The 57,671-nt window shown below is 35.6% G+C and carries 60 protein-coding genes, 1 pseudogene and 2 riboswitches (1 of these 63 running past the window's edge); of the genes and pseudogenes, 20 read left to right on the top strand and 41 right to left on the bottom strand.

Features of this window, described 5'->3' with window-relative positions:
• Positions 1-1,596, bottom strand: partial view of a S8 family serine peptidase gene (locus ACFFIS_RS09375; RefSeq protein ID WP_390187186.1) — the 5' end (the start) only. It extends 3,531 nt beyond the left edge of the window; 1,596 of the gene's 5,127 nt are visible here — the first part of the coding sequence; the start codon lies at positions 1,594-1,596; its stop codon lies beyond the left edge, outside the window.
• A gap of 482 nt (positions 1,597-2,078) precedes the next feature.
• The gene (locus tag ACFFIS_RS09370) at positions 2,079-3,110 is read right to left on the bottom strand and encodes a M20/M25/M40 family metallo-hydrolase (protein ID WP_390187206.1); all 1,032 of its coding nucleotides are present in this window, start codon (positions 3,108-3,110) and stop codon (positions 2,079-2,081) included.
• 287 nt (positions 3,111-3,397) lie between these two features.
• Here ACFFIS_RS09370 and ACFFIS_RS09365 point away from each other — a divergent pair, with 287 nt between their 5' ends.
• The 5 genes from ACFFIS_RS09365 (at position 3,398) to ACFFIS_RS09345 (ending at position 8,510) form a co-directional block, all read left to right on the top strand.
• Entirely contained in the window at positions 3,398-3,946 is a 549-nt protein-coding gene (locus tag ACFFIS_RS09365; RefSeq protein WP_390187183.1) for a thioredoxin family protein, read from the top strand.
• 197 nt (positions 3,947-4,143) lie between these two features.
• Positions 4,144-5,151: a potassium channel family protein gene (locus ACFFIS_RS09360; RefSeq protein ID WP_320379474.1), complete on the top strand. Its 1,008-nt coding sequence runs from the start codon at positions 4,144-4,146 to the stop codon at positions 5,149-5,151.
• An 83-nt stretch (positions 5,152-5,234) separates the two neighbouring features.
• Positions 5,235-5,603, top strand: coding sequence for a S1 domain-containing post-transcriptional regulator GSP13 (gene yugI, locus ACFFIS_RS09355; RefSeq protein ID WP_320379475.1), 369 nt, complete (start codon positions 5,235-5,237; stop codon positions 5,601-5,603).
• Positions 5,604-5,770: 167 nt separating this feature from the next.
• Positions 5,771-7,117 carry a glucose-6-phosphate isomerase gene (locus tag ACFFIS_RS09350; RefSeq protein ID WP_390187180.1) on the top strand — a complete coding sequence of 449 codons (1,347 nt, stop codon included), beginning with the start codon at positions 5,771-5,773 and terminating at the stop codon, positions 7,115-7,117.
• A 223-nt stretch (positions 7,118-7,340) separates the two neighbouring features.
• Positions 7,341-8,510, top strand: coding sequence for a MalY/PatB family protein (locus ACFFIS_RS09345; protein WP_320379476.1), 1,170 nt, complete (start codon positions 7,341-7,343; stop codon positions 8,508-8,510).
• A gap of 232 nt (positions 8,511-8,742) precedes the next feature.
• Here ACFFIS_RS09345 and ACFFIS_RS09340 read toward each other — a convergent pair whose 3' ends face one another.
• Both ACFFIS_RS09340 and ACFFIS_RS09335 read right to left on the bottom strand, forming a co-directional pair.
• A complete protein-coding gene (locus ACFFIS_RS09340) occupies positions 8,743-9,315 on the bottom strand; it encodes a superoxide dismutase family protein (protein WP_320379477.1) in 573 nt (190 codons plus the stop codon).
• A gap of 101 nt (positions 9,316-9,416) precedes the next feature.
• Positions 9,417-9,623, bottom strand: a complete 207-nt coding sequence (locus tag ACFFIS_RS09335; RefSeq protein ID WP_320379478.1) for a hypothetical protein — start codon at positions 9,621-9,623, stop codon at positions 9,417-9,419.
• Positions 9,624-9,742: 119 nt separating this feature from the next.
• Between ACFFIS_RS09335 and kapB the strand changes: the two genes are divergently transcribed.
• Complete coding sequence (gene kapB / locus ACFFIS_RS09330) at positions 9,743-10,144, top strand: kinase-associated lipoprotein KapB (RefSeq protein WP_320379479.1); 402 nt, start codon at positions 9,743-9,745, stop codon at positions 10,142-10,144.
• Between the two features lie 271 nt (positions 10,145-10,415).
• Here the strand turns inward: kapB and ACFFIS_RS09325 are convergent, their stop codons facing one another.
• Complete coding sequence (locus ACFFIS_RS09325; RefSeq protein WP_320379480.1) at positions 10,416-10,679, bottom strand: phosphocarrier protein HPr; 264 nt, start codon at positions 10,677-10,679, stop codon at positions 10,416-10,418.
• 237 nt (positions 10,680-10,916) lie between these two features.
• Between ACFFIS_RS09325 and deoD the strand changes: the two genes are divergently transcribed.
• From deoD to ACFFIS_RS09305, 4 genes are all read left to right on the top strand, one after another.
• On the top strand, positions 10,917-11,624 hold the full coding sequence (deoD, locus tag ACFFIS_RS09320) for a purine-nucleoside phosphorylase (protein ID WP_390187175.1): 708 nt from the start codon (positions 10,917-10,919) through the stop codon (positions 11,622-11,624).
• 133 nt (positions 11,625-11,757) lie between these two features.
• The gene (locus ACFFIS_RS09315; RefSeq protein ID WP_320379481.1) at positions 11,758-12,348 is read left to right on the top strand and encodes a biotin transporter BioY; all 591 of its coding nucleotides are present in this window, start codon (positions 11,758-11,760) and stop codon (positions 12,346-12,348) included.
• Between the two features lie 321 nt (positions 12,349-12,669).
• Entirely contained in the window at positions 12,670-13,116 is a 447-nt protein-coding gene (locus tag ACFFIS_RS09310) for a hypothetical protein (RefSeq protein WP_390187172.1), read from the top strand.
• Between the two features lie 211 nt (positions 13,117-13,327).
• Positions 13,328-13,801, top strand: coding sequence for a divergent PAP2 family protein (locus tag ACFFIS_RS09305; RefSeq protein ID WP_320379483.1), 474 nt, complete (start codon positions 13,328-13,330; stop codon positions 13,799-13,801).
• A gap of 321 nt (positions 13,802-14,122) precedes the next feature.
• Here the strand turns inward: ACFFIS_RS09305 and spsC are convergent, their stop codons facing one another.
• Positions 14,123-14,821, bottom strand: a complete 699-nt coding sequence (spsC, locus tag ACFFIS_RS09300; RefSeq protein ID WP_320379484.1) for a stationary phase survival protein SpsC — start codon at positions 14,819-14,821, stop codon at positions 14,123-14,125.
• Between the two features lie 192 nt (positions 14,822-15,013).
• Positions 15,014-15,325 (bottom strand): YuiB family protein, encoded by a 312-nt coding sequence (locus ACFFIS_RS09295; protein WP_320379485.1) that lies wholly within the window; start codon positions 15,323-15,325, stop codon positions 15,014-15,016.
• 344 nt (positions 15,326-15,669) lie between these two features.
• On the opposite strand from ACFFIS_RS09295, the gene ACFFIS_RS09290 reads away from it, so the two are divergent.
• On the top strand, positions 15,670-16,662 hold the full coding sequence (locus tag ACFFIS_RS09290; RefSeq protein WP_320379486.1) for an NAD(P)/FAD-dependent oxidoreductase: 993 nt from the start codon (positions 15,670-15,672) through the stop codon (positions 16,660-16,662).
• 120 nt (positions 16,663-16,782) lie between these two features.
• Here the strand turns inward: ACFFIS_RS09290 and ACFFIS_RS09285 are convergent, their stop codons facing one another.
• The 4 genes from ACFFIS_RS09285 to ACFFIS_RS09270 form a co-directional block, all read right to left on the bottom strand.
• Positions 16,783-17,484, bottom strand: a complete 702-nt coding sequence (locus ACFFIS_RS09285) for a Crp/Fnr family transcriptional regulator (protein ID WP_320379487.1) — start codon at positions 17,482-17,484, stop codon at positions 16,783-16,785.
• A 57-nt stretch (positions 17,485-17,541) separates the two neighbouring features.
• Positions 17,542-17,898: a HesB/IscA family protein gene (locus ACFFIS_RS09280; protein ID WP_320379488.1), complete on the bottom strand. Its 357-nt coding sequence runs from the start codon at positions 17,896-17,898 to the stop codon at positions 17,542-17,544.
• Positions 17,899-17,981: 83 nt separating this feature from the next.
• Positions 17,982-18,839, bottom strand: a complete 858-nt coding sequence (gene dapF, locus ACFFIS_RS09275) for a diaminopimelate epimerase (protein ID WP_320379489.1) — start codon at positions 18,837-18,839, stop codon at positions 17,982-17,984.
• 43 nt (positions 18,840-18,882) lie between these two features.
• Positions 18,883-19,209 (bottom strand): YuzD family protein, encoded by a 327-nt coding sequence (locus tag ACFFIS_RS09270; protein ID WP_320379490.1) that lies wholly within the window; start codon positions 19,207-19,209, stop codon positions 18,883-18,885.
• A 180-nt stretch (positions 19,210-19,389) separates the two neighbouring features.
• Here ACFFIS_RS09270 and ACFFIS_RS09265 point away from each other — a divergent pair, with 180 nt between their 5' ends.
• Positions 19,390-19,614, top strand: coding sequence for a NifU family protein (locus ACFFIS_RS09265; RefSeq protein WP_031334937.1), 225 nt, complete (start codon positions 19,390-19,392; stop codon positions 19,612-19,614).
• 302 nt (positions 19,615-19,916) lie between these two features.
• Here the strand turns inward: ACFFIS_RS09265 and ACFFIS_RS09260 are convergent, their stop codons facing one another.
• Together ACFFIS_RS09260 and ACFFIS_RS09255 are read right to left on the bottom strand one after the other, a co-directional pair.
• The gene (locus ACFFIS_RS09260) at positions 19,917-20,882 is read right to left on the bottom strand and encodes a 2-hydroxyacid dehydrogenase (RefSeq protein WP_320379491.1); all 966 of its coding nucleotides are present in this window, start codon (positions 20,880-20,882) and stop codon (positions 19,917-19,919) included.
• A gap of 18 nt (positions 20,883-20,900) precedes the next feature.
• Positions 20,901-21,887, bottom strand: a complete 987-nt coding sequence (locus ACFFIS_RS09255) for a YutH/CotS family kinase-like spore coat protein (RefSeq protein ID WP_390187167.1) — start codon at positions 21,885-21,887, stop codon at positions 20,901-20,903.
• Between the two features lie 69 nt (positions 21,888-21,956).
• On the opposite strand from ACFFIS_RS09255, the gene ACFFIS_RS09250 reads away from it, so the two are divergent.
• Positions 21,957-22,484: a phosphatidylglycerophosphatase A family protein gene (locus ACFFIS_RS09250; protein ID WP_390187166.1), complete on the top strand. Its 528-nt coding sequence runs from the start codon at positions 21,957-21,959 to the stop codon at positions 22,482-22,484.
• A gap of 90 nt (positions 22,485-22,574) precedes the next feature.
• On the opposite strand, the gene nucF is transcribed toward ACFFIS_RS09250, so the two are convergent.
• Genes nucF through ACFFIS_RS09235 form a run of 3 tightly spaced genes read right to left on the bottom strand, consistent with a single transcriptional unit; the run spans position 22,575 to position 24,479 of the window.
• Positions 22,575-23,354, bottom strand: a complete 780-nt coding sequence (gene nucF, locus ACFFIS_RS09245; protein WP_390187165.1) for a 5' nucleotidase NucF — start codon at positions 23,352-23,354, stop codon at positions 22,575-22,577.
• 37 nt (positions 23,355-23,391) lie between these two features.
• Positions 23,392-24,027, bottom strand: a complete 636-nt coding sequence (locus ACFFIS_RS09240) for a helix-turn-helix transcriptional regulator (protein ID WP_390187163.1) — start codon at positions 24,025-24,027, stop codon at positions 23,392-23,394.
• Entirely contained in the window at positions 24,024-24,479 is a 456-nt protein-coding gene (locus tag ACFFIS_RS09235) for a DUF86 domain-containing protein (RefSeq protein WP_320379495.1), read from the bottom strand. Before ACFFIS_RS09235 ends, ACFFIS_RS09240 begins: the two co-directional genes overlap by 4 nt.
• 158 nt (positions 24,480-24,637) lie before the next feature.
• On the opposite strand from ACFFIS_RS09235, the gene ACFFIS_RS09230 reads away from it, so the two are divergent.
• Both ACFFIS_RS09230 and ACFFIS_RS09225 read left to right on the top strand, forming a co-directional pair.
• Positions 24,638-26,083: an amidase gene (locus tag ACFFIS_RS09230; protein ID WP_390187160.1), complete on the top strand. Its 1,446-nt coding sequence runs from the start codon at positions 24,638-24,640 to the stop codon at positions 26,081-26,083.
• A gap of 66 nt (positions 26,084-26,149) precedes the next feature.
• Positions 26,150-26,431 (top strand): hypothetical protein, encoded by a 282-nt coding sequence (locus ACFFIS_RS09225; RefSeq protein ID WP_320379498.1) that lies wholly within the window; start codon positions 26,150-26,152, stop codon positions 26,429-26,431.
• Positions 26,432-26,590: 159 nt separating this feature from the next.
• Here ACFFIS_RS09225 and ACFFIS_RS09220 read toward each other — a convergent pair whose 3' ends face one another.
• Positions 26,591-26,872, bottom strand: coding sequence for a YutD family protein (locus ACFFIS_RS09220; RefSeq protein WP_320379499.1), 282 nt, complete (start codon positions 26,870-26,872; stop codon positions 26,591-26,593).
• Between the two features lie 288 nt (positions 26,873-27,160).
• Here ACFFIS_RS09220 and ACFFIS_RS09215 point away from each other — a divergent pair, with 288 nt between their 5' ends.
• Complete coding sequence (locus ACFFIS_RS09215; protein WP_320379500.1) at positions 27,161-27,715, top strand: YhcN/YlaJ family sporulation lipoprotein; 555 nt, start codon at positions 27,161-27,163, stop codon at positions 27,713-27,715.
• A 232-nt stretch (positions 27,716-27,947) separates the two neighbouring features.
• Positions 27,948-28,925: a M23 family metallopeptidase gene (locus ACFFIS_RS09210; protein WP_390187158.1), complete on the top strand. Its 978-nt coding sequence runs from the start codon at positions 27,948-27,950 to the stop codon at positions 28,923-28,925.
• A gap of 54 nt (positions 28,926-28,979) precedes the next feature.
• Here the strand turns inward: ACFFIS_RS09210 and ACFFIS_RS09205 are convergent, their stop codons facing one another.
• From ACFFIS_RS09205 to ACFFIS_RS09105, 21 genes and pseudogenes are all read right to left on the bottom strand, one after another.
• Positions 28,980-29,096 carry a methionine/alanine import family NSS transporter small subunit gene (locus ACFFIS_RS09205; RefSeq protein ID WP_320379501.1) on the bottom strand — a complete coding sequence of 39 codons (117 nt, stop codon included), beginning with the start codon at positions 29,094-29,096 and terminating at the stop codon, positions 28,980-28,982.
• Positions 29,097-30,635 carry a sodium-dependent transporter gene (locus ACFFIS_RS09200; protein ID WP_390187157.1) on the bottom strand — a complete coding sequence of 513 codons (1,539 nt, stop codon included), beginning with the start codon at positions 30,633-30,635 and terminating at the stop codon, positions 29,097-29,099.
• A 173-nt stretch (positions 30,636-30,808) separates the two neighbouring features.
• Positions 30,809-32,368 (bottom strand): Na+/H+ antiporter NhaC family protein, encoded by a 1,560-nt coding sequence (locus ACFFIS_RS09195; protein WP_390187156.1) that lies wholly within the window; start codon positions 32,366-32,368, stop codon positions 30,809-30,811.
• 128 nt (positions 32,369-32,496) lie between these two features.
• Positions 32,497-32,676: riboswitch (Lysine riboswitch) on the bottom strand.
• 59 nt (positions 32,677-32,735) lie between these two features.
• On the bottom strand, positions 32,736-33,512 hold the full coding sequence (gene yunB, locus ACFFIS_RS09190; RefSeq protein WP_390187155.1) for a sporulation protein YunB: 777 nt from the start codon (positions 33,510-33,512) through the stop codon (positions 32,736-32,738).
• A gap of 51 nt (positions 33,513-33,563) precedes the next feature.
• Positions 33,564-34,643 (bottom strand): HD-GYP domain-containing protein, encoded by a 1,080-nt coding sequence (locus tag ACFFIS_RS09185; protein ID WP_390187154.1) that lies wholly within the window; start codon positions 34,641-34,643, stop codon positions 33,564-33,566.
• A gap of 164 nt (positions 34,644-34,807) precedes the next feature.
• Positions 34,808-35,113, bottom strand: coding sequence for a YunC family protein (locus ACFFIS_RS09180; RefSeq protein ID WP_320379506.1), 306 nt, complete (start codon positions 35,111-35,113; stop codon positions 34,808-34,810).
• A gap of 79 nt (positions 35,114-35,192) precedes the next feature.
• A complete protein-coding gene (locus ACFFIS_RS09175) occupies positions 35,193-36,593 on the bottom strand; it encodes a bifunctional metallophosphatase/5'-nucleotidase (RefSeq protein ID WP_390187153.1) in 1,401 nt (466 codons plus the stop codon).
• A 159-nt stretch (positions 36,594-36,752) separates the two neighbouring features.
• A pseudogene (cas2, locus tag ACFFIS_RS09170) lies at positions 36,753-36,884 on the bottom strand (CRISPR-associated endonuclease Cas2); the annotation flags it as partial.
• A gap of 314 nt (positions 36,885-37,198) precedes the next feature.
• Positions 37,199-38,596 carry a Fe-S cluster assembly protein SufB gene (gene sufB, locus ACFFIS_RS09165; protein WP_390187151.1) on the bottom strand — a complete coding sequence of 466 codons (1,398 nt, stop codon included), beginning with the start codon at positions 38,594-38,596 and terminating at the stop codon, positions 37,199-37,201.
• Positions 38,597-38,651: 55 nt separating this feature from the next.
• Positions 38,652-39,080, bottom strand: a complete 429-nt coding sequence (gene sufU / locus ACFFIS_RS09160; RefSeq protein ID WP_320379510.1) for a Fe-S cluster assembly sulfur transfer protein SufU — start codon at positions 39,078-39,080, stop codon at positions 38,652-38,654.
• Positions 39,070-40,290 carry a cysteine desulfurase gene (locus tag ACFFIS_RS09155; RefSeq protein ID WP_390187150.1) on the bottom strand — a complete coding sequence of 407 codons (1,221 nt, stop codon included), beginning with the start codon at positions 40,288-40,290 and terminating at the stop codon, positions 39,070-39,072. The genes sufU and ACFFIS_RS09155 overlap by 11 nt, the downstream gene beginning before the upstream one ends.
• Positions 40,290-41,600 carry a Fe-S cluster assembly protein SufD gene (sufD, locus tag ACFFIS_RS09150; protein ID WP_390187149.1) on the bottom strand — a complete coding sequence of 437 codons (1,311 nt, stop codon included), beginning with the start codon at positions 41,598-41,600 and terminating at the stop codon, positions 40,290-40,292. Before sufD ends, ACFFIS_RS09155 begins: the two co-directional genes overlap by 1 nt.
• Positions 41,601-41,616: 16 nt before the next feature.
• The gene (sufC, locus tag ACFFIS_RS09145) at positions 41,617-42,402 is read right to left on the bottom strand and encodes a Fe-S cluster assembly ATPase SufC (RefSeq protein ID WP_390187148.1); all 786 of its coding nucleotides are present in this window, start codon (positions 42,400-42,402) and stop codon (positions 41,617-41,619) included.
• Between the two features lie 328 nt (positions 42,403-42,730).
• Positions 42,731-42,871 (bottom strand): YuzK family famiily protein, encoded by a 141-nt coding sequence (locus ACFFIS_RS09140; protein WP_512700594.1) that lies wholly within the window; start codon positions 42,869-42,871, stop codon positions 42,731-42,733.
• Between the two features lie 227 nt (positions 42,872-43,098).
• On the bottom strand, positions 43,099-43,959 hold the full coding sequence (locus ACFFIS_RS09135) for a MetQ/NlpA family ABC transporter substrate-binding protein (protein WP_390187146.1): 861 nt from the start codon (positions 43,957-43,959) through the stop codon (positions 43,099-43,101).
• Positions 43,960-43,982: 23 nt separating this feature from the next.
• Complete coding sequence (locus ACFFIS_RS09130) at positions 43,983-44,651, bottom strand: methionine ABC transporter permease (protein WP_320379512.1); 669 nt, start codon at positions 44,649-44,651, stop codon at positions 43,983-43,985.
• Positions 44,641-45,672, bottom strand: a complete 1,032-nt coding sequence (locus tag ACFFIS_RS09125; RefSeq protein WP_390187145.1) for a methionine ABC transporter ATP-binding protein — start codon at positions 45,670-45,672, stop codon at positions 44,641-44,643. Before ACFFIS_RS09125 ends, ACFFIS_RS09130 begins: the two co-directional genes overlap by 11 nt.
• Positions 45,673-45,757: 85 nt before the next feature.
• A riboswitch (SAM riboswitch) is annotated at positions 45,758-45,868 on the bottom strand.
• Positions 45,869-45,916: 48 nt separating this feature from the next.
• Entirely contained in the window at positions 45,917-46,240 is a 324-nt protein-coding gene (locus ACFFIS_RS09120; protein WP_320379513.1) for a thioredoxin family protein, read from the bottom strand.
• A gap of 12 nt (positions 46,241-46,252) precedes the next feature.
• Positions 46,253-46,609, bottom strand: a complete 357-nt coding sequence (locus ACFFIS_RS09115; protein ID WP_320379514.1) for a toprim domain-containing protein — start codon at positions 46,607-46,609, stop codon at positions 46,253-46,255.
• 108 nt (positions 46,610-46,717) lie between these two features.
• Complete coding sequence (gcvH, locus tag ACFFIS_RS09110) at positions 46,718-47,104, bottom strand: glycine cleavage system protein GcvH (RefSeq protein WP_320379515.1); 387 nt, start codon at positions 47,102-47,104, stop codon at positions 46,718-46,720.
• 100 nt (positions 47,105-47,204) lie between these two features.
• The gene (locus ACFFIS_RS09105) at positions 47,205-47,564 is read right to left on the bottom strand and encodes an arsenate reductase family protein (RefSeq protein ID WP_390187144.1); all 360 of its coding nucleotides are present in this window, start codon (positions 47,562-47,564) and stop codon (positions 47,205-47,207) included.
• Between the two features lie 582 nt (positions 47,565-48,146).
• On the opposite strand from ACFFIS_RS09105, the gene ACFFIS_RS09100 reads away from it, so the two are divergent.
• From ACFFIS_RS09100 to ACFFIS_RS09090, 3 genes are all read left to right on the top strand, one after another.
• Positions 48,147-48,806, top strand: a complete 660-nt coding sequence (locus ACFFIS_RS09100) for an ABC transporter ATP-binding protein (RefSeq protein ID WP_390187142.1) — start codon at positions 48,147-48,149, stop codon at positions 48,804-48,806.
• Positions 48,803-51,298, top strand: a complete 2,496-nt coding sequence (locus tag ACFFIS_RS09095) for an ABC transporter permease (RefSeq protein WP_390187140.1) — start codon at positions 48,803-48,805, stop codon at positions 51,296-51,298. The genes ACFFIS_RS09100 and ACFFIS_RS09095 overlap by 4 nt, the downstream gene beginning before the upstream one ends.
• A 173-nt stretch (positions 51,299-51,471) precedes the next feature.
• A complete protein-coding gene (locus tag ACFFIS_RS09090) occupies positions 51,472-52,020 on the top strand; it encodes a VanZ family protein (RefSeq protein WP_390187139.1) in 549 nt (182 codons plus the stop codon).
• On the opposite strand, the gene ACFFIS_RS09085 is transcribed toward ACFFIS_RS09090, so the two are convergent.
• The 3 genes from ACFFIS_RS09085 to ACFFIS_RS09075 form a co-directional block, all read right to left on the bottom strand.
• Positions 51,992-53,776, bottom strand: a complete 1,785-nt coding sequence (locus ACFFIS_RS09085) for an acyl-CoA dehydrogenase FadE (protein ID WP_320379520.1) — start codon at positions 53,774-53,776, stop codon at positions 51,992-51,994. The genes ACFFIS_RS09090 and ACFFIS_RS09085 overlap by 29 nt on opposite strands.
• 121 nt (positions 53,777-53,897) lie before the next feature.
• Positions 53,898-55,073 carry an acetyl-CoA C-acetyltransferase gene (locus ACFFIS_RS09080; protein ID WP_390187137.1) on the bottom strand — a complete coding sequence of 392 codons (1,176 nt, stop codon included), beginning with the start codon at positions 55,071-55,073 and terminating at the stop codon, positions 53,898-53,900.
• A gap of 17 nt (positions 55,074-55,090) precedes the next feature.
• A complete protein-coding gene (locus ACFFIS_RS09075) occupies positions 55,091-57,490 on the bottom strand; it encodes a 3-hydroxyacyl-CoA dehydrogenase/enoyl-CoA hydratase family protein (RefSeq protein ID WP_390187135.1) in 2,400 nt (799 codons plus the stop codon).
• Between the last annotated feature and the right edge of the window lie 181 nt (positions 57,491-57,671).

Here is a 57,671-nt window from a genome sequence, read left to right as displayed (position 1 = left end):
CGTTACGACACCTTCAACATTTCCAAGTCCATCTAATATTGACGAAACTGCGTCAAATGCGTTTACAATACCATGACCATATCCATTATTCGGTGATTCTGGATATTGACTATCTGTTCTTGCAATTGCTGTATCAATTAAAACTTGTTCCATATCATCAACTGAGATATTGGCATTTACTTGACGTAGTAAAGCAGCAACTGCTGATACAGCCGGGCCTGACATTGATGTTCCATTCCATCCACCTTCATAACCACTTCCTGGCACTGAGGAACGAATATTCACCCCAGGTGCAGAGATATCTGGTTTAATTTCTCCATATGGTGATGGTCCACGTAATGAGAATGAAGCGATATTATCATTAATGTCCGTTGCACCAGTTGCAAAAGACTCTGGATAATTCGCTGGAACCGCAACAGATCCTGGTCCACCAGGGTTAGTTAATGTTGTATTTCCTGCAGAAAACTCTGGGAAAATGCCATGTGCACGCCATGCTCTAACTGCATCTAGGTACCACTCATCTAGCCCAGGTCCTCCACCCCATGAGTTATTAACAACGTCTGGAGCTAAATCTACACGGCCACCTGGTGCCAACATCCATTCAGCACCTGCTAAAAGTATTGCATCTGAAGTACTTCCAGCTGCATTAAATACTTTCACTGCAATCCATTCTGCTCCAGGTGCAACTCCGACTTGGTTTGAACCATCTGGCTCACTTCCGACCATTGTACCTGTAACGTGTGTACCATGCCCATGATCATCATAAGCTGCCTCTCTACCAGCTGCAGTTGCATCAAGGAAACTATATTGGTGATCAACTTCACCAGTAGCCGAATCATAACCACGGTATTTTTCCTTTAATGCAGGGTGATCCCACTGTACTCCGGAATCAAGACTTCCAACAACTGTACCTGATCCGTCAATTCCCATTGCCCAAACATCAGGCGCTCCAACCCGCTCTACGTTCCACTCCACGTTTTGCAAATTAGATTGAGGTGTTTTCTCTTTTGTTTTAGTTGCTTCTAAAAGCTTACGTTGTTCGTTCGGTAGAATTTTTTCTACTTCGGCAAACTCAGCAATCTTTTCTGCAATTTCTTTATTTGCAGTAACTGCCATCCCATTCACAATATGATAGGAATGAAAGTCTTTGACGTTACCTTCTTTCATTTCTTGTTCCAAATACGCTGTCACACGTGATTGTGATTCAAGTGCAACTGTTTTCAACTCGGCTACAACAGCTGAACGTTGTGAAAGCTTTGCTTGGTTAGCAGATAATTTTGCTTTCTTTGCACTCTTTTGTGCATCTAAAGCAATTTTTTCAACGTCAGCCTTTTCTTGAAACTTAACAAGAAAAGTGACATGCTCATCTTTCTTGAATTCATCCATTAAGCGATTATTCAATTTTTCCTTTGCTAACTTCTTTGTATTGAATAACGACTGATGAACTTTTCCGTTTGCCTTTGCACTATTTCGATCATTTGATTGTGCATGAATAGTTGGCGTAAACAAAGAAAAGATCATGAGCAAAGATGCAATGACACTAAATAATTTGACTTGCATTTGTTTTCTTCTTCTTTTCTTCCCCAATACGTTCATTCCTCCCTATAACAATGTTTTAATATCTAACTGCTTGTCCCAACTTTCCCCCTTTCCGTTTAATTTTGTGGTCAAATCATTGGTGTATATATAACAATACTAGAAATTTTTACAAAAGTCTGTCGAATCATGTCGCCAGATTACTGAATATTCCTAATTGAACAAAACGAATTATGTGCACTCATTTACATATAGTTAAAAAGAACTAGGGGCATATCATGTATATAAGTTTAAAACACATTAGAAACAATACTTTGCATGACACTTATCGGAACAAGGACTAACGAACTATTAACCTACTTTCCTAAAAAGGAAAGAAAAATAAGTCCTTCCACCTATTGTCATCGCTTTTTGATTTATAAAATGAGTATGTTTCACACTTTTTGTCTTTTCGCTAATCTTTTGCACATAAAAAGTCCTATAAACAGCAACGAAACACACTGTCTATAGGACTAGCCTTATACCTTACTTTTTTATGAAGCTTATTTTTCCAGCGGGTTTAAACTTTCTTTTCCTGTAAGTTTTGCTATCATCTGAGCAAGTAATTCAATCTCATCTGCAATATCTTTTATGCTCACCGTCTCAACTGGTGAGTGCATATACCTTAATGGTAAAGATACTAAAGCAACCGGTACCCCTTTACCAGTTAAGCGCATTTTATCCGCATCTGTACCAGTCATGCGGGGGGTTAATTCATACTGCAAGGAAATTGCCAACTCTTTAGCAGTAGATTCTAAAAGTTGATTCATTTTTATATTAATTGGTGCACCTTTTGCTAAAACAGGTCCTTTTTCTAGTTGCACATCACCATATTTATTCTTATTTACACCAGGATAGTCTGTAGCAAAGGTTACATCACATGCAATAGCCATCGTAGGCTCTATGGCAGATGCTGCAAAATATGCTCCGCCTAAATTAGTTTCTTCATTTACCGTACTGGCTGCATATACACCTACTTGGCAACCTAATTCTTTCACTCTCCGCAACACCTCGGCAACGATAAATGCACCCGTACGATTATCAAGTCCACGTCCTGCTATGTATTGATTATTTAATAGTTCTGGGTTTCTTTTATATACTATTAGATCCCCTATTTGAACTTCCTGTTCCGCTTCCTGCTTTGTTTTATAACCACAATCGATAAATAAATCTTCCAAACCAAAGCCATCTTTTAATCCACCATGATGTTGTGCATTCACACCAATGACACCTGTACGTATTCCGTTATAACCAATTACAGTCACCATCATACCGACAGCTGCCTTTTCATTGATACCACCAACTTTATCAAAAAACAAATAACCATTCTCATCAATGCGATTAATTACTAGCGCAATTTCATCACAATGTCCTGCTAGCAACACCTTAAATGGTGCGTTAGGATTTAAAACACCAATTGCATTTCCTGCATGATCTGTCCTAATTTCATCTGCAAATGGCTTTACATAATGAATCCATTTATGCTGAATCAACATTTCTTGTCCAGATGGTGATGGTGTTTGTAATAATTCCATTAAAAATTGTTTGTTTGCTAAATCCACTGTAACCGCCTCCTCTTTTCTTCATCTTTTTATGTGCTTTATCAACATTTAAAGGCATAAAGTACTTATAGCTACTTCATTTATCTTAAATTCTAGCTGTATGGGTCAACCAATTCAACAACGTGCAATAAAAATAATATACACTTATTCTAACCTTTAATGAAGTATTTTGGTAAAATCATAGGCATTTTCATTTACGAAAGACTTGCTTCCACGTAAACTTTATATACTACGTCCTTCATAAGAAAGGGGAAATTCTAATGAACTTAAATAATTGGTTTGCAAAAGCGATGACTTCTGAGACTTACGTAAAGAAAATGAAGAAAAACAAAGATAATCTTTTACACATTTACAACTCATTTGAAATTCCAGATATCCCTGAACAATACGCACAAATTGAAAAGCATAATTTACGTGTCATTGTCCTTACAGAAGACTGGTGTGGCGATGCGATGTTAAATGTACCAATCCTATTACGTCTTTCAGAAAAGACAAACATGGAAGTACGTATGCTTTTAAGGGATGAGAATCTTGATTTAATGGATCAATATTTAACAAATGGCAAATCTCGTTCTATCCCAATTTTTATTTTTATCGATCAGGATGGAAATGAAGTTGCGAAATGGGGTCCACGCTCGGAATACATTCAACAATTTGTTGATAAACTCCGTGCACAACTTCCTCATAAAGATGACGAGAAATACGAAGAACAGTTTAAAGAAACACTTTCCACCACAACAAAATCTTTCTTAGAAAGAAAAGATTTTTGGGAAGATGTTCACAATAGCATTTTGGAGAAACTGATATAACGAAGTAACTATAACAAAAAGGGTCTGACCCCCATTTTTAACTACTATCATTAGTAAAAATGTTAATGATTTATACTAAATGTAGTGGAAAGGGGGGCTAACCCTTTTGTTTTGTTCCTGCTTCTTTTTTGTATATTTTATGCACGAACCCTCATACTAAAAAGGCAACTTATTTTGTATAAATTATAGGTGACGTGATGCGACTAGAATTATTTAAACATATTTATTTTCGATTACCTGTTCTCGTACGACTTTTTATAACCATTCTTCTCGTGATGCTTGTTTTTGGGATTACTATTCATTTTGTGGAGCCCAAACAATTCCCTACTATTTTTACCGGAATATGGTGGGCCTTTGTTACTGCGGGTACGGTTGGATACGGAGATTTTGTTCCGCTTACAACTACCGGACGAATGATTGGAATCATATTAATTTTAAGTGGTGCAGGATTGCTCACTTTTTATATTTCTATTTTTGCTGCAGCAACGGTAAAACATGAGCGAGATTTATCAAAAGGAAAAGTTAACTTCAAAGGGAGTCAACATATTATCATTGTTGGTTGGAATGAAAGAACTCGAAAGTTAGTTAATTTATTGCAACAAACAAAACCACATGAAGAAATTGTTTTAATTGATCGGACTTTATCTTATTTATCTTACCAACATTATCCGCTACATTTTATTCATGGGGATGTTACAGATGACCAAACATTGAAACAGGCAAACATTCAGCAAGCAAAACGAGTCATCATAACAGCTGATCATAGTCAGCAAGAAGCTGATCAGTTTACTATTTTGGCTACATTAGCCATTAGGGGTAATAATGATGACGTCCCAATCACTGTTGAAATACTAGCGAAAAAACAGGTGGAAAATGCCTTGCGAGCTGGAGCAAATGCGATTGTACAGCCTAATGATTTTATCGGTGGTTTACTTTTTCATGAACTATTCGGTAAAAAATATGGAAAGTCATTTGAAATCACGCAGACATTACTATCTCAACAACAATTTTCATTACTTCCCATCCCAAATCATTTAGTTAAGCATACTTTTATAGATACAGTTACAGCACTACATGAGACTCATCATATACTCATCATCGGATTTGTAAGAGATAATAACTGGTTTATTAATCCAAATTCAATTGACACAATGAATAAACAAGACATTTTAATAACGATGGTTCCTTGGAATCTAGAAAAGTAGTCATCTTTGTCAAGAAACTGACTTTATGTTAACATATACTAATGTGTGAAAATAACAGATATTAATAATGGGAGTTGTTCAGTATGACAGAAAAATTAGAAGTTGGACAGATTGTACAAGGTAAAGTAACCGGAGTTCAACCATATGGCGCTTTTGTCGCATTAAATGATGAAGTACAAGGATTAGTTCATATTTCCGAAGTTACACACGGCTATGTGAAAGATATTAAGGAACATCTAGCTGTTGGGGATGAAGTAACAGTTAAAATATTAAGCATTGATGAAGAAAAGAATAAGGTTTCCTTATCAATCCGTGCAACAGAAGAAAAACCTAAAACAAGAACGAAACCACAAGCCAAAGCACAACACGTACAAGAAGATTCATCTTCTGCAGGTTTTAACACATTACGTGATAAACTACAGGATTGGATCAACCAAACTGAAAATAAATAAAGATACAAGAGGGGCTAACCTTAACGGTCTAGCCTCTTTCTTTTGTCAATAATATGAACATTTGATAGGTAAATACATTAATTTTCTATCGTAGTTTCTTGATTTTGTATGCCGCATTAAGTAAAGTAAAACTATAACAAGACTACATAAATATTGGAGGTTTCCCCATGACACATATTGATTTTACTTACGATAAGGCACTTCCCTTTTTAAAAGAACATGAAATCCATTACTATGATGCCTTTGTAAACATAGCTCACGAGGCAATTCATCAAAAAACAGGTCAAGGTAACGACTTTCTAGGTTGGGTTAACTTACCACAAACATATGACAAAGAAGAATTATCGCGAATCCAGTCATGCGCACAAAAGATTAAAGAGGATACTGACGTTTTGCTTGTCATTGGCATAGGTGGTTCCTATTTAGGTGCCCGAGCAGCCATTGAAATGTTAACCCATTCTTTTCAAAATATCCTTACGAAAGAAAAAAGACAAGCACCGCAAATTATTTTTGTCGGTAATCATATGAGTTCTACATATATACACGATTTATTTGATGTGCTTGAAAACAAAGACGTTTCCATTAATGTCATATCAAAAAGCGGAACAACAACGGAACCAGCAATTGCATTTCGCATTTTCAAGAAGTTCCTAGAAGATAAATATGGTAAAGAGGAAGCGAGTAAACGAATTTATGCGACGACAGATAAAGAAAAAGGTGCTTTAAAAACTGTTGCTGAACAGGAAGGCTATGAAACATTCGTTATTCCAGATGATGTTGGTGGTCGTTATTCTGTTCTTACTGCTGTAGGCCTTTTACCAATTGCGGTAAGTGGCATCAATGTTGAGGAAATGTTGAAAGGTGCTGCACAAGCAATGACTGATTTATCGGAACCAGCACTTTCTAAAAATATCGCTTATCAATATGCAGTCGTGCGACATGTTTTATATCAAAAAGGTAAAACGATTGAGATGCTCGTAAATTATGAACCACATTTGCAATATTTCGGTGAATGGTGGAAACAGCTTTTTGGAGAAAGTGAAGGAAAAGATCATAAAGGTATTTTCCCTGCCTCCGCTAACTTTTCGACAGATTTACATTCTTTAGGACAATACATTCAAGAAGGACGTAGAGACTTGTTTGAAACTGTTCTCCATGTCCGAGCATCCCGCCATGATATTGTTTTAGAAGAGGATGAAAAAGATCTTGACGGATTAAATTATTTAGCAGGTAAGTCCATTCATGACATTAACGACAAAGCATTTCAAGGTACATTACTTGCTCACACAGATGGCAATGTACCAAACTTAATTATTTCAATTCCGAAACTTGATGCTTTTACGTTTGGCTATCTTGTATATTTCTTCGAAAAGGCATGTGCAATGAGTGGGTATTTATTAGGTGTAAATCCATTCGATCAGCCTGGTGTAGAGGCATACAAGAAAAATATGTTTGCACTTTTAGGTAAACCAGGATTTGAACAAGAAAAGGAAGAACTCGAAAAAAGATTGTAATAGAAAATAATTATCTTCTAAAAAAATGTAAAAATAAGGTTTAGTTTTTTTGAGAAAGGGTAACAATATAGATGTAAGACTTTCTCGTATTCCCCCTGTAAGCAAGGCGTCCAACGCTTTGCTTTTTTTTTGCCCTTTTTTCAAGTTTTCCGTTCACTTCATCGACAAATAAAGGAATCCTCCATTATACTTAATATAAAATATAGTTGGAGGTCATAACAGAATGAATGAATTTACTAAAGTTCACAGTCGAAAAAATACTCGTTCAGTAAAGTGGGATGCAATACAATCTGTTTTCCAATCAGATGACGTATTACCAATGTGGGTAGCTGATATGGATTTTCGTGCTCCTGAGGCAGTAAATGAAGCGTTGATAAAACGAGCAGAACACGGGATTTATGGTTACACCACCATAGATGATGATGTCAATTCTTCCGTAATGAACTGGTTACGCAAACGCCATAATTGGGAAATTCAGAAAGAATGGCTCTCTTATAGCCCTGGAGTTGTACCCAGCATACAAATGGCCATTCAAGCATGCTCAAAACCTGGTGATGGAATTTTAATTCAAACACCTGTTTATACCCCTTTTTATCGTGCTGTAGAAGTGCTAAATCGGAAGCTAATTAAAAATCCACTTATTTATGATAATCACACATATTCTATTGACTTTGAGGATTTTGAGAAGAAACTACAACAAGATGTAAAAATTTTCGTACTTTGTTCACCACATAACCCGATTGGTCGTGTTTGGAAAAGAGATGAATTAACTGAAATAGCACGGCTTTGCTTAAAATACAACGTACTTATCATATCAGACGAAATCCATTGTGATCTCATTTATCCGGGAAATAAACATATTCCAATTGCCTCTTTATCTGATGCAATTTCACAGCAAACGATAACTTGTATGGCACCTTCTAAAACATTTAATTTAGCTGGTTTACAAGCTTCTTATATCGTTATTAAAAATAAATCGATACGAAAAAAGGTTACGGATGCATTCGAAAAACAAGGTTTTCATATGATAAATACAATGGGCAATATTGCCATGGAAGTCGCTTACAAAGAGGGGGAACCTTGGCTTGAGCAACTCATATCCGTCATAACTAAGCATAAGGAATACGTTATTTCTGAATTAGAGTCAAAAACTAGTTTACGTGTTGTACAACCAGAAGGTACTTATTTACTATGGATTGACTGTAGTAGTTTACAGTTAAAAACCGATGAATTACAGCGATTTATGGTTGAACAAGCAAAAGTAGGATTGAATGCTGGCTTGGCGTATGGTGAAGAGGGTATGCAATTTATGCGTTTAAATATTGCTTGTCCAATGGACACATTACAAGAAGGTATTCAAAGAATCATACGTGCGGTTAATACTAATAAATAATAGGTTGCAGCAATACTTTGGTTTGGTCATTAGAAAACAAAAAGTACACCTAACAATCAGTGGGGTTTTACACTCTCCATCCCCACTGATTTCTTATTTGAGAGAATAACACCTTGCTGTTAATCCTCCACTTAGCATTCCTGTCTCCAGGTCTTATAGTCTGTAATAGTAGCTCCATGAACTCGATATCATGTAGAAATAGCCACACACGCGTTCATTGGATGCTGAATGCTTATTCTTTATCTTCTAGTTCCGTTGGATCAGTTGGTTTCTTCTCAGAGTCTACATCTTTCTTTGGCTTTATTTCTCCACAAATTTTCCGAACACCTGAATCTCCAGCTGGTTGACTCATTCCATCATCTTGCCCTTCTGTAATAATAAGTGACGTTCCTTCACCTTTTAATAATGATTTTTTACCTTCTTGTATTGTAGCGCCGTTTACCGTTACTTCAGTGTCAACTTTCCCATCGTCTTTTGCCTTTATATTAGGTAGATCTCCCAGATGGGAACCTTTGGGATTCATCAACCCATGTTGTTTTCCTTCCGGATTAAGATGATTTCCAGCAGTTTTAAATTCGGGACCTTCACATTTCGCATACTCATGAATATGAATGCCATGAAACCCTGGCGTAAGGCCTTCTACTTTTACTTTTATTTTCACACCATCAGGTTGGCTAGATAATTTAGCAGTTCCAACCTTATCTCCAGAAGCATTGTACATATCAATTTCCTTCACATTTGGCGTATGTTGTTGACAAGCTACTAAAGTGAATAATAATAAGACAATCATCCTTAAAATACGCATGTTATTTCTCCTTTAACAAGACATTCTCCCGTTAGTATTTGCAAAATAAAAATACATAAACATCTTGTTATAAGAAAATTACTTTTACCAAAAAAGGATTCCTATCGTAAGGAATCCTTTTTATCTGAAAATGTTGTATGCTCAAATGTAACATCGCGGTATTTTTCTTCAAACATTTCTTCTTCTTTTTTGGACTTTTTCATAAGGAGATACAATGCCACAGCAGCTCCGATTATAAAAACAACAAGTGTAATAAATGCAGGTAGGTATTCCGATTTATCATCTGGAAAATATAAAAACTCCATCATATTTATCACTTCCTTCTCGCCATATTATAGCAAATAAAAATAGCATTAAAAACTGATTTACCTTTTTGTTCGAAATTCTGTTACATTTTTGGCACAATAGAAGAAAGGAGGATGAAAAAATGTCTAAAAAAATAGGTGATACTGTACGTGCCCATTACAAATCTGGGACATATATTGGAAAGATTTTGGAAGATCGCGGTGATCGATTTTTAATTGAGGTATTAGCTGTACATAAACACCCACTGCAAGGTGATATTCATCAACCCTTCCAAGTAGAAAACGTCTTTTTCCATGAACGCAAAGCACTTGCTTATCGCGAAAAAATGAATGTTAAAAAGCCTGCAGTCCATCCTTATCATGAACCAGTACCTTCCTATGGACATTCATTAAAAACAGCCGTACAAGCAATCAAAGAAAAATTGCAAACAGAAGAAACAGCGGCATATAATAAAATGGCTTTACGAAACATAGAAAGATTAGAAGACACTTATTACAAAGATATTTATAAAAAGGCACTATAATTGCTATAACATGAAAAAAAGCAGTCTCATCTATGAGCTGCTTTTTTAATCAAATTTTTGAGTGTTGTGGTTGCAACACTTGCGATTTCGAAGTCCATACCATTTTGCACCTATAACGCCAACGAGCACCTTCGCAATGACGGACCAAACTAAAAGTATAAGTAATAAACTAACCAGGTCTTTTAGCGGTCATCACGATAAAAATAAAAAAGCTAGAGAATCAACTCCAGCCTTTTTATAGGTTCATCCAAGTGTTACAAGATTAATTAACTTATTCACCAAGATGTTCTTTAATTACTTCTTCAATACCTTTTAATGCATCTGCTTCATCGCTACCAGTAGCAATTACTTTAATATTTGCGTCTTTAGGAATTCCAAGAGACATTACACCCATAATTGACTTTAAGTTTACTTTTTTTCCATTGTATTCAATTTCTACTTCAGATTCAAATTGCCCAGCTTTATTTACAAGTAGTGTAGCTGGTCTTGCATGTACCCCAGTGTCTGCTGTAATTTTAAATGTTTGTTCTTTCATAATATGTCACCCTCCATTAGATATAAAACGTTATATGAAACATTTTTTTCATTTTAATGATATTAAGTATCCCCATTATTATATACCATTTACAAAAATAATAAAAATATTTAAGGTGCTAGATTTCTATTTATTATATTTCATACGTCACGTAATTGTCACATGATTAATTTTTGTTTTACTGGATGACTTATGATAACGTAAAGATGTACATACCTTTACATGAGGAGGACTAAAATGAGTATTCATATTGGTGCAAAACAGGGTGAAATTGCAGATAAAATTTTATTACCAGGTGATCCTTTACGTGCAAAATATATTGCCGAAACTTTTCTAGAGGATGCGAAGCTTTATAATGAAGTACGCGGCATGTATGGTTACACTGGAACTTATAAAGGGGAAAAGGTTTCCGTACAAGGGACTGGCATGGGAGCTCCATCCATTTCTATTTATGTAAACGAACTTATCCAAAGTTACGGTGTGAAAAAACTAGTGCGTGTCGGTACATGTGGCGCTCTACAAAAAGATGTTCACGTACGCGATGTAATTTTAGCACAAGCTGCAACGACAGATTCTCGTCAAAATCAGCTTATCTTTAATGGAATCGATTACTCCCCAATCGCTCATTTTGATTTATTGAAAAATGCATATGATGTTGGGGCTGAAAAAGGCATGACAATGCATGTCGGAAATGTATTTACAAGTGATACATTCTACCGTGATAATGCCGAAGAAGTAAATACATTACTCGCAAAATATAATGTACTTGCTATTGAAATGGAAACAAGTGCACTCTATACGTTAGCAACGAAGTTTGATTGCCAAGCCTTATCAGTGTTAACTGTTTCCGATCATATTATTACTGGGGAAGAAACGACGTCTGAAGAACGTCAAACAACATTCCATGATATGATGGAAATTGCACTAGAAGCTATAATAAAATAATGCACCATTGAAATGATCAGCATACATGCTGGTCATTTTTTAACCCCATATGTCACCCTTATTAATAATTTGGTTGACAGAAAATATGATACTCATATAAAATAAACTAGAATAGAAATAAAGGGGGATAATCATGCAACGACTACGTACAATCGATCTTACTTATGGAGCTGTTTTTGTTTGTTTAATGGCAATTGGTGCAAATATCACAGTTTGGTTCCCAATGTTAACGGTTACAATTGGCGGTGCTCCAGTTCCGTTATCTTTACAAACTTTTTTTGCAACTATCGCAGGACTTATGCTAGGAAAAAGATTAGGTTCACTTTCCATGCTAGTCTATATGTTACTTGGGATGGCAGGCGTACCGATTTTTGCCGGTATGTCAGCGGGACCAATGGCGATTATTTCACAAACTGGCGGATTTATCATTTCATTTATCTTCGTTGCTTTTGTTGCAGGTTGGATCGTTGAAATGTTTAAAAAGCCAACATTGCCAGTTTATATCGTAGCAGCACTTTTTGGTCTTATCATGAATTATGGAATCGGGGTCACGTATATGTATATCGCGATGAATACGTGGTTAGAATTACAAATTTCATATAGTCTCGCATGGATTGGGATGATTCCCTTTCTCATTAAAGACGGTGCGCTCGCTTGTTTAGCAGCTATATTCATTGTGCAATTAGCAAAACGGATATCGTTTCGTCCCGTCTCCACTTCATAACTTTTTAATGATCCAATTTTAAATATAAATAATACTGCTTATCCGTTTCTAATGTGTTTTCATCTTTATCACATCATGCATTTATAGGTTATTCTTATTGATATTGTAAAATACTAAATATGCTTTAATGGTTGCATATTTCTTATTCACTCTTTTAAAAATATCTAAAGACAAACGATGTTACTTTTATCGTTTGTCTTTTTCCATTCATACTTTTTTGCTGAACACTGAAAATATAGGTAGTATATGTAGTTTTTTTGAAAACTATAATTTATAATATAACTAATAATTAGATTATTATTATTATTGGAGGGATAAAATATGAGAAAATGGTCCGTTGTTTTTATCGTCCTTTTATCTGTAGTTTTTGTTTCTGCTTGTAACAATGATCATGACGAATTATCCGGAAAAACATTTAAAATCGCCTATAAACCAGTACTTGAGGAAGATATGGATAATCCAAGCAGATACACATCCATCATGACATTAAAATTTTCAAAAGGTAATATAGTGCATGATACCAATGATGATATAGAAGGTACATATGAGTTAAATGAGGATATCCTTGTCGTGAATCTAGACAATAAAAGTGAAAAACTAAAAATTAGTTTTATTGATTTCAAGGAGAGTGAAAAAGACTTTAGTGCGTACTCAGCTTTAATTAGTAATCCAGAATTACAGTCTCCAGACTCTGGTCAAGTTAGTAAACTTACAGGACTAGCCTATAATTTGACTGAAAATATGCCACTTGAATTTATAATAGAGTGAAAAAAGTGATATAAACTGGATTCCCTTCAATCTGTTCCAGCTAAGACTTGTATTGCAAACCTTTTACTTTTTCTTTTACTTTTGGTATCTGATTTCACTTTAATTGATAAAGTAGGTCAGAATTTGTAACAGCCATTAACATTTTTTCATAATTTATTCTTTATCGTACACGATATAACTATACATACGATAAGGAGTAGAATATTTCGAGATGGAATTATTATTAAATTTTCCACTTTGGGCAGCGTTATGTGCAATTGTATTTGCACAAACAATTAAAATTCCAATTCATTATGCTATGTCGCGAGAATTTAAACCAGAACTTGCATTTAGTACTGGTGGTATGCCTAGCAGTCACTCAGCAGCAGTGACAGCTCTTACCACAGGAATTGGTATATTAGAAGGGTTTCAATCATCTGTATTTGCGCTTGCTTGTATTTTTAGTGTCATTACCATGTTTGATGCTTCGGGCGTAAGACGACATGCTGGGGAACATGCTGTTATATTAAACCAAATGATGAAAGACCTTCAGTTTATCATTAATGGAGCAAAAGATTGGCAGAACAAAGAAGTATATAAAAGACGTGAAGAATTAAAAGAATTACTTGGTCACCAACCTATTGAAGTTTTTACAGGTGGTATATTAGGGATTTTCACTGCACTACTTATTTATCAATTTTATTAGTAAAAAGAGGGTTAGGTGGGCAGATGAAAGGAAATCGTTATGATCATCTTACCAGTCGAGTTTGCGATCATCTCTTTAGCAATCGCACAAGTTCACATTTAATTAGTAAATGTGAACCACTAAAGTAGTAGGGAACAAATCTGTCACTTCTTCACTTAGAAAATCCTCTGTATAGCTGAATGAATGGAAGACTTAGGTCAATTAACTTGCGATAAACATTAAAAATAAACCACATGAACTCAATATCTTTTAAATTGATTTCATGTGGTTTATTCATTTTTTAAGGTGTTTTATTCGCCTTCTTTTGTTGTCTCCTAACATTTAACTCTCATTTATTTGTTCACGAAACACCTGTAAGGTTTCATTTTCATTTAATTCAATTAGCTGTTCCTCCGTGACCTTCCCATCGCCCATTTCCACAATATACACCTCGAGTTCACGCTTTCCCCAATGCTTATATACATCGTCAACCGTTTCATAGTATAAATCTATTTTATTACCCTTTATCGCGCCACCTTTATCAGCAACAACGCCATACCCGTAATCTGGTATATATAAGATTGTTCCAAGCGGATACACATTTAAATCTGCAGCAATCGTCGAATATAAATCCCGTTTAACTTTTACTCCAGAAAATGTAATGCCGTATAGTGGATGTCCCGGTGATTTACCAGTAGATTCAATACCGGCAGTATAGCCTGTAGCTACAACCTTTTCTTTCGGATATTGTTCAAAATTAATCGCTTCCTCTAGCGTTTTTGGACCTTCTATCTGTTCACTTGATATATTTGTCTTTGTTTTTGCTTGCGTTTTCAATGTCTTCTTCTTTAAGGCTACGTTTCTATGGACAGGCTTATGATCACTTGCATAAAAATCAACAGATGCATGAACAGTTTCATTCTTTGTTAATAGCATCGTATGAATATCTGCGAAACTGACATTTGAAATACTGCTAAGGGTCGTAATAAAAGCACCTATTAACAATACAAACATACACACATGTTTCATAATCTTGAACATAATAAAGATAACACCCTTTCTGGATGTCATCTTGCCCATCATTGTATTTTTTATTCATTTTCAGTGAAAAAAATGATAAATTCCTCCTACTGAATTGAAGTGAACATAAGCTAAAATCGTAATGTCCCGGGCACAACTACGATATAATAACTTTAACAACGAAAAAAACTGGTTCCTTGACCAGTTTTCCGACTAAAACATTTGATAACCACTTTTGCGTAAAATTTTAATGACAACACCAGAAACAATTGCACCTACCAAACCCGATGTTAAGATTGCTATATCTACTACAGTTAAACTACTTAGTTTTTCGACTGTTTGCGATAATGCACTTCCTGGTGCTTTAAAATAATCAAAGAATTTCACATCATTTACTATGTAAATAATAACAAAAGGATATAACCCAGCCATAAGCCATGTTTTTCTTAATAGCATATTCAGAATAAACGCTATTCCAAAAAACATTACAAAATACAACAATATAGATACAATTAATTGGATCACCTAATTAATCCCCTTCATAAGCTATTTTCTATCTATCACGTTCATTTTAATAATAATAGGAAAAAAAAGCAAAGGGAAGCAGCGCAAATCTTCCGTTTTATCGATGTATGTCTGATTAAACACATGATTTGTTGATTTCCACTACTTTTTCTTGTTTCCCTCCATAGTTTGAACACGAATAAGATATTCCAGCGTAGAGGCCATGCTATTATCAACAATATCCCATCATGCTTTCATGCACCTGCAAGTAAATACTGCGTTAAGATAGCTTAATCATTATACAGATAGAATCCGTTTGTGATACTATGAAATTGGCGTACAATTGAAGAATGGGGGTAATTTGTTTGTCCAATAAAATATACGATATAACAATAATAGGTGCGGGGCCCGCAGGATTATTTACCGCTTTCTATGGAGGCATGCGTCAAGCTAGTGTAAAAATCATTGAAAGTCTCCCTCATACAGGCGGACAATTAACGGCCCTATATCCCGAAAAATATATATATGATGTTGCTGGTTTCCCAAAGATTCGTGCACAGCAACTCGTTGATAATTTAGAAGAACAATTAAATTTATTTGATACAACGATTGTTGTTGACCAAGCGATCGAACAAGTAGAACGTTTAGAAGATGGTACGTTTCAGCTAACAGCTAACAATGGTGATATACATCTAACAAGAACCATTATCATTACTGCGGGAAATGGTGCGTTTCAACCGCGACGACTAAACGTAGCAAATAGTGAACAATTTGAAGAAATCAACCTTCATTATTACGTAAAAGATATGGAACAATTTCGTGATAAATCTGTAGTCCTTCTTGGTGGTGGGGATTCAGCTGTTGACTGGGCTTTAATGCTAGAGCCAATTGCGAAAAAAGTTACACTTGTACATCGCCGAGATGCATTCCGTGCACACGAACATAGTGTGGAGAAACTTAAAACATCTTCCGTTGAGATTTTAACACCTTTTGTTCCAAAAGATATTGTTGCAAACGACCAAATAGAAAAAGTAATCTTAGAAGAAGTACGTGGTGATAAAACAATCGAACTAGTTGTTGACGATGTGCTTTGTAATTATGGCTTTATCTCATCCCTTGGACCAATTAAGGATTGGGGATTAACAATTGAACGCAATAGTATTGTCGTCAACTCTAAGATGGAAACAAATCTACCAGGGATTTATGCTGTTGGAGATATAAATACATATCCCGGGAAAGTGAAATTAATTGCCACAGGATTTGGAGAAGGCCCAACAGCAATAAATAACGCGATGCAGTATTTGGACCCCAAAGCACGCATCCAACCTCGACATTCAACAAGTATGTTTGAACAATAAGACATTGTCCAGAAATGAATAAGCCATATGAAATCGATGTTTTATAAATCGACTTCATATGGCTTTTTTCGTTATGTGTAGGAAGAACAATGATTATTCAGCTAATGGCCAAGCTTTTTTCTATTCTTCCTGAGCAATTTTTTGCAAAGCTGATAAATCCTTTAACGTAATTCCACGATGACCCTTTTGCTCAATCCACCCTTGTGTTTGAAAATGGGATAACCGGCGACTTATCGTTTCTCGTGTTGTTCCTAAAAAGGAAGCTAGATCTTTCTTACTCATTGGCAATGACACAACCGAACTATTACTTGACTTTTTTAAATCTAATAAATAACTGGCAATCCTTGCTTCTGCATCATGGACACTTAATTGTCCTACCAACTTTTCTGTTTCTTCGAGACGAACACTTAATTTCTCTAAAATTTTGGTTGCAATGATAGGCTTTGAAAGCATTAATTGTTGCATATCATTTCGATGGATTGCGCAAATTTCTGTATCCTCCAACGCCTCCGCATAACTATCTATTTCCTTTTTCGTAAATAATGCCAAATCACCCATAAAGTCTCCTGGATGCAATACCCGTAGTAGTTGTTCTTTTCCATTTGAATATAAACGATAAATTTTTACCGCTCCGACATGAATAATATATAAGTAATCTAATGATTCACCATCTTGGAAAATGAGTTCTCCCTTTTTATAATGCAAAGGTGTACTTAAATTCACGACTTGAATCATTTCTTCACGGTCTAAATGATTAAAAATAGGAACCTTTTGAACACATAATTCTTTAAATTCCCCATGATGATGCACACATTTACTCATTACGTAGCACCTCTCTTATACGAAAAATGCCAGAACACAAAGTATTCTAGCATTACGTTAACATTTTTCAGGTGTTCCTTCATTATCTTTTGCTCGAAATGAAGATCCGCATCCACAAGAAATGATTGCGTTTGGATTATCAATACTAAATCCACCACCCATTAAATTTTGTTTGAAGTCTATTTTTGTACCTTCTATGATGGGAATATCCTGCTTAAAAATAACGACAGGAATATTGTTTATCTCCTCTACAATGTCCAACTCTTCATTGCATTCGTCATCAAACCCTAATGAATATGATAGTCCACTACAGCCGCCACCTTTAACTCCAAAACGCAAACGAACATTACTTTGCTCTTCTTCCATCATTTCTTTAATTTGTTGGCTCGCATTATCTGTAATTGTCAATATCATTTCAAGTCCTCCTTTGTAATTATAAAGAATGGATATGAGTAGTATACAGAAAAATACATACTTGATTCAACCTATCTGCACAACTACATATCAAATGTAAAAGTCCCTTTTGCAATATACGTAGCAGGCCCCGTCATCCATACGTCATTTGATCCAGACCATGAGATTTGTAGTTTACCACCTGGTAAATGAACATCGATTTGTTGATTTCTGCCAATATGTCCATTCATAACGCTTGCTACAACAGCAGCACATGCACCTGTTCCACAAGCTTGTGTTGCTCCCGAACCTCTTTCCCATACAGCAACTTTTATTTCTCTTTCATTTACAATTTCGACAAATTCTACATTGACACGATTTGGAAAACGAGGATCCCCTTCAATTAGTGGCCCCCATTTTGCCAGTGGTACATTTTGTAAGTCGTCAACAAATATAACGGCATTTGGATTTCCCATAAACAAGGCTGTAATTTTCACTTTTTCCTCATCCAATGTGAAATCTTCACCAATTACGACATCATCACCTTTACCTATCATCGGTATATCTTTACGTAACAAAAGTGGCTTCCCCATATTAATCGTAATATCTCCTATGCCATTTACATTCTCCTTAATATGTGCCTGAACAATTCCAGCCCTCGTTTCAATTGTAAAATTTGCATCATCTACAATGAAATGGTCATAAGCATATCTCGCCGTACAACGAAGTCCATTGCCACAACTTTGTCCCTCTGAGCCATCTCGATTAAAGATTCTCATTCCTAAGTTTGCATTTTTACTAGGGTGGATGATAATCAATCCATCTGACCCAATACCGGTGTTCACATTTGCTACCGCTTTTGCGATCGGTGAAAACCATGATTCGTGAAGTTGTATAGAAAATAAATCTATATAAATATAATTATTTCCAAGCCCATGCATTTTTGTAAACGGAATTTCCATTTTATATCCTCTATTCTACGTTGTTCAAATATGATAATATATCTTATAATGGTGCAATATGATGTTTATTTAAGGCTTCATAGACCGTTTTCAATTTAGGTATTCCTTCTGCAACAATTTCGCCATTCACTGTAACAAGTGGATAGAAATACTCATCTTGTAGAATCTTCTCAACGATTTCAATATGCTTTTCCTCTTGCATTGGTTTATCTATATCTATATATTGATAGGAAATATGATTTGTATCATATTTACGGCCAATTGCAGCCTGTAACCATTCATACGTATCTTTTGAACCAGGTGCACCTACACAACTTGCACAAATTTGTTCCGCCCCATAAATCGTAATCAACACGTGATTATTTTTCATTTTTCCCCACCTCACCGCATTTTTTATACGTTTCTTATATTCTATTTTACAAAATGTTCGATGAAAGATAAAATAAAAGTGACTGATAAACAAGTTTACCATTCTGGAAAACGCTTTATATAGATTTTTTCATACATTCGATTTATAATAAGGAATAAGGAAGAAAGGAGAAGATCGAATATGCAAGAACAAGTTCAAGAAGTATTAAATAAACTACGCCCATTTTTACTCCGAGATGGTGGCGATGTTGAACTCGTTGATGTGGATGAAAACGGCATTGTACTTCTTCGTCTCATGGGAGCGTGTGGTAACTGTCCTAGCTCAACCATTACATTAAAAGCGGGTATTGAACGAGCACTTATGGCAGAGGTTCCTGGTGTAACGGAAATCGAACAAGTATTCTAAAAACAAAAAAATAAAAACGCCCTTATAGGTAACTAAATCGACGATTCGAAAAGAAAGGTAATTTTCTATAAAGGAAGCTTTTATTGTTAAAGCCTTCCTTGTATCGTCATGCCTGCACATGGCCTAACCATCATATAACGGACACTGTTTTTATAAATTGATACTTCGATTAGTGGAAGTCGTACAACTAGTTCATTTACAATATATTGTTTTTAACTAGTCAACATAAAATTAGACTTATTATTGAAGCGACATATATACGAATAAAGCAGACACACTTTCTTTGTGCCTGCTTTTTATATTTATTTTACAGCTGTTTTAGGACCATCACCGTAAAATACGCCATCTATATTATCCAAACAAAGTTGGATCATCGTTGTTCTAGTCTCTCTACTAGCTGACCCGATGTGTGGCAAACAAACGACATTTTTTAAGGTTGATAATGGATGAGCTGAATCAATTGGTTCGTGGAGAAAGACATCTAATCCAGCAGCTTCAATTTCTCCTTCTTTTAATGCTTCATACAATGCTGCTTCATCTACAACCGCACCACGAGATGCATTAATGAAGATTGCACTTTTTTTCATCTTTCCAAATGCATTTTTATCAAATAATGCTTTCGTTTCCTCAGATAATGGAACGAGAGAAACAATAAAGTCTGCTTCAGTTATAAGCGTTTCAAAATCAGCATATCGCGCACCTAGTTCCTGTTCTGCCCGCTCTTTACGTCGGCGATTATGGTAAAGGATGGACATATTAAATCCCTTTGCTCTTCTTGCGACAGCTTCTCCAATTCTTCCCATACCAACGATGCCAATTTTTTTATGATGAATATCAGTTCCAGCCATATAATATGGTGACCAATCTCCCCAACGATTTGCTTTTATTTCTTCATTTGCTTCCACTAATCTTCTAGCCGTCGCCATTAATAAAGCAAATGTTAAATCTGCTGTAGTTTCAGATAACACATCAGGAGTATTTGTCACGACAATACCTTTCTCATGTGCCACTTTAATATCGATATTATCAAAACCAACTGCAAGATTAGAAATAACTTTCAATTGAGGATTTTGTGCTAGAAATTCTTGATCTATTTTATCTGACAACATACAAACTAATCCTTGCGCCTTTTTTGCCTCGGCTAGTAACACATCTCTTGGCACAGGCGTTTCTTCCTTTTCCCACATTTGAAAGTCGAACCGATCCGTATAAGGTTGTAATAAATGCTCAGGTAGTTTCCGTGTTATATAAATCGTTGGCTTCTTCATATGTATCATCCCCCCATTTTATACTGTGCTATTTAACCAGTCTATTTGCGGAATACCCATTTTCTCAAAGTCAATATGCATATCATGAAAAAAGGTTCCCAAACGCTGCTCATAAATGGACTGTGCTTTGCAAATTGCTGTAAGCCTATGATATAGTTTATCATAATCTTCAGTATAAAAACCAGCTTCAAAACTATCAATAAAATGGATAGGAAAAACTAATCGTGCATATAATAATCGCCAGCTAAATATTGAAAGTGGCCTTACTTGTTCATATTCTCTCAAAAAGGTTTGAATGATTGGAAAGTTATCTGCTTCTTCAAGCAAATAATTCATACGGATATATTCTGCAAGATCACGAACAGCATGATCATAAACGAAGTCAGCAGACAGCATAAATGCATCAGTTAATTGGTTCTCGTATCTTCTAAAACTAATGACACCTTGATCATTTTTATTAAATCGGAACTCAGATTCACTTTCTTGCATATATTGAATAGCATTTTCACTTACACCAATGACATATGGTAAGATATCCATTAAATATTGATAGTAGTGATTATGTTGTTGCTTCGCTTTTTCTTGTAATCGATATTCAATTGCAGTTAATTTATCAGTCCATAACGTTTTCCATTGGCCGTAACTCGATATTTCCTGTGGCTCATATTGAAAAGAAGAAGCTATTTCATGAAATTGTGCAAGTTGTTGTCCATGTGAAGGAACTGTCCGATTTTTTAACGGCTTTCCTTTTATCACGAGATATTGCTTCCCTTCAAATTGTGAGAACCATTCATTAAACCGATTTTGTATCGGAATTCCAATATTTTCATATCCATTTTCATAGAGGTAATAAGCTAAAGCAGCTTGCTCCATATGAATTACTTCCCTGTCATTGGTGGGAATGGTAAAATAAAGATATTGTTGATCCATAAATCCATTCCTTCCATAGACTGTCACTTCATTTTGAATATCTATATGGTAAAAATCTTTTAGAAATTGCCTCATACGATCTCCTCCTCTTTATAATCTATGAGAGCGGTCTACAGTTCTTGCTCCAAATCAAGGAGAAAATACATGAAAAAAGGTGATATTATGTCAAACAAACAAAAAAGTGAAGTAGAAACAAAGGCCAGGCAATTACTCAAAGAGCGTGGAGTAACTTTAAATGATATCGCAGAGCTTGTTTATTATTTACAATCGAGCTACCACGAAAGTCTAACTTTAGATTTATGCCTCTATAACGTGGACAAAGTATTATCAAAACGAGAAGTGCAAAATGCCATTTTAACAGGTATCCAATTAGATAAGTTAGCAGAACAAAAAGCATTAGAAGAGCCTTTACAAAAAACGATTGAGACAGATGAAGGGCTATATGGTGTTGATGAGATTATTGCCTTTTCTATTGTGAATGTATATGGGTCTATTGGGTTTACAAACTATGGTTATATCGATAAACAAAAGCCCGGTATTTTAGCAAAATTAAATGATAAATCCACTGGTGAATGTCATACATTTTTAGATGATATTGTTGGCGCAATCGCTGCTGCAGCATCAAGTCGCTTGGCACATTCTGCAGGTTCTGAAAATTTATTAGATGACTAATGCATTCGTACTTTCCAATCATTCCATTAGCAATAAAATAGCGGGAACACCTTCTTCATGGTGACCCGCTATTTTTATTTCGAAGTATATTTACTCTTTGATATATGGTATCCATTCTGTTAATTGTTGCACATAATATGTCGGTTTTATTGGTAAATGCTTATACGCTTGAAATGGAGTAAATCCCGTAAATACCATTAATGTATCTACGTTAGAGTAAATACCAGCCATTATATCTGTTTCATAATTGTCTCCAACTATTAGCGTTTCCTCTGCTGAAGTGCCTAATCGAGACAAAGCTTCTTGCACGATAATACTTTCAGGTTTACCGATATATATCGGTTCTTTTCCAGTACTAACTGAGATAACCGCTGTCATAGATCCATTACCAGGTAATAGCCCTCTTTCTGTTGGAATCGCTGCATCACTATTGGTTGAAATAAGTGTTGCACCGTTACGAACTGCCAAACAAGCGATTGCTAGTTTTTCATATGTTATCTCCCGATCAATACCAATGACAACATAATCACAATGTTCGTCATGAACAATTTCGATTTCTTCCTGTTGAAGTGCACGAAATAACCCTTCTTCACCTATTACATAACATGTAGCATTTGGCGATTGTTGCTTGATATATGAGGCAGTAGCCATACTCGTTGTAAACACATGACCACTCTCAGTTTGAATCCCCATATCATTTAATCTAGTAGCAATTTGCTCTGGAGTACGCGAAGAATTATTTGTTAGGAACAAATATGGAATGTCCTTTTTTACTAACTCATTTATAAACAATGGTGCCGCTTCTATCACTTTATTTCCCCGATACATTGTACCATCTAAATCAATTAAATACCCACCATACTTTTTCACTTGTTTCACCTCATATATAGAAAAAAGGATGAATATCTCATCCTTTTTCAGGTTTTTCTATCATCCATTCACAACAAAAGTGACCTTTTGACATACATTCGTGGATCATCACCTTGCTTTTGGGAAATAATCCTTTATAAATATTCATTTCATGATGACACACTTGTGAATAATTACTGGAGATATTTGCAATCGGACAGTGGTAATTTCTCATGATAAAATCACCCGTTTCCGTCTCTTCCACTTCCATCATGTAACCACGTTCACCTTGAACTTCTACTAAACGTTCTATCTGTTCCACAAAATCGGCTTCTTTTACACTAGAAAAAACTTGTTCTTTTTCTCTTTCCATTCTTTTTTCTAGTAAATCAAGCACGAGTTGCCGTCCTTTCAATTGCTCAAGATCTTCCAATAACTCTACCGGTAATTGTTCATATTGATTGGGAAAAGTTTGATGAGCCTTTTTCGTTAGTTCATATTCATAAAAAGGGCGACCTATTTTTTGCTTTACCGTACGCTTTTTTATAAATCCCTCGCGAACTAATTCGTTTAAATGTTTTCGCACTGCAATCTCAGAAACAGAAAAATGAATCATGATATCTTCTATCGTCATTTTATTGCCCTTTTTTAAAATGACTAACAACTTTTCCTTCGTTGATGTTAGCTTTTTCACATGACATCATCCTTCAATATTTTTGAAAATGCATGTGCAACTTTTAATTCATTTTCTAAGTATGCACGTATTCGACTAGCAAACTGTTTTAATGTCGCGATATGATGATCAACGGTTTGCTTTAGAGCGATATGATCGATATTCAAATAATCTGTTACAACTGTTTTCCTTAATCGAATGATTGCTTGATATGCTTCTTTTTCATCTTCTTTTAAAACACGTTCATCTACTAAAATTTCAATAATATCCTCATAACTACCCGGGTCACGCATAATAAAGCCATCAATCATCATATTCCCTGTATCCAGAATTGCTTCAATAAGCAAGTGTATGATACGTTCCAATGCTAAATTCTCAATTGAGGAGCCTGCATGGCATTTTTCAAGTTGTTCTAATAACCAATTTATATATGCTAGTTTTTCTTGAATTTTTTCTTGATCTACAAAATACATTTTATGTACCCCCACATTGTATTACTATTATTTATGATACCACAATCTACAAAATGATTGAACCAGTCCTAGATAATTAAGTTTACAATAGTATGAACCAAATTTTCATGCTATGCTTAATGTATCTAATTTCAGAATTATAAGACGGAGGTATGAGAATGAAAGTTGCAAATCTTCCTTTTCAAATAAATGATATCATTGAAATGGACGCAACAAGGATTGCAAAAGAAATTCGTGCAAACAACCTTACAAGTGTCGCTGCAACTACAGCATATATCGAGCATATTCAAAAAGTTAATCCACACATCCACGCTTTGGTAGAGGAGCGCTTTGAACTTGCTTTACAAGAGGCGAAAGATAAAGATGAAGAACGTGCTATAACCGAAGATACTCCATTATATGGCGTGCCAATTAGTATAAAAGAATCCTTTCATGTAAAAGGCATGAAAACAACCGGTGGTCTTGTAAACCGTAAAGATTTAATTCAAAACACAGATGCAGATGTCGTCAAGTTGTTAAAAAAAGCTGGTGCCATCATTCTTGGCAAAACAAATACACCCGCTTTATGCTTTTGCCAAGAAACAAATAATAAACTATATGGACGGACAAACAATCCATATGACGTGAATCGAACAGCGGGTGGATCAAGTGGCGGAGAAGGGGCATTACTCAGTGTTGGTGGGGCCGCAGTTGGACTTGGATCAGATATCGGTGGTTCCATCCGCTTCCCCTCTCATTTTAATGGTGTAGTTGGGTTTAAACCGGGGAAATTTCAAGTCTCTCATCAGGGGCACTTTCCACCAACAACCGTTCCTTTACAAGAGCGGATGCTAGGCATTGGACCAATTGGTAAATCTGTACGTGATATAGAACTTATCTACAAGCTAATTGCGCAAAAAGTACCGAAGCAACAATCATTAACTTCCTATACGTTTGAATTTTTACCTAACGATATCCCATTACCACTTCATAACGTAACAAAAAAGATGCTTTACCAAGTTAAAAATATGCTAGCAACATCTTTTACAGTAAAAGATAATATACCACCGTTTATGGATGAAACAGCAGAAATTTGGCAGGAAATAATGTCCATTGATGTAAATACTATTCAAAGAATGGCGTTGTCTCATGATAAAACTACAACGTTATTAAAAGAATTTACAAAGGAAAAACTGTACCAAAATTCACAAACACACGCTTACTTGTTATGGGCATTAATCGGAGCGAAACTTTTTTCTCCTAGTTCAAAACGCATACATGACATCACCGCGTATTTAAAAAATGGGGATGAATACATAGATGCATATTTAGCAAGGCGCATACTTGTCTTTCCCGTATACCATTCAAGTGCTCCCTTACACGGTAAGGTGTATGAAGAGATTTTTTCCATAAAGAAAACATTTAAACAATATATGCCTTTTGTTGCATATGCAAATGTTTGGGGACTTCCATCCTTAACACTTCCTGTTGGTTCAGATGAGAATGGCATGCCTATTGGTATTCAACTAATGAGTAGAGTTGGCAATGAACAAGCACTATTTGATATTGGAAAGAAAATTGAAAAATCATTATATCGTTATCAAATATGTACGGTTTCACATTAGCAAAATTTGCTATCATACATCCACTACGTGTTGAACACGCTATAATTTAAAGGATGTGATCAACGCATGGGTAAAAAGGATAAAGAAAAATACTCCGACTTTTCAAATGTGCATCATATGCGGCAGAATTTAATTCCTGAAGAATTTCCTGAAGGTTCCTTTGGTCAGGCAATTAATCATGAGAAGCCAATTACAAGTAGTAAATCTACTCCTTGGAAAGAAGGACAACGTAGAACAAGTGCCTTCACGTATGCCTATCGAGAGTTACATGAAGATTTACCACGTCAGGCTCCCGGATCCCATCCAATCCATGATGAGCCAGGCGACGTGCACCCACAAGAAGAATAGCACAAATATAGCTTATGTTAAGGAGTATGAAGTCATCTAATTCTCATAAAAAAGGCTGGGATCATCCAAAGTATTAGCCCCCCCAACTACTACATTTAGTATGTTTAACGAGGGAATTTGCCCTTGGTGTCCCAGCCTCTTGATTGATGAAAACATCTTTCATTTCTTACGGACGACTTTTTTCAAAATAAAATATGCGCAACCAAAATTGCAGTATTCATATAAATAATCATCTAATGCGCTAAATTTCGTATCGTATGTAGCTTTTGGATGCTCATCGTTATAAAACCCTTTTAAGCGTAATTGCTCATATCCCCAGTCCCCAACGACATAATCATATTTCTTTAATATTTCAGCAAATCTCTCTTGTACTGCCTCTTTATGAAAGCCATCTTTTATATTCTCCATCACTTCATATTGATGCCCAAACAATTCAATCATCGTTCACCCCACCTTACACACCTTAACTGTCTTTAGTTTACCATATTTATATGTTTGTCTACTAGTAAGTATTATATTTAAACTATTTTCTAAATGATTGGTGTTTCCGTGGACATGATGAAATTCCGAATCAATTCAACGAGAAATTAAACATAACCTTCTTAAGATGAGGCCTATAGTCAGTTAGCCTGCGATAAACAAGAAAGAATACAAATATATTTTCAGTATGAATTTTGCAATTTATAACAAACTAAACATACAACACTTTTTATAAGGAGGAAGATGGATGTGAGAGTAATTATGGTTAGTCTCATCACAATTTGCACAATTTTAGTCGGATGTAACACTAATCAATCGTTAAATGAGCGGGAACATGTTGAGAACGAATTGAATCCACAATCAACAAATCCTCAATCGGGTACAGATCAAAATTTCGACAAACGATTAGGATACGTAAATTATAAACGGGAACAGGTAAAACAACAAAGTGAAGAGGATCATATTATCACGATTGATCGCGACCAAGTGGCGGACGATTTAACGAGATTACTGCTTCGCAATGATATATATAATGAAGTAGCAACTTTAGTAACTGGGCAGCACGCTCTAATCGCATATGAAATAAACGAAGATGTGGATAGAACAAGAGCTGCCTCCATCGCAAAAAAGACAGCAACATCCTATCTACCAGGTTATTTTAAAATTTATGTTTCAGACAATAGTTCGCTAATCGCGGACCTGCATAGTTTACACAACGCAACGACATCAGATCAAGATTATCAACCAACAATAGATCGATTGATAAGTGAGATGAGGAAATCTCCACAAGGCCATGATAAATAGGTGGAACGCGATATCCTGTTACTTCATCAATACTTGCATGCCTTGTAATTCGGACGCATCAGTAGTGCGCAGAAAACATAATGTTTTTAACAGCCTATCCATGAGGATTATTAGAAGGTAATTTAATTAATGAAGAGTTTGCATTAATTATGCAATTTGAATAGCAACAATGCGATAGAGCTTTTCTTTACTAGGAAATTTTTGCATCGGGAAAGGGGGTTACCTGATTCACGTGACTGGACAACTACGATTATTTACAATTGTTTTCTCACTATTTTTAGTTGGTATTGTTTCTCACACGGCATTAGCTAGTGATAAAAACGAATCTATTTATGAAGAACGAATCGCTCTTTATAAAAAGACAGAAGCTATAACACAAATCCCATGGTATTACATTGCTGCAATTGATCAATATGAACGTCAAATTCACTATAAAGATAGTGAAGACCCATTAGTATCAATTAAAATACCGGCTGAAAAGTGGTATGGGATTGGAAATATTAATCACATACAAGACGTAAACATCATTAATCTTTTCAATGGACTTGGAAAGGATGGAAATGGTAACAACAAGGCAGACGCCACACATCCAGAAGATGTTCTCTATACTTTGGCAACATATTTATTACAGTACGGACCGACTGAAGAGGATATTTTAATCGCATTATGGGATTATTATCAAAGAGATTTAACCGTACAAACCATTAAAAACACCGCTAAAGTATTTAAAACATTTGATGATATTAACCTAACAGACCGGGATTTTCCAGTATCGATCCAGCATAACTATACGTATCGCAGTACATGGGGTGCTGGCAGAGGTTTTGGTGGAGCAAGAATCCATGAAGGTACAGATATTTTTGCAAGTTACGGTACGCCTGTTAAATCAACAACATACGGTGTAGTAGAACTAAAAGGCTGGAATTTATATGGCGGTTGGAGAATTGGTATTCGGGATATTTATAACATCTATCACTATTATGCTCATTTAAATGGTTACGCAGATGGCATAAAAGTAGGTCAAGTTGTCAAACCAGGTGATGTAATAGGTAGTGTTGGATCAACGGGATATGGCCCTCCTGGAACAGCAGGTAAGTTCCCACCGCATCTTCATTATGGTATGTATAAAGACAACGGGCATAGCGAATGGTCTTTTGATCCCTATCCTTTTTTAAGGAAATGGGAGCGTATGGCAAAAGATAAACGCTAATCATCATATAATAGGGTACTTCACAGTTGAAGTACCCTATTTTTAAGTAAATTTTTAATGCGCCTTTGCTTTTTCCTTTGCCTTTTTTACTGCATATAAAATACTTGCAGCTAAGCCACCCCAAATGACGACCATTCCGATTATCATAACTACTATCGCACTTGCACTCATTTATTTTGCCTCCTTCATGTTGGTTTCTTGACTTTCACTTAAAGGATCCTTTTTCCATTTTATTAAAGCAAGCAAAATACCTAATACAACAACGCCAATTGCAACAAACCAACCGGCATATAATACGAACATGTCTGGTAATCCTTCATAGTTTCCTGTATCTGTGTCATGTAGTCTTAATATGTTTGTTTTCAGTGAATCATACATCATATATCCTAAAACAATAGGTGTAATGATACCGAGACATACTGTCCACCAAGATCCTAGCTTAATATCAGAAACCGCATTTGCATGCGTACGAAGCTCTTTAGCCTTTCTAAATATCCATACAATGAGGATGACCTCAACTAAACCAAGAACTGCAACACCAAATTGGTTAATAAAGTAATCGACGTTATCTAAGAAGAACAAGCCACCTTTTGTTGCATAAACTAAAGAAATAAGTGCAGCTAAGCCTCCCCCAAATAAAACTGCTTTTGTTCTAGAAATATTAAATTTATCAACCAAACCTGCAATATAAGTTTCACTAATAGACATTAACGATGTCAATCCTGCTAATACTAAAGAGGCAAAGAAGAGAAAACCAAATAACTCATTAAAAGCCGGGAACTCGTTAATGATAGCTGGAAAAACAATAAATGCTAAACCAACTCCACCTTCCACAACTTCATCTACGCCCACCCCTTGCTGTAAGGCCATAAATCCTAATATTGCAAACACACCAATACCCGCTAATAATTCAAAACTTGAATTTGCAAACCCTGTAATAAAGGCGTTGTTTGTAATATCAGACTTTTTTGGTAAATAACTCGAATAAGTAATCATAATTGCAAATGCAATAGATAAACTGAAAAAGATTTGCCCATAAGCTGCAACCCATACTTGACCACTAAAAATTTGACTGAAATCGGGTTTAAAAAAAGCTTCCAGACCGTCTAAGGCTCCAGGTAATGTAACAGCTCGTACCACAATGATGAGAAACATAACGAGTAAAGTTGGAATCATAATTCTATTCGCAATTTCAATCCCCCTCTTCACTCCTTTAAATAATATCCCCAAAACTACGACCCATACAATAATTAAAGGTATAAGTACACCCGGCACTAAACTTCCGAACTCACCCGGATTAACTGTTCGTTTTAAATAATCGCCGATTAAAAATGCATCTGTTTCCGATCCCCAACTTAAGTTGAAAGAAAATACTGCATATGATATTGCCCAGGCAATAATAACTGAATAATATGTCGAAATAACAAATGCTACAAATACTGCCCACCAACCAATAAACTCTGACTTAGGATTAATTCGTTTATAAGTTAATGGTGCTGATCCGCGATACTTATGACCCATTGTAAATTCCAATATAAGTATCGGTATTCCTGCAGTTAACAAGGCAAATAAATACGGTATAAAAAATGCTCCACCTCCATTTTGATATGCCTCCGCAGGGAACCGCCAAATATTACCTAAACCTACAGCAGAACCAATTGCTGCTAGAACAAATCCTGCTCTTGTACCCCATTGTGAGCGTGTTTCCATTTTATTCCTCCTTTGTAATTTAGAACATAATGTTGTTAATGTTCCTTTTTTTCAGATATATTAGCATGTATTATACCGCTACTTAAAGACTATGTCAAAAGATTTTTATTATATCATCTATTTAAAAAGAAAAACGAGCCCATCCATTTTAGATGAGCCCGTTTCTAGTATAATTATGCAAGTTTCTTTTTTTGTAGCAGCGAATAAATGAATGGCACGACAGCAAGAATCGCAATCGATATAAAAAGACCTAATAACAATTGATGTGTGAATCCAACAATTAGAAAACCTATTCCAGAAGCAATTGCTGCCAAGAATGCGTACGGTAGCTGTGTCATCACATGATCAATATGGTTCGCTCCTGCTCCTGTTGAAGAGAGGATTGTAGTATCTGATATTGGCGTACAATGATCCCCAAAAACCGAACCAGATAAAACCGCAGCTAATGATGGAATGAGCAAGCTATAGTCTGTTACTAATGCTATTTCAATTGCAATCGGTAGCATAATACCAAACGTCCCCCAGGAAGTGCCTGTTGCCAAGGACATCACACCGCAAATGATAAATAGGATAAATGGAATAAACGCATATTCGACATTCCATTCCGTAACAAGATGTGCTAGATACTCTCCTGTCTTTAATGTTCCAATAATTGAACCAATCATCCATGCCAAAATTAAGATGTAGATAGCTGGTAACATCGTTTTTGTTCCTTCAATTACAATATGAGCAAAACTTTCTTTTGGTTTATTTAAACGAATATAATAGAAAATTACAGATAATACTGCTAATATACCTCCTACGAACAGAGATATATTTACATCCATATTAGCAATTGTATTGAATATGCCGCTTATACCTTCGGATTGGGCATTTTTTGCACCTGTAAACAACATCATTGAAATCGTCACTACGATTAACACGATTATTGGAATAAATAAAAACGAAATTTTGCCATTTGGATGGGCATCCAATGAATTCGTTAAATCACCTGTTACCTTCTTATTACTTCCGCCCAATAGATTACCAGTTTTGACGGCTAAATCTTCATGTTTACGCATTGGGCCAATATCAAATTTAAAAATAGCAACGATAAAGACGAGTAATAAAGCAAGTATTGCATAAAAATTATAAGGTATAATCTTTAAAAATGCTTCAATTGGTTTCATATCTGTAATTTGATACGTCGCAAATAGACTACCTAATATACCGATAATATACGCACCCCAACTCGAAATAGGTGATAATACTGTAACCGGCGCTGATGTTGAGTCAATATAATAGGCTAGTTTAGCCCGAGATATTTTTTGTCGGTCTGTTAATGGACGAGCAATTTGACCAACAGCTAAACTATTAAAATAATCATCTATAAAAATAACTACCCCTATAAAAGCCGTCATGACTTGTGCTCCAACACGTGTTTTTACACGTTTTATCATCCATTCTCCAAATGCACGACTTCCTCCTATTGCCTGTAAAAATGCTGACATAATACCTAATAATATTAGAAATGTTAATAAATAAAAATTATCAATATTTACAGTTCCATCTTCATAAAAGATAGTATAAAATACAGTCCAGATTTCTTTTATTGAAGCCCCAACTTGAAAATCATTAACAAATAGTGCACCTATGACAATCCCTGTTCCTAACGATAAAAGAACTTTCCTAGTTAATAATACAAGTAATAATGTAATAAGTGCTGGTATAATTGAATAAATAGTCCCTTCCAAAATCTTTCCCTCCAAATATTTTATTCGAATTTTGTTGGGCTACAGGTGGAGTGAATATTTACTCAAACAAAAAAGCAATGATAGAAAATAACTTATCATTGCCCCGCAAATATACGTTATCCTCCATTTCGATCTGTAGTCCTCCATACAACAAAACGCATTGTATGACAGTATGCCTCTTATTCAAAGACATCCCAGCAAGAATAAGTATGACCCTTATTCTGCTTCGGCAAGCAATCCTTTTGTTAATTGTCAACAGCGTCACCCTCGAATTAACGACTCATATTACTTGCACCTCTACCTCACCGATCTGATAAGGTTTTATTAAGTTTTACTAGATATTTAAACTATTTATTATAATATACTATCATTCATCTTTTTGCAAGTCCTTTTTAGGGACAGAGATATTAGGTCCACCACTGCCACCACCATAAAAGTCTGGTACTTGCCCCATTACCAAATGTTTATCAATCAATATTTTTGTAGAAACAGTCGTTACTTTCGTTGAAAAAGGTATGACAATTTGTACATCTGCTTCCACTAATACATACAGGGTCATAAACACACTATTAATTCCAAATTCCTCGCGTTCGTCTATGATATCAGTTGTTACACTACCAACTAGTTCTAAATTAACAGGTACTTTCGGTCCTAAATTCGCTAAAATTGTATTTCCCGTAATTTGACCTAATGGTATTTCCACAACAGTCGGATCTCTTTCTACTAATTCATCAACGGTATCCCCATACACAGAAGGTTCACCTAAAGGATCTTCATAATGCGGTGGCTCACCTCTATTCATACTATGGAAGAACTCTTCAACACGATCTGTAGCAGCACGATTTATTTTATTTACCAATGAGGAATTCCAACCTACTACCGTTACATTTCCATTGTTATCCACTTGTGTTTCTGTAATATCTTCGAAAGTATATTCTTCTGCAAATTTAACTGCAGCATTTATCGCCCTTGTCGCAAACTCATCTATTTTTCGCTCAGCTATATCTATCAGTACAGGTTTTATCTTTTGATCTATAAACCAAATACTAAAAGCCGTTATCATTAAAACGAGAAAAAAGGACACTCCCAAAATAGTACGGATAGGTGGTGGTGTTCGACTTCTCTTGATTAAAAATAACCGCATTAAAAAAACCCCCTCAAACAAAGTTTATGCTTGTTTTATGGGGGTTAGAAGTTAAACATCAGCCAAATAACAGTTTATTACCGTAATGTTTAATTCACTTGCCAAATCTATTTCAAAAGGGGAACTGTCATGACTTTCAATTCTTACGACAGGGCGATCACATAAAGACTTATTTTGTCCGATAACAATCCCTTTTAATCCATTGCTTAACTCAACTGTAATTCCATTCGGATAAACTGAAATACTATTTTTAAATGCCAATACCATTTCCATCTCAAAATGCTTTCCACTGCCCGCGTACAATAATTCTAGGCCTTCATGTGGAAGCATGGGCTTTCGATAAGTTCGTTGACTTGTTACCGCATCAAATACATCAGCAACCGCGATAATCTTTGCATGTTTGATAATCTCATCTTCCTTTAAACCACGTGGGTAACCAGAACCATCCAATCGTTCATGATGTTGATGTGCACATTCCGCGATAACTGATGATAAATTTGATTTATCTCGAATGAATTCATACCCATATGTCGTATGCTTCTTAACCATTTCATATTCAGCATCCGTTAATTTGCCTGGCTTTTGTAGTACTTGTTGGTCAATTAAAACTTTACCGATATCGTGTAACAAAGCACCTACTCCCAAATCCATTAACTCCTGTGAGGATAATTTCATTTCCATCCCAATCGCCAAAGCATAAAAAGCTACATTTAATGAATGTTGATACGTATAATCATCTGTCATAAGAATATCTGTTAATAATGAGATTGACTGTTTATTTTTACGCATTTCTCCGGTCACATCTTGAATGACTCCCATTAAGGCCTGTTCCTCTTCTTGAGAAATATAAGTTTGTTTTAAAACATTACTTTTTTTAATCGAAGTAAATGTATTTTCAATTGTCTGCAGAGCTTTCTGCCTTACTTCATCCGAAATAACAGATTCTGTCTCTATATCCTTTGTAAATTCATCTTCTATGTAAATATACGTTATACCAATATGCAATAATCGATTTAACATATTTTGTGTCAATTTTGTACCGCGATGGATTAATATTAACCCATTGTCATTATATAGTGATTGTCCTAAAGTAGCCCCTGGTTCAATAGAATTCGTACTCACTAACTTCATTTTTCTCTCTCCAAAATTCGACATCTTTTGCGTATGCTTCTTAAAATATACCAAACTTTTATATAACTTACTATAAAAATCAACATGAAAATAAAGTAAATGACGACTTTTTTTGCTTATTCTAAAAGTAAAAGGGTCTGACCCCCAATCGTCAGACCCTTTTATCATGAAATCTTTAATAATGCTTCCTTCCCAGACATCCCTACTTCCCAACCGTACTTCTCTTTAGAAGCATTTGTTATTTTTTCTAATGGTGCATGTAAGAGCTGATCAATCGTCCTTACACCACTTGCTCTACCTGCAATCACATTTCGATCTGCTAATTTTTCATTAAGTACATCAACATCTAATGCTGCACACATAATATAGCCAACTTCATTAGAAATGATTAATAAATTTGTTTTCGGAAGTTCCACTCGTATAGCCGTAAACATTAACCCCTCTACTTCTAAAGGATTGACAGTAATCATAATACATACCTCCCTTTCTCCTTACACAGTATGCAAAAAAGCTTTTTGTGTTCATCGCAATAAGGAGAGTCCGAGGTTTTTAATCTTTTTGTAGTGAGATTACCGTTGTTACAAGTAAGTCTCGTAAAAATTCAGGTACAAAATACTTCTTGTCTTTAGCTTTAACAATGTCAGGTAATAAACGACCAAAGGTAAACATATCTGCTGTTGCAACGGTATAATTTCTATTATGTCTGAGAGGTACACCTTGAATGTTTACAGCCTTTATGTGTACCTCATCTGCTTCGTGTGTGCCTAATATTATTTCCATTCCAGCAAAAACCATTTTACCAATCACTTCACCTCGAAATCCAAATCCTTTTAACCTTATTTCCATAAACGATTGCGTTAATGATACACGAATAACCTCCATAAGTTCACGCCCCGTAAGTGAAACGACGCACGGGTTAATCGGATGGGGACATATGCGGTGAATATCACCGTATGTAATCGCACCCTTTGGCAACGAATCTAATAATAAACCTGCATTAAGCATGGCACAATCGGCTTTTGTCCAAGTTATTAATGTATTTGTTAATTCTTGTATAATAAAGGTATTTTCAAACCAATTTACACTTAATGGTCTTTCTATATGAGTAATGACCTTACCTAATCTTTTTTCAGCTTCTATATATAATTGATTTAAAGTCTGTTCCGTACCAGCATCATGTTCTAAATGGGTTATATTTGTCGTAAATGCTTCTTTTTTCATCAGTTTCTGTTGTTCATGATCCCATTCTAAATGAACTTCGCCAACAAATTCACAGAGCTTGCCAGCTGCTGTCAATAATGTGTTTCCGATGTATTCCCCTTGTCGCAACAGATGGTGTGTATGACCACCAATAATTACATCTACTTCGGGGAATTCCCTAGCAATAAGTTGATCCACACTTAATCCAAGGTGAGATAGTAAAACAATCACATCTACTTGCTCTTGTAACTCTTTTATAATATTAGCAAGTTCTTCTAACGGAGGTGATATGTGCCAACCTAATAACTCATAATAATCATTAAAGGGAGCTGTTAATCCAAGAACACCGACTTTTACACCGTGTTTGGATAATAAAATTTGCCTTCTTTTACACCAACTTGGATTCGCTTCTCCCTTCTCATTATATAAATTCGTACATACAACGTTGAAGGCAGCATCATCATACAAGTGGAATAAATCTTTATGTGACAATGTTATTCCTTCATTATTTCCTATTGTCACAACATCATAATCTACATCATTCAAAAGTTGTACGTTTGCCCGCCCCATAAATGCCTCCGCAATGGGATGAACACGGTCAACATGATCACCAATATCAAAAAGCCAACAAGATTCCTTTTTCTTTGCATGGAAATGTTTCTTTTGTTTCATAAACGTTGCAACTTGCGACCAGTTTGAAAACTGGCTATGTAAATCATTTGTATAATAAAATGAAAACTTTTCAATCATATCGGATACCACCTTAACTAATCACCATCTTAATCAATCCTTTCTAGGTCCGGTAGCCAAGAAAAAATTTCAATCCACGCACCATGAGAGTGCGACAGCGAAAAGAGCCAAAAACAGCTTCTTTTCAATTAAAAAACTCCATAACATTCCATAATATATGCTTCTTACTACACATTCAAAACAGAATTTTGAACCCTCACACCAATGTTCCTACATTTTTTGCTACTTTCGAAGTCTTTTCTTTCCGCCCACAGTAGAAGTGTTTACATCATATGTAATTAAGACTAACATACTGTTTCACCTACTTCCATAAAAATGGTGGATATATATCGGTCTAAAAGTTTCTACCTTCACTTCCTTATTTGCCCCCTTATAAAACCAATAATTTTTTTCAAATTAAGAAATGTCTAGCAATCAGCTCCAAAATATCTTCACTCCTTCATCTTTTTCATACTATATCTTGTATCTTTCATATTTAAATATTATCTTCTGAACAAATATCATATATATCAATCATTTCCCGGTATAATGATTCAATAGTTCAAGAAATAATTAAAGCAAAAAAACTCGTCACATATTATGACGAGTTTTTTTAAATGTTTATATTAACCGATTGAACCTTCCATTTCGAACTTAATTAGACGGTTCATTTCAACGGCATATTCCATTGGTAGTTCTTTTGTAAACGGCTCGATAAAGCCCATTACAATCATTTCTGTAGCTTCTTGTTCTCCTAAACCTCTACTCATGAGATAGAATAGTTGTTCTTCGGATACTTTTGAAACTTTTGCTTCATGCTCTAGTGAAATATTATCGTTGTATACTTCATTATATGGAATCGTATCAGAAATTGACTCACTATCCATTAATAACGTATCACATTCAATTGTAGATTTTGCACCATCTGCTTTACGTCCAAAGTGTACAAGTCCACGATAGTTTACTTTTCCACCTTGTTTTGAAATCGATTTAGACACGATAGAAGAAGATGTATTTGGTGCTAGGTGATGCATTTTAGCTCCAGCATCTTGTACCTGACCTCTTCCAGCAAGTGCAATTGATAATGTATATCCTCTTGAACCTTCACCTTTTAGTAGGACTGCAGGATATTTCATTGTTAGTTTTGAACCAATGTTTCCATCAATCCATTCCATAGTTGCATTTTCATCACATGTTGCACGTTTCGTAACTAGGTTATATACGTTGTTCGCCCAGTTTTGAATCGTAGTGTAACGGCAGTATGCGTCTTTCTTAATAAAGATTTCAACAACTGCACTATGCAATGAGTTCGTAGTATAAACAGGAGCTGTACAACCTTCTACATAGTGTACTGATGCACCTTCATCTACAATAATTAACGTACGTTCAAACTGTCCCATATTTTCCGAATTAATACGGAAATATGCTTGTAATGGTGTTGTTGTTTGTACACCTGGTGGTACATAAATAAATGATCCACCAGACCATACAGCCGAGTTTAACGCAGCAAACTTATTATCAGTTGGTGGAATTACTTTACCAAAATATTGTTTGAATAAATCTTCATGTTCTTTTAATGCCGTATCTGTATCCAAGAAGATGATTCCCATTTTTTCTAGGTCTTCTTTTAGACTATGATACACAACTTCTGATTCATATTGTGCAGATACACCAGCAAGATATTTTTGTTCAGCCTCTGGGATACCTAATTTATCAAAAGTACGTTTGATTTCGTCTGGAACTTCATCCCATGTTTTACCTTGTCTTTCAGAAGGTTTTACATAATAAACGATTTCGTCAAAATCTAATCCAGATAAATCTCCACCCCATTGTGGCATTGGACGCTCGTAGAAATGCTCTAGTGATTTCAAACGAAAATCAAGCATCCATTGTGGTTCTTCTTTCATACGTGATATTTCTTCAACAACTTTCCGTGTTAGCCCTCTTTCCGTACGGAAGATAGAAACGTCTTTGTCACGGAAACCATATTTATACTCATCGATTTCTGGCATGTTTTTTGCCATTGTTTAAACAACCTCCTTAAGGTGTAATGAAAATATTCATGTCGCCATCTATATATTAATGGACACCTTTTTCCATTGCTTTCCAAGCAAGTGTTGCGCATTTTATCCGAGCTGGAAATTGTGACACACCTTGTAAAGCAGCAATGTCACCGAAATCTAACTTTTCAAAGTCAATTTCATCTCCGAGCATCATATGAGAAAATGCTTCAGACATTTTTAATGCTTCTTCAATAGATTTTCCCTTAATTACTTGTGTCATCATTGACGCGGATGCCATACTAATAGAACATCCTTCACCAACAAATTTCGCTTCATTAATTTTATCATCCACGACGGATAATTGTAGTTGAATACGATCCCCACATGTTGGGTTGTTCATTTCAACTGTCAATACTTCTCCATCAAGCGTACCTCGATTTCGTGGATTTTTATAATGGTCCATGATGACTTGTCTGTATAATGTATCGAGGTTATTAAAAGACATCACCAAAATACTCCTTCGTTTTTAAGAGTCCTTCAACGAGACGGTCTACATCTTTTTCTGTATTATATAAATAAAAACTTGCCCGAGCTGTTGCCGTAACATCTAACCATTTCATTAATGGTTGGGCACAATGATGTCCAGCACGAATTGCAATTCCCTCCGCATCTAATACAGTGGAAACGTCATGTGGATGTACATCATCGAGGTTAAATGTTACAAGTGCTGCCCGTTTTTTCGGACCGTAGATTTTCATTCCATCTATTGATTGCAATTTTTCCATCGCGTAGTCTGCTAATTTTTGCTCATGCTCCAAAATTTGTTCCATACCGATTTCATTTAAGAAATCAATTGCAGCCCCTAGTCCAATTGCCCCAGCAATAATTGGGGTACCACCTTCAAATTTCCATGGGAGCTCTTTCCAAGTAGAATCATATAAATCTACAAAATCAATCATTTCTCCACCAAATTCAACTGGATCCATTTCTTCTAGTAAATTACGTTTTCCATAAAGTACACCAATACCAGTTGGTGCACACATTTTATGACCAGAGAACGCATAAAAATCACAGTCCAAATCTTGTACATCTACTTGCATATGTGGAGCACCTTGCGCACCGTCAACAACGATAATCGCACCATGTTTATGGGCAATTTCCGTAATTTCTTTAATAGGATTAATCGTGCCTAGTACGTTTGATACGTGTGTCATTGCAACAATTTTCGTTTCTGTTGTAATCGTTTTACGCGCATCTTCTAATGTAATCGTACCATCTGGTTGCAAAGGTATATATTTTAATGTCGCACCCGTTACTTTAGCAACTTGCTGCCATGGAATGATATTACTATGGTGTTCCATAGGTGTAATAACAATTTCATCACCTTTTTGCAAAAACTTTCTAGCATATCCATATGCAACTGTGTTGATCGAAGTTGTTGTTCCGCGTGTAAAGATTACTTCCGCGGAACTCTTCGCATTAATAAACCGCCGTACTTTTTCACGGGCACCTTCATATTGGTCTGTTGCCCGCGATCCTAATGTATGTACACCACGGTGTACATTCGAATTATCTTGCCTATAGTAACGTTCAACTGCTTCAATTACCGATACAGGCTTTTGTGATGTTGCAGATGAATCAAGATAAACTAAAGGATGTCCGTTAACTTCTTGATTTAAGATCGGAAACATTTGCCTGATGGCTATTGTGTCCATTAGTTAACTTTCCTTTCAATCACTTGTGATAATTGTTTCTTAACAGATGGGATTGGTAATTGCGAAACAACTGGCTCTAGGAATCCATGGATAACTAAGCGTTCTGCTTCACTTTGTGTAATTCCACGGCTCATTAAATAGTATAGTTGCATTGGGTCTACACGACCAACAGATGCAGCGTGACCAGCCATTACGTCATCTTCTTCAATAAGAAGAATTGGGTTTGCATCCCCACGTGCTTTTTCACTTAACATTAATACACGTGATGTTTGTTCAGCATTTGAACCTGATGCACCATTTTCAATTTTACCGATACCATTAAAGATGTTTGTTGCACTATCCTTCATGACACCATGTTGTAAAATATATCCTTCTGCATTTTTACCCCAATGGATTGTTTTCGCAGTAATATTTTGGATCTGTTTACCGCGACCAACAGTTACCGTTTTCGCATGGCAAAGTGAGTTATCGCCAATAAGGTTCGTAATGTTCTCTGAGACAGTATTCCCATCGTTCATTTGACCTAATGCCCACTCGATAACAGCATCACGATAAGCTACTCCACGACGATTAATATAAGTAGTTGTTCCTTCAGCGAAATTATCAACTGCACCGTAAGAAATTTTCGCATTGTTTTGTGCTATTACTTCCGTAACGATATTTGCAACTGTTTCTTCTTTCTCGTTGTTTGAAATATAGTTTTCAACATATGTTAATTTACTATTTTCTTCTGCTACAACAAGAACGTGGTTGAAATATGCTAGTTCAGGGTCTTCTTGCCAAAAGACAACCTGTAATGGAACCGAAATCTCTACATTTTTTGGTACGTATACAAAGATTCCACCATTCATTAATGCAGCATGTAAAGCTGTCAAACGATGCTCATCAATAGAAACTGCATCTTTCATATAATAACGTTTCACAAGCTCCTCATGTTCATTCAAAGCTGTGAATATATCAGTGAAAATAACACCTTTTGCTTTCAATTCATCACTTAATGTTGCATAAGCAACTGTTTGATTACGTTGAATTAGCAAATTCTCAGGTAAATGTTCAATATCAAAGTAATCCTTTAATTCTTCTGGTAAATGTTCAAGTGATGTTAACTTTTCACCTTCACCAAACTCATGCTTGAAACGACTGAAATTCCAACGGTTAATATTCGTTTTATCTGGTTTTGGCATTTCTAGTGTTTCAGCTTGTTCTAAGGCTTGAAGGCGCAATTCTTTCATCCAGTCTGGTTCATTTCTGTCCGCCGAAAACTGGTTAACATAGTCCTTGTTATACGGCAGTTTTGTTTCAACAGTCATATTACCCCTCCTAACCTTATGCATTTTGCTCGACAACTTCGTCTTGAATACCTAACTCTTCTTTAAGCCACTCGTATCCTTCGTCCTCTAAACGTTTTGCAAGTTCAGGTCCGCCAGATTTTACTACACGGCCTTGCATCATAACGTGAACATAATCAGGCTCTATGTAATTTAGCAAGCGTTGGTAGTGTGTAATCATGAGGCAACCAAAGCTTTCATTACGCATTTTATTGATACCTTTGGAAACAATCTTTAATGCATCAATATCTAGACCAGAGTCAATCTCATCTAAAATTGCAATTTGTGGTTTCAAAAGCATTAATTGAAGAATTTCATTACGTTTTTTCTCTCCACCGGAGAAACCTTCGTTCAAATAGCGTTGCGCCATGTTTTTATCAATTTCTAGATCGTCAAGTACGCCATCCATTTCTTTAATAAATTGCATTAAAGGAACCTCGTTACCTTCTCCACGAAGTGCATTCATTGATGAACGTAGAAAATCAGAAGTTGTTACACCGCTAATTTCACTCGGGTACTGCATTGCAAGGAATAGACCTGCACGTGCACGTTCGTCAACTTCCATTTCTAGCACGTCTTCACCATCAAGTAAAATGCTACCACTTGTCACTTCATATTTCGGGTGACCCATGATTGCTGAAGCTAGCGTTGATTTTCCTGTACCGTTCGGTCCCATGACCGCATGGAATTCTCCACCTTTTATCGTAAGGTTTACACCTTTTAATATCTCCTTATCTTCAATAGAAACATGAAGATCCTTGATTTCTAGTGTTGATGCTGCCATATCGATACCTCCAAATACTATTGTTATAGTGTATTGAGAAAATTTATATTCATTCTCAATTTATTCTCATTATAATCTTAAAGCATTTCAAATTAATTATCAACTTTTTGATGTCTCATGCTTTCACACAAAAAGTTTCTGTTACATATGATGATAACACATTTAGAGTATGCGCATACATCAAAATACTTCTTTCTGAGTTTTAACTACATTCTTTGATTCTCATTATCATAGAAATTCCTTAAGATACAAACAAAAAAAAACTGACACTCTCGTATGGAGAGCATCAGAATGGTTTTCTCTAGTATATCGATTGTACTTTACTTATTTATCTCGGAATTTGGTTATTTATTTCTGCAATTAAAGACTTACTTTTTTCATAATCTTGTTGTCGACGCTTTTCTACTACTAACCGTTTATGAAAAGCTGTGCCATATTCCTCATACCCCATTTGATGCGACTCCTGCATCGCTCTTTCCATGTCAGACGTAACATTCATTTTTAGATCACTATGGATAGTTGATCATCCTTTCGTTTTGGTTACGATATAAAGCGTAACACGAGACGAAGGGATTACTCAAACTGGAAATAATGCTATTCATTCCTGTAGTGATTCATTTATAATACTAGTAAATCAATAACTTGAATTTTTAACCACTTTCTCCTAATTTCTATGTTTATCTTAGCAATCCCCTACTATTTTCCATCTACAGGTACAATTGCCCCATTATATTCCTTCAATATAAAGTCTTGTATTTCTTTTGAATGTAATACATCTACTAATGTTTTTAAAGCTTTGTTTTCTTTATCTTCAGTACGGACTGCAATAACGTTAACGTACGGTGAATCTTTATCTTCAATAAATAATGCATCATTTAATGGACTTAATCCAGCTCCAATTGCATAGTTCGTATTAATTGCCACAAGCACATGATCTTCCGAATTATAAAATTCCGGTAACAATGCAGGCTCATAATCAGGTGAGAATTTTAGCTTTTTAGGATTTTCTACAATATCATCAAGTGTAGCATTCGCCTTATCAATTCCATCTTTTAACGTGATCAATCCATTTTCTTCAAATAAAGATAAAATTCGGCCGTGGTCTGCGACAGAATTACTCATAATAACTTCTGTATTATCATCAATATCATCCAAACTGGCTATGTCCTTTGAATATACACCTAAAGGCTCTACATGGATGCCATCAATATAGTCTAAATCATATCCGGTTTTCTCTTTTGTTTCCTCTAAAAAAGGGATGTGTTGGAAATAGTTAGCATCTAATGTACCATTAGCTAAATCATCATTCGGGAATACGTAGTCTTGATAAGGCTCAATTTCTATTTTTATTCCTTTTTCTGCTAAAATAGGTTTTGCCTTTTCTAATATTTCCGCATGCGGTTCACTTGAAGCTCCGATTACTAATTCAACCTGCTCTTGGTTATCACTTTCATTTTTTGCCGATTCTGATTTCCCTTTGTCTTCATCTTTCCCTGTTCCACATGCAGCAAGTGCCAATACGAGAATAATAGATAAAATTGCAAGTAATTTTTTCATTTATATTTCCTCCATGTCGTTTATTATCTTTTATCTAACTTATTTGAAATATAGTCTCCAATTAACTGAAAAATAAATACAATGACAACAATTGATATGGTACAAACAAATACAACATCATAGTCTCGGCGTTGAAAACCAAAATAATATGCATAATTCCCTAATCCACCAGCTCCAATTACACCTGCCATTGTTGTATAACCAATTAATGCGATTGCTGTAACGGTAATTCCCGAAACTAGCGCAGGCATGGATTCTGGTAATAATACCTTCAATATAATTGTTTTAGTTTTTGCTCCCATTGCTTTAGCAGCTTCTACCACCCCTTTATCCACTTCTTTTAAGGCTATTTCTACGAGCCTGCCATAAAATGGAGCAGCCCCGATGATTAATGCTGGTAATGCAGCGTTTGGACCTCTGATCGTTCCTACTAGCACATTTGTTACTGGAATTAATAAAAAGATCAAGATAATAAATGGAATTGCACGAAACACATTTACAAATGCTGCTACAATAAAATGAATATATTTATTTTCCCAAATACCATCTTTCATCGTAAGATAAAGTAATAATCCGAGTATCAATCCAAAAATAAATGTTCCAATTAATGCAAGAATTGTCATGTAAAATGTTTCATATGTAGCGAGCCATAGTTCATCAAATTTTACGTTCTCTAATCCGTTAAAGTTCATGTTGTAAAACCTCCACTTCTACCGAGGTCTCATTTTTTATGAACGCAATAGCCTTCTCCATTTCTCCTGTTTCTCCAATGAATTGTACATATAGCGTTCCGTAAGCCCCCAATTGCGTTTGCGTTATTTTCCCTTGTAAAATATTAATATCTACTGCAAATAGTTTTGCTAGCTTACTAATTAATGTTTGATTTGTAGTTTCTCCTACAAAATGTAAGCGAGCAATTTTAGCTGTTGGGTTCGCTTGAAACAATCGCTCGAAGTCTGTTTCCTCGTCTTCTATGCCCATCACTTGTTGTACAAACTTCTTTGTAACAGGTTGTTTCGGTTGTAAGAAAAGATGAAGTACATCACCTTGTTCCACGACTTTACCATCTTCCATGACGGCTACGCGGTTACAAACCTTTCGAATGACGTGCATTTCGTGTGTAATCATAATAATTGTTAAACCTAGTCGTTGATTAATGTCCATTAGTAAATCTAGTATTGCATTTGTTGTTTCAGGATCTAGTGCAGAGGTTGCTTCATCACAGAGTAGTACTTTGGGACGATTTGCTAATGCTCTCGCAATACCAACACGTTGCTTTTGCCCGCCACTTAATTGTGATGGGTACGCATTCTCACGACCACTTAATCCCACTAGATTGATAAGTTCCTGTACTCTCTGTTTTATTTCTGCTTTTGGCACATTGGCAATTTCCAATGGGAATGCTATATTTTCCGCAACAGTTCGTGACCAAAGTAAATTAAAATGTTGGAAAATCATGCCGATATCTCTTCGGGACTTTCTTAACTCTTTCATATTTAAACGAGTAATTTCTTGATTATTAATCATGACTTTACCAGTTGTAGGTTCTTCTAATCTATTTAATAAACGAATAAACGTACTTTTCCCTGCACCGCTATACCCAATTACCCCAAAAATTTCTCCCTGCTCGATATCCAATGTAATTTCATCGACTGCCGAGATGGACTTTTCTTTATCTGTAAAAACTTTACTTAACTTTTCTATTTTAATCATCGGGATACCTCCTTATAAAAAGCCAGCCAATTAAAAACGCCTTTCTGCTAGAGAACAGAAAGACGTGTATATTCATCTTCGTGTTCCCTCATCTTTCAAAGCATATGCTTTGTAGGAATTAGCACCGTTTTAGAATTTACTTCTAAAGGTTGCCGCGGTTTCACAGGGCCTTTCCCTCCACCGCTCTAGATAAGAGACTTTCGTACTATATAAAATTATAAATTTCATTATACGATTATTAATTCTATTTGTCAAACTCATCTGCAAATAAATGCTTTGCGTATTTTACAAGATAAGTGTATATATTTGCGACAGACTGAAAAGCATATACTTTTTCCTTGATTTCACCATGATCTATAATAAAAAGACAAGGTACACTTTCAATCTTGTTCTCTTGCATAAAATTAGGATACAAGGAAGCATTCATTTCGTAAAAAATATCTTGATTGTGAGTTCTTTCAATCTGAGTTAGGATTGATCTTGCCACATGACATGTTCCACAAAATGGCGTATGAATGTAAAGTAGTAAATGCTCTTGTTTTAATGTATCTTCGGTTATTGGTTTCAAAATATCACCTTGCTATGATAAAAAAATTGGATTTACTGAAATATCTTTACTTGCTAATAAGGTAGCTAAAACTTGTTCCGGTGTTGTCGCTACTTCTTTAAATTCACTATTAATATAGATATGTTCCGCATGTGGCAATTCATAAGCTAGTTGCTTACGCAATTTCATACCAGATTGATCCTCATCCACTAGGATATAGACGTCCTTATTGTCTAAATCATGCGTTTCTAACATTTCATCAAAGCGTTCAACACCAAATGTACCATTCGTACAAATGATCTCCAATTGCTCTGTAATAATTTTTCTGATTTGCTTTTTATCTGTTAAACCTTCGACGATAATCACTTTATCTGATTCATTTGAATCCATTATATGCACCTCTCCGAAGACTTTTCAAAATTAAAGCAGGCCATAAACCATTTTGCGCAATAAGGCTGACTCTATGTAGGAGTCAGCCTTATATGATTATATCATGTATTAGTCGTCTTCTTTAATCATTTCTTCATATTGTTCTGGAGACATTAAATCATCAAATTCTGACTCGTTAGATGGTTCGATAACAATCATCCAAGCTTTTTCATATGGTGACTCATTTACAAGTTCTGGACTATCTTCTAACTCTTCATTAACAGCAACTACTTTTCCGCTTAAAGGAGCATAAAGTTCAGAAACTGTTTTAACAGATTCTACACTACCAAATGGCTCATCAGCTTCTACCTCTTCGCCCACTTCAGGTAATTCTACAAATACGATATCCCCAAGTTCATCTTGGGCAAAATCTGTAATTCCGATTCTCACTTGATTGTTTTCCTTTTTTATCCACTCATGTTCTTCTGAATAAAATAAGTCCTTTGGTAAATTCATTTTCATCCCTCCATATGTATCTTTCCACTTTAAATATACCGTTAAATCCATATAAATGCTAGTATTACATCTAGTACTATACATGCAATTAAAGGATTATTTATCCTAACCAAACTTCTGTGAATTGATCCTCTTTAAAGCCAACTGTTACATGTTTACCATCTGTTACAATTGGTCGTTTTAAGAGCATGCCGTCAGATGCTAACACCTCTGCCATTTCTTCTACAGACATTTTAGGTAACTTCTCCTTCATATTAAGTTCCCGATATTTTTTCCCACTCGTATTAAAAAATTTCTTAGTTGGAACATCTTCCATTCCCATCAGTTCGAGTATTTTTTCCTTTGATGGCGGAGTTTCTACAATATGTATACTTTCAAAATCAAGATTATGTTCTTCTAACCACTTTTTCGCCTTTTTACAAGTACTACAGTTAGGATACCAATAAAATTCCAATTTCATCATACATCTCTCCTTCTAGCAACATCTTAACATATTCCCTTGGTTGCTTGAAATAAGACAATATCCAAAAGCAATATTTGCATCAAAATAATGCATTAACAAGTTAATCTTGGTGGTTTTGCGATTATTTGTTTTTTGATTAATATGTCAAAATTCTATTCGTTGATGTGTCAATGCTGAACTTATAAATAAAAAGGATGTAGAATAGAAAATGGATTGTGTTTATACCTCTATTATTCTTAATAATTTACACTATTGCAATTACGACTGTTTCCGCATATAGTGGTAGTTATAATTTTGAAATTAGATCAAGTGTAGTTAGACCGTATACTCACAAGCTAGCAAAGAAAAAGACAACAAACGATGTAAGTGCACGCGCCTTCATATTCAGGTAAGAGTCATCCATCAAATGGGAGAACGTACAAAGATGATTTTAAAACTGTAAGTAAAGAGACTTACAGCGTTCAAGTAAGTAAGTCGACAGGTTTATGGAGAAGTTGCCAAGGGCAGTGGCAAAATAAAGCAGTAAAATCATTTCTATAATAATATTAATTCTACTATAAATTACAAAGGGTGTTATACATGATTTCAGCAGTCGAAATATCTAAAAGTTACTCGGCAACAATGAAAGCTCTCGTAAAGACAAGCATCCAGATAGAGCCAGGTACGGTCCATGTCATTATGGGAAAGAGTGGTTCGGGAAAATCAACACTATTAGGCGTATTGGGTGGGTTAATTGAGCCTTCAAGCGGTAGCGTCCGCATAAATGGTAACGATTACTATTCCTTATCAGATAAAGAAAGAGCTCGTATTCGCAGCGCAAATTTTGGATATATTTTTCAGTCCTTTCAATTAATCTATGAACTTACTGTGTACGACAATATTGTCATGCCTTTACATATTACGGGACAAGAGATTCATGAAGCGATGGTCTATGATCTACTGAAGGACTTAGAAATTCAACAATTTATGCATTCATTTCCGAATGAATTGTCTGGCGGACAGCAACAGAGGGTGGCGATTGCACGTGCCATCATTCACAAACCAAAAGTGATTTTCGCTGATGAACCTACAGGTAATTTGGACTCTGAAAATGCTAACAAGATTATCCATATGTTAGTTAATCTTTGTAAAAAATATAACACAACATTATTAATCGTTACACACGATGAACATTTATTAGCAAATCCAGATCGTGTCTTATTTCTAAAAGATGGTCGAGTAATCGAGGGGGAACAATGAGAGCAACAATATTATTTACATATGCTTGGAAGTTTTTATGGAATGATAAGAAATATTTTCTTTCTGTCATTGGTGCATTAACAATTTTCTTTAGCTTCATCACGATTACGAGTAGTATGTTACAGACGTATGTGGATGCAGAAAAGGAATTAGCTTATGCAAACTATGGTAACCACTCCTTCATCATCTACTCGGATGAACAGCTAGATTCTGCAGAAATAGAATCAAAGGATTTTATTTCCACTGGGTTAATATATACATTAGGATTAATAGAGAACTTTTTCGATCAGAATATTGACGTAACAATTGGAGCGATGGATCAAAATATATTACACCAATTCAAGTTAACAGATGGAAAATACCCGACAGCAAATAATGAAGTGGTAGTAGAGAGATTTTTGTTAGATTTATATAAGGAAAACAAACATTCCCATACAGAACTACCAATTACGATGGATGTACATGGTCAAGCCATTCATATTGTCGGCGCGATTGAAAACTACTCTAGCACGTGGTCACAACCTGATATAATTGAAAAGGGTAGCAATACTTTTCCTACTATTATTTTTACAGGTGATTTTGAAACTGTATTCCCAAAAGTGAACCAATATATTACATTATTTCAAGAAAAAAAAGAAAAACTATCTTTAGATTACAGTAAAGTGGATTATTTTCTCGATACAAATAATGTAAAAAATGTCAACGGCGAAAGTATAACTTTTAATGATGCATTATTTAACAGAGGATTAACAAAAGCCTTACAAGTACGCACATTCAGCATTATATTTATCATAATTGTTAGTATTACAGGGTTTTTAGTTTTTATTTACCTATTTTCCTTTTATTATGGCATTCGATTTCGACGTAATTTTAAGATATTAAAACAATTAGGTTGGCAAAAACAACATATATATAGGACTGCGATGTTTCAAGGTTTCATCATTGGTTTTTCAAGCTTTTTATGTATGTTATCTCTCTATTTTACCTTACATTTTTCTATGGTTTCCAGTTATCATATACATTGGAAAATATTAATTGGCCTACCGTTTATAGCGATAAGTGCCACTGTTTCAATCATATACATGATTTGTAAGCGACAATATGCTACTACGTTTAAAAGTAACTTTATAAGAGGATTTCTATATAAATGGATACAGAAATTATCATTTAAGTGGAAGTTTTTTTGTTTGCATGTATTCCATTTCATCAAATCATTGATCTTGATTGTCTGTTTAATGACGTCTCTGTTTATTTTACTTTTTGTGAGTCAACTGATAGCTACGGAAACTTTACCCGATTCAGGTAACGACCCTACATCTTCAGATTATCTTTTTATCTCTAGGAAATCGGGGACTTTTGATGTTTTACAGCAATTTTATATAGACAAAAACCCGCCTCAATTTATTCGTTTTCAAGATGTGGAGGAGTTAGAGAATAACAGTGCGATTAGATATATAGAAAAAATACCGGAAACCCGACAGACTAGTTTACTTATCGATGCAACCCAAACTAATGCTACACTATTTTATCCGTTTCAAGGGGAGGTTGAAGAAGATACCAACGTAGAACATACAGAAATAGATTATGAACGTTTACGTATTGCAGATACTATTACGCCATTAAGAAATATAGACTACATTATTTTAAATGATAAAAATTGGCCTATATTTAAAAGGCAAGTAAAAGTAAGTGATGATATCTATGATTCATTACAGAATTCGTTATCATCGATACTGTATCTTCCAAATGAACAAAACAGCATAGATACAACTTCTCCTTTATCGATAGGGAGAATAGAGGAAACTGAGGACGGACTAGCATTTAAAAGTTGGGACTTAAACATATTGACAGCGGTGAACAAACTAATCCATCCAGTCAGACAAGAAACTTATGAAAATGTCACCTTATTCTTGCATGAGCAAACAGTTCAACAATATGACATATTTCCAGGCTATGCTTCACTCGATATTTTTATGAATAATGATGCGAAGAAACAAGATATACAAAAAGTCGAAGACCAGTTAGCTTCATTAGCTGTGTTGCACCCAGACAACCTACTCTATATGGACGAACTAGCGATAAAGAATGATACGACATTTGCAAATTTTATTTCGCTTCTTGGATATAGTTTATTTATTATCCTGTTACTATGCATATGTGCAATTATCATGCTTGTATTTCTTATGAAGTTCTACCAAAGAGAAAGAGAATTTCTCATCTATCGTGCTCTAGGTGGGACAAGGAAAGATATTTTACGTTTATTTATATTGGAACTATGTATCTATTATTTATTAGCTTTACTCATTACCATTATCATACTATCTGTGACGTTATTCATCTTACCTGCTCCAGCACAATCTGTTTTAGTTGTAGTTAAAACAGTAATTCTATCTTTTATATTAATGGTGATGACGACGGGCATCTTTAGTTATATTTTTATTAAAAAACTACATATTTCTAAACTTGAACATATACAAAATAAATATTTATAAAGTGAAACTTCATTCAGTGGGGGTTTCCCTATCTCCCCCACTGAATGTTAGTTAAACAGAATCGGGCTTTTACTGGCTGTTGATCCCCGACTTACATTTCTTGGATTATACTCGAATTCTTGAAGTGGGGGTCTTACAGCCAGTTAATGCGGGATAAAGGTTGGTGGAGAGTCTTGCGTGGGTTTAAACGTATAGGTCTGTACGGTATTTTTATTATTTACTTGCTTATATTAACTAATTTAATTTTATTTAAAAGTATGCCAATAGAAGAAATGAAAAATCACTTTACCTTTCAAGCGGAAGTACCTTTTTGGTTAGAGCATAATGTTATCCCTTTTAAAACAATTCTATTTTATTTATTTTTTGCCGATATGAACGTAATGATTCGGGTAGAAAATATAGTTGGAAATATTATCGCTTTTATGCCGTTCGGTTTTCTTCTGCCTTTACTTATGAAAAGGAATATTAATTTTAAAAGCGTCGTCATGGCCACATTTTGTTTAAGTTTGTTATATGAACTGACACAGTTGATTTTTTCATTCGGTAGCTTTGATGTCGATGATCTTATTTTGAATACATTAGGTGGGGCATTGGGTTATGTAACTAGTAATGTAAAACAATACGCATTAATTCCTTTTATATCAATGGTAAAGGGACTACTTTTATCGATTCAAAGTAGTCCCTTTCTTTTATTTATACTGTGTATTTTTCTTCTTCAATAATCTCTGCCGCGATTTCACGCTTTTTCGCAATAACGTTAATTGGTGTGAAGCGTGTTAACTTGCGTAGAGATGAAAGCATCATACGTAATGTATCGCCTTCTTCCACAGCAATTAGAATTTCTTTTGCGTCTGCTTCAATACGGTTAAATGCTTCTTGTACGTATACTTGTGTATAAAGTAATTTTTGATTATTCTTTTCTACACCTGATTTATTAATTGCTTTTTCAGTACGTAGAATAGCAGATTCCATATTATAAACTTCTGCAACCATGTCAGCAAGATTCACAAGAATTTCTTGCTCATTTTCAAGTTTTTGCATATACTTTTGTGCTGCTAAACCTGCTCCTAGTAGAACAATTTTCTTTGCATTACGCAGCAAGTACTTTTCTTGTTCAAGTGGCTCTGTACCAGGCTCTTCTGGCATCATCATCATGAGTTCCTCTTGAAGACCTTGTGCTTTTTGTAGTAATGGCAATTCACCTTTCATTGCCTTCTTCAATAATGTTCCAGGTACGATTAGACGGTTAATTTCGTTAGTACCTTCGAAAATACGGTTAATACGTGAGTCACGATACATGCGCTCTACTTCGTATTCTTGCATGAACCCATAACCACCATGCATTTGCACTGCTTCATCTGCTACATAGTCAAGACATTCTGTTGCTGTATATTTGTTCATCGAGCATTCGATTTGGTATTCCGCAATTGCTTTTGCGATTTCTTGACCGTCTTTCAATTGTTCTTCATCTAACGATCCCATTCTTTGTTCGAATAGCCCTACTGTACGATAAACTGCACTTTCGTTTGCATACGTAGATGCTGCCATCGTAGCTAATTTTTCTTGTGTCAATGTAAAGCTTGAAATCGGTGTACCAAATTGTTTACGTTCGTTTACATATTTTGTTGCTAATTCTATTCCACGCTTTGCTCCACCAACACCTCCGATAGCTAGCTTGTAACGACCTACGTTTAGGATGTTAAATGCAATACGGTGTCCTTTTCCTTTTTCACCTAGTAAGTTTTCAACTGGAACTTCCGCGTCTTCTAATACTAAAGTACGAGTGGAAGAACTCTTAATTCCCATTTTCTTTTCTTCTGGTCCAACAGATACACCTGGAAACTCTCTTTCTACAATAAACGCAGAGAAATGTTCGCCATCGATTTTTGCATAAACAACAAATACGTCCGCAAAGTCGGAGTTTGTGATCCATTGCTTCTCACCATTTAAGATATAATGAGTTCCAGCTTCATTTAACTTTGCAGTAGCCTTTGCACCTAAAGCATCGGAACCTGAACCTGGCTCCGTCAATGCGTAAGCTGCAATCCACTCACCAGTTGCAAGTTTTGGTAAATATTTTTCTTTTTGTTCATGATTACCGAAAAATACAATTGGTAGTGTGCCAATTCCAACGTGCGCACCGTGTGTAATGGAGAAACCACCTGCACGTGCAAATTTTTCAGTAATAAGAGAAGAACTTATTTTATCAAGTCCTAATCCACCGTATTCTTCTGGAATATCTGCACTTAAAAGGCCTAGTTCTCCCGCTTTATGCAATAAATTTACAGAGTGTTCGAACTCATGGTTTTCCAAGTTATCCACAAGTGGTAATACTTCCCCAACTACAAAGTCTTCTGTTGTTTTTGCAATCATTTTATGTTCATCAGAGAAATCTTCTGGTGTTAAAATATCTTCTCCATTTAGATCTTCTACTAAAAACGCGCCACCTTTAAATAACTTTTCTTTTGTTTCGCTCATCGTCAACTTTCCCTTCGTTTTTAGATTTTTTATATCGACATGACGCTACAATAAGTCATGTCGATTGAAACATTCTTTTACATATATTTATTTGGAATCCCTAACCCAAAGCGCCAAATTCCTATAAGAGTTCAAACACTCCTGCAGCTCCCATTCCGCCACCGATACACATGGTGACAACACCAAATTGTACGTTACGACGTTTCATTTCATGCATGAGTGAAAGCGTTAATTTTGTACCTGTCATACCTAATGGGTGTCCGAGTGCAATGGCACCACCATTTACGTTTACGATTGATGGATCAAGCTCTAGTTCCTGCATTACACGTACGGACTGTGAAGCAAACGCTTCATTTAGTTCGAAAAGACCCACATCAGAAACGTTTAATCCAGCTAGTTTTAATGCTTTAGGAATCGCTTTAACTGGACCAACCCCCATTATTTCCGGTTCCACCCCCGCTACTGCAAAGGAACGGAATTTTAAAAGAGGTTGTAACCCTTCCGCTTCTGCTTTTTCCTTATCCATAACAAGTACAGTTGCTGCTCCATCACTCATTTGAGAAGAGTTTCCTGCTGTTACGGATCCTCTTACATTAAATGCAGGACGAAGCTTTCCTAATACTTCTAATGTCGTACCAGGACGAACCCCTTCATCCATTTCAAATAGAAATGATTTTTCTTCAATTTTCCCGTCATTTCCTACAACACGGTTTGTCACTTCTACCGGAACAATTTCGTCTTTGAATTTGCCATCTTTAATAGCTTGTGCAGCACGTTTATGACTTTCTACTGCAAACGCGTCTTGTTCTTCTCGTGAAATCTTAAAGCGATTTGCTACTTCCTCAGCTGTATGTCCCATGCCCATGTAGTAACCTGGCGCATCTTGGACAAGCTTCGTATTTGGCTTAATCACGTGTCCCCCCATCGGGATTAAGCTCATTGATTCTGCTCCGCCGGCAATGATTGTATCGCTATGACCAATCATGATTCGTTCAGCCGCATAGGCAATACTTTGTAAGCCTGATGAACAATAACGATTAATCGTTATGCCCGGTACATCATCTTGTAAACCAGCTAACCCAGCGATGTTACGTGCCATATTCATTCCTTGTTCCGCTTCTGGCATCGCGCAACCGATAATCACATCATCAATATTGCCGTTATAATCGCCAGCACGTTTTAATGTTTCTTTTACTGTAAGTGCAGCTAAATCATCTGGACGTGCGTTAACTAATGACCCTCTATTTGCTCTACCAACAGGGGTTCTCGCTCCTGCAACAATTACTGCCTCTCTCACATTTACTCCCCCTCTTCTTAGTTACGTAATGGTTTTCCTTTTAGCAACATGTGTTGCATTCTTGCCTGAGTTTTCGGCTCACCAATCAAACTTAGGAATGCTTCACGCTCTAGATCGAGCATCACTTGCTCGTCGATTAATGATCCTTCTTTTATACGACCACCTGAAAGTACATATGCTAACTTCTCTGCAATTTTCACATCATGTTCTGACGCATAGCCACTCAACTGTAAATTTTTTGCACCTAATAACATGGCAGCATAGCCTGCATCCCCTGCGACAGGAATCTTTTCACGTAGAGGTGCTTGATAACCTTGCTGCGCTAAAGATAGTACCGTTTGTTTTGCGTCGTATAATAAATGATCAGGATTTGCGCTAATACGGTCTCCGGCATCTAGATAACCGTTTTCTCTTGCTTCCGCTGCCGATGTAGAAACTTTAGCAGTCGCTACTTTTTCAAATACATCCGCTGCAACTTTGATTAAATCGAAATCAACACCCTTTGGCATGTTGCGTAACATTTTTAAGTAAAGTTCTTTTGTTCCGCCCCCACCTGGAATGAGACCAACTCCAAATTCAACAAGACCCATATATGTTTCTGGTGATGCTTGAATAGCAGCTGCTGGTAAAGATACCTCTGCACCGCCACCTAATGTCATATTAAATGGTGCAGTTACAACAGGTTTATTTGCATACTTAATATTCATTGCCATGTTTTGAAATTGACGTACAACCATATCTAATTCCATAAAATTATAATCTTGTGCTTCCATTAACATTAAGGCCAAGTTGGCACCAACACAGAAGTTTTTACCTTGGTTTCCGATTACAAGACCTTCGTAGTTTTTATCTACTTCATCAATGGCTGCATTCACCATCTGAATAATATCTAAACCAATTGCATTACTTTGTGAGTGGAATTCAAGCAATGCTACACCATCACCTAAATCTACGAGACTAGCACCAGTATTTTTCTTAATAACACCTTTTGTCTCTTTTAATCTCTTAATATGAATTTCTTTCTTATTAAACGCTTGTTTAACATATTCGCCATCGTGGTGATAGTAAGTGTTTCCACCATCTACTTTATAGAATGAATCATATCCGTCAGCAAGTAATTTTTCGACCCATTCTGGTACACTTGCCCCTTCATCTTTCATTCTTGCAACTGATTTTTCAAGTCCAATTGCATCCCAAGTTTCAAATGGACCGTATTGCCAGCCAAAGCCCCACTTCATGGCTTCGTCAATGGATACAATATCATCTGCAATTTCTCCAACTAGTTCTGCCGAATATAGTAGAACAGGTTTTAAAATGGACCATAAAAGATCTCCTGCACGATCATCTTTCGCTGAAATAAGCGCTTTCAATTTACGTCGAGAGCCTTTTTGCTGTTTCGCCATTTCCGTAGCAGCTGTTTTTAATTTTTTACGGTCTTCATATTCCATTGTTTCAGGATTTAATTCGTAAATCGTACTGCCATCTTTACCTTTTTTGCGTAAATAAAATCCTTGACCACTTTTCGCACCTAACCAACCTTTTTCTAACATGTCTTTCATAAACTGTGGTACATCAAATACTTCTTTTTCTTCACCATCTACTTGATCATACACATTTTTTGCTACATGGATAAATGTATCTAGCCCAACAACATCCAACGTACGGAATGTAGCACTCTTTGGACGGCCAATCATCGTTCCTGTAACTGAATCCACTTCACCAATACTATATTTACCGGCCAACATTTCACGCACCGTCACAAGTAAGCCATACGTACCAATACGGTTCGCAATAAAGTTTGGCGTATCCTTCGCTTCTACAACACCCTTTCCTAATACATCTTCACCAAAAGTTTTCATAAAGGATAATACTTCAGGAGCTGTATCTTTCGTCGGAATTACTTCAAGCAATTTTAGGTAACGTGGTGGATTGAAAAAGTGTGTTCCTAGGAAATGTTTTCGGAAGTCCTCTGAACAGTCCTCCACCATTGCTTCTACTGAAATACCAGACGTATTAGAACTAACAATTGCACCAGGTTTACGGTATTTATCAACATTAGCAAAAACCTTTTTCTTAATATCTAGGTTTTCCACAACAACTTCAATAATCCAGTCTACTTCACTTAATTTTCCCATATCGTCTTCCATATTACCTACTTCAATTAGATCAAGACTCTTCTGTGAAGTAATTGGCGACGGCTTTTGTTTTCGTAATGCTAATTTACTATTTGCAGCAATCCGATTGCGCACAGATGTATCTTCTAGTGTTAACCCCTTTTGTTCTTCCGCATCTGTTAATTCTCTTGGAACAATATCAAGCATAATCGTAGGAATACCGATATTTGCTAAATGAGCAGCAATCCCAGAGCCCATTACACCCGACCCTAAAACCGCAGCACGCTTGATTGATCGTTTCATTTTTAATCCCCCAATCCTATTTTGAATGAACACTCATTCATTTTAATGCTAAAAAGAAAAGATAGTTCCCTATCCGTCTAACTAATACTATAAGATATATTAGAATTTTTTGCAATAAAATCAATGAAAAGTTTTTTGTTCTTTTAAAGTGCATGCTATTGAATTTAAGGTTATGGAGTAT

Source organism: Paracerasibacillus soli (genome assembly GCF_042432965.1).
GTDB classification, from domain to species: Bacteria; Bacillota; Bacilli; order Bacillales; family Amphibacillaceae; genus Paracerasibacillus; species Paracerasibacillus soli.
Note: the sequence above shows the minus strand (reverse complement) of the source record. Positions and strands in the feature narration are given on the sequence as shown.

Bases quoted from the DNA above. Each gene is read 5' to 3' on its own strand.
- ACFFIS_RS09265 (WP_031334937.1), top strand. From the start codon at position 19,390: ATGCAAGAACAAGTTCAAGAAGTATTAAATAAACTACGCCCATTTTTA.
- ACFFIS_RS09255 (WP_390187167.1), bottom strand. From the start codon at position 21,887: ATGAGGCAATTTCTAAAAGATTTTTACCATATAGATATTCAAAATGAA.
- ACFFIS_RS09280 (WP_320379488.1), bottom strand. From the start codon at position 17,898: ATGATATTGACAATTACAGATAATGCGAGCCAACAAATTAAAGAAATG.
- sufB (WP_390187151.1), bottom strand. From the start codon at position 38,596: ATGGCAAAAAACATGCCAGAAATCGATGAGTATAAATATGGTTTCCGT.
- ACFFIS_RS09370 (WP_390187206.1), bottom strand. From the start codon at position 3,110: ATGGAATTATTACAAACACCATCACCATCTGGACAAGAAATGTTGATT.
- ACFFIS_RS09115 (WP_320379514.1), bottom strand. From the start codon at position 46,609: ATGGATTCAAATGAATCAGATAAAGTGATTATCGTCGAAGGTTTAACA.
- ACFFIS_RS09095 (WP_390187140.1), top strand. From the start codon at position 48,803: ATGAGAGCAACAATATTATTTACATATGCTTGGAAGTTTTTATGGAAT.
- ACFFIS_RS09235 (WP_320379495.1), bottom strand. From the start codon at position 24,479: ATGTATTTTGTAGATCAAGAAAAAATTCAAGAAAAACTAGCATATATA.
- ACFFIS_RS09180 (WP_320379506.1), bottom strand. From the start codon at position 35,113: ATGATTACTGTCAATCCTTTAGAAGTAGAGGGGTTAATGTTTACGGCT.
- ACFFIS_RS09155 (WP_390187150.1), bottom strand. From the start codon at position 40,290: ATGGACACAATAGCCATCAGGCAAATGTTTCCGATCTTAAATCAAGAA.
- ACFFIS_RS09175 (WP_390187153.1), bottom strand. From the start codon at position 36,593: ATGATTGAAAAGTTTTCATTTTATTATACAAATGATTTACATAGCCAG.
- ACFFIS_RS09335 (WP_320379478.1), bottom strand. From the start codon at position 9,623: ATGATGGAGTTTTTATATTTTCCAGATGATAAATCGGAATACCTACCT.
- ACFFIS_RS09205 (WP_320379501.1), bottom strand. From the start codon at position 29,096: ATGAGTGCAAGTGCGATAGTAGTTATGATAATCGGAATGGTCGTCATT.
- deoD (WP_390187175.1), top strand. From the start codon at position 10,917: ATGAGTATTCATATTGGTGCAAAACAGGGTGAAATTGCAGATAAAATT.
- ACFFIS_RS09185 (WP_390187154.1), bottom strand. From the start codon at position 34,643: ATGAAGTTAGTGAGTACGAATTCTATTGAACCAGGGGCTACTTTAGGA.
- ACFFIS_RS09365 (WP_390187183.1), top strand. From the start codon at position 3,398: ATGAACTTAAATAATTGGTTTGCAAAAGCGATGACTTCTGAGACTTAC.
- ACFFIS_RS09340 (WP_320379477.1), bottom strand. From the start codon at position 9,315: ATGCGTATTTTAAGGATGATTGTCTTATTATTATTCACTTTAGTAGCT.
- yunB (WP_390187155.1), bottom strand. From the start codon at position 33,512: ATGCGGTTATTTTTAATCAAGAGAAGTCGAACACCACCACCTATCCGT.
- ACFFIS_RS09305 (WP_320379483.1), top strand. From the start codon at position 13,328: ATGGAATTATTATTAAATTTTCCACTTTGGGCAGCGTTATGTGCAATT.
- ACFFIS_RS09230 (WP_390187160.1), top strand. From the start codon at position 24,638: ATGAAAGTTGCAAATCTTCCTTTTCAAATAAATGATATCATTGAAATG.
- ACFFIS_RS09085 (WP_320379520.1), bottom strand. From the start codon at position 53,776: ATGAGCGAAACAAAAGAAAAGTTATTTAAAGGTGGCGCGTTTTTAGTA.
- sufU (WP_320379510.1), bottom strand. From the start codon at position 39,080: ATGTCTTTTAATAACCTCGATACATTATACAGACAAGTCATCATGGAC.
- ACFFIS_RS09260 (WP_320379491.1), bottom strand. From the start codon at position 20,882: ATGAAGAAGCCAACGATTTATATAACACGGAAACTACCTGAGCATTTA.
- gcvH (WP_320379515.1), bottom strand. From the start codon at position 47,104: ATGAATTTACCAAAGGACTTATTTTATTCAGAAGAACATGAGTGGATA.
- ACFFIS_RS09350 (WP_390187180.1), top strand. From the start codon at position 5,771: ATGACACATATTGATTTTACTTACGATAAGGCACTTCCCTTTTTAAAA.
- ACFFIS_RS09200 (WP_390187157.1), bottom strand. From the start codon at position 30,635: ATGGAAACACGCTCACAATGGGGTACAAGAGCAGGATTTGTTCTAGCA.
- ACFFIS_RS09250 (WP_390187166.1), top strand. From the start codon at position 21,957: ATGAAAAAAGGTGATATTATGTCAAACAAACAAAAAAGTGAAGTAGAA.
- kapB (WP_320379479.1), top strand. From the start codon at position 9,743: ATGTCTAAAAAAATAGGTGATACTGTACGTGCCCATTACAAATCTGGG.
- ACFFIS_RS09140 (WP_512700594.1), bottom strand. From the start codon at position 42,871: ATGCAGGAGTCGCATCAAATGGGGTATGAGGAATATGGCACAGCTTTT.
- ACFFIS_RS09345 (WP_320379476.1), top strand. From the start codon at position 7,341: ATGAATGAATTTACTAAAGTTCACAGTCGAAAAAATACTCGTTCAGTA.
- ACFFIS_RS09285 (WP_320379487.1), bottom strand. From the start codon at position 17,484: ATGAGTAAATGTGTGCATCATCATGGGGAATTTAAAGAATTATGTGTT.
- ACFFIS_RS09325 (WP_320379480.1), bottom strand. From the start codon at position 10,679: ATGAAAGAACAAACATTTAAAATTACAGCAGACACTGGGGTACATGCA.
- ACFFIS_RS09130 (WP_320379512.1), bottom strand. From the start codon at position 44,651: ATGAACTTTAACGGATTAGAGAACGTAAAATTTGATGAACTATGGCTC.
- ACFFIS_RS09135 (WP_390187146.1), bottom strand. From the start codon at position 43,959: ATGAAAAAATTACTTGCAATTTTATCTATTATTCTCGTATTGGCACTT.
- sufC (WP_390187148.1), bottom strand. From the start codon at position 42,402: ATGGCAGCATCAACACTAGAAATCAAGGATCTTCATGTTTCTATTGAA.
- ACFFIS_RS09075 (WP_390187135.1), bottom strand. From the start codon at position 57,490: ATGAAACGATCAATCAAGCGTGCTGCGGTTTTAGGGTCGGGTGTAATG.
- yugI (WP_320379475.1), top strand. From the start codon at position 5,235: ATGACAGAAAAATTAGAAGTTGGACAGATTGTACAAGGTAAAGTAACC.
- ACFFIS_RS09310 (WP_390187172.1), top strand. From the start codon at position 12,670: ATGAGAAAATGGTCCGTTGTTTTTATCGTCCTTTTATCTGTAGTTTTT.
- sufD (WP_390187149.1), bottom strand. From the start codon at position 41,600: ATGACTGTTGAAACAAAACTGCCGTATAACAAGGACTATGTTAACCAG.
- dapF (WP_320379489.1), bottom strand. From the start codon at position 18,839: ATGGAAATTCCGTTTACAAAAATGCATGGGCTTGGAAATAATTATATT.
- ACFFIS_RS09125 (WP_390187145.1), bottom strand. From the start codon at position 45,672: ATGATTAAAATAGAAAAGTTAAGTAAAGTTTTTACAGATAAAGAAAAG.
- ACFFIS_RS09105 (WP_390187144.1), bottom strand. From the start codon at position 47,564: ATGAAATTGGAATTTTATTGGTATCCTAACTGTAGTACTTGTAAAAAG.
- ACFFIS_RS09315 (WP_320379481.1), top strand. From the start codon at position 11,758: ATGCAACGACTACGTACAATCGATCTTACTTATGGAGCTGTTTTTGTT.
- ACFFIS_RS09220 (WP_320379499.1), bottom strand. From the start codon at position 26,872: ATGATTGAATTGTTTGGGCATCAATATGAAGTGATGGAGAATATAAAA.
- ACFFIS_RS09225 (WP_320379498.1), top strand. From the start codon at position 26,150: ATGGGTAAAAAGGATAAAGAAAAATACTCCGACTTTTCAAATGTGCAT.
- ACFFIS_RS09100 (WP_390187142.1), top strand. From the start codon at position 48,147: ATGATTTCAGCAGTCGAAATATCTAAAAGTTACTCGGCAACAATGAAA.
- ACFFIS_RS09270 (WP_320379490.1), bottom strand. From the start codon at position 19,209: ATGAAAAATAATCACGTGTTGATTACGATTTATGGGGCGGAACAAATT.
- spsC (WP_320379484.1), bottom strand. From the start codon at position 14,821: ATGTTCAAGATTATGAAACATGTGTGTATGTTTGTATTGTTAATAGGT.
- ACFFIS_RS09360 (WP_320379474.1), top strand. From the start codon at position 4,144: ATGCGACTAGAATTATTTAAACATATTTATTTTCGATTACCTGTTCTC.